General features: G+C 64.2%; 53 protein-coding genes and 1 pseudogene (2 of these 54 only partly in view). 24 read left to right on the top strand and 30 right to left on the bottom strand.

The genetic code is table 11. From position 1 onward, the window contains the following. Together kynA and kynU are read left to right on the top strand one after the other, a co-directional pair. Positions 1 to 278 carry the 3' portion of a tryptophan 2,3-dioxygenase gene (gene kynA / locus AB7290_RS24065; protein WP_354115665.1) on the top strand. It extends 562 nt beyond the left edge of the window, so the window shows 278 of its 840 coding nt (coding positions 563–840); its start codon lies beyond the left edge, outside the window; it ends in the stop codon at positions 276 to 278. A gap of 7 nt (positions 279 to 285) precedes the next feature. Further along, complete coding sequence (kynU, locus tag AB7290_RS24060; protein WP_085398724.1) at positions 286 to 1,488, top strand: kynureninase; 1,203 nt, start codon at positions 286 to 288, stop codon at positions 1,486 to 1,488. 89 nt (positions 1,489 to 1,577) lie between these two features. On the opposite strand, the pseudogene AB7290_RS24055 reads toward kynU, so the two are convergent. Further along, positions 1,578 to 2,367 (bottom strand): annotated as a pseudogene (locus AB7290_RS24055) (cobalamin-binding protein). 119 nt (positions 2,368 to 2,486) lie between these two features. On the opposite strand from AB7290_RS24055, the gene AB7290_RS24050 reads away from it, so the two are divergent. Further along, positions 2,487 to 2,888 carry a PaaI family thioesterase gene (locus tag AB7290_RS24050; protein WP_028157491.1) on the top strand — a complete coding sequence of 134 codons (402 nt, stop codon included), beginning with the start codon at positions 2,487 to 2,489 and terminating at the stop codon, positions 2,886 to 2,888. Between the two features lie 150 nt (positions 2,889 to 3,038). Next, positions 3,039 to 3,650, top strand: coding sequence for a GNAT family N-acetyltransferase (locus AB7290_RS24045; RefSeq protein ID WP_028147806.1), 612 nt, complete (start codon positions 3,039 to 3,041; stop codon positions 3,648 to 3,650). Between the two features lie 79 nt (positions 3,651 to 3,729). Here AB7290_RS24045 and AB7290_RS24040 read toward each other — a convergent pair whose 3' ends face one another. The 3 genes from AB7290_RS24040 to AB7290_RS24030 all read right to left on the bottom strand — a co-directional run bounded on the left by AB7290_RS24040 (position 3,730) and on the right by AB7290_RS24030 (position 5,132). Beyond that, a complete protein-coding gene (locus AB7290_RS24040; protein ID WP_063983633.1) occupies positions 3,730 to 4,035 on the bottom strand; it encodes a hypothetical protein in 306 nt (101 codons plus the stop codon). An 85-nt stretch (positions 4,036 to 4,120) separates the two neighbouring features. Next, on the bottom strand, positions 4,121 to 4,420 hold the full coding sequence (locus AB7290_RS24035) for a putative quinol monooxygenase (protein ID WP_085398725.1): 300 nt from the start codon (positions 4,418 to 4,420) through the stop codon (positions 4,121 to 4,123). 25 nt (positions 4,421 to 4,445) lie between these two features. Beyond that, positions 4,446 to 5,132, bottom strand: a complete 687-nt coding sequence (locus AB7290_RS24030; protein WP_085398726.1) for a DUF2161 domain-containing phosphodiesterase — start codon at positions 5,130 to 5,132, stop codon at positions 4,446 to 4,448. A 143-nt stretch (positions 5,133 to 5,275) separates the two neighbouring features. On the opposite strand from AB7290_RS24030, the gene AB7290_RS24025 reads away from it, so the two are divergent. Beyond that, positions 5,276 to 5,623, top strand: a complete 348-nt coding sequence (locus AB7290_RS24025) for a GrlR family regulatory protein (RefSeq protein WP_085398727.1) — start codon at positions 5,276 to 5,278, stop codon at positions 5,621 to 5,623. On the opposite strand, the gene AB7290_RS24020 is transcribed toward AB7290_RS24025, so the two are convergent. Together AB7290_RS24020 and AB7290_RS24015 are read right to left on the bottom strand one after the other, a co-directional pair. Beyond that, positions 5,620 to 6,300 (bottom strand): SDR family oxidoreductase, encoded by a 681-nt coding sequence (locus AB7290_RS24020; RefSeq protein ID WP_085398728.1) that lies wholly within the window; start codon positions 6,298 to 6,300, stop codon positions 5,620 to 5,622. The two genes, AB7290_RS24025 and AB7290_RS24020, sit on opposite strands and share 4 nt — an antisense overlap. Before the next feature lie 23 nt (positions 6,301 to 6,323). Continuing rightward, a complete protein-coding gene (locus tag AB7290_RS24015) occupies positions 6,324 to 7,067 on the bottom strand; it encodes a tyrosine-protein phosphatase (RefSeq protein WP_354115666.1) in 744 nt (247 codons plus the stop codon). 68 nt (positions 7,068 to 7,135) lie between these two features. On the opposite strand from AB7290_RS24015, the gene AB7290_RS24010 reads away from it, so the two are divergent. Continuing rightward, positions 7,136 to 7,462: an MliC family protein gene (locus AB7290_RS24010; protein ID WP_063983627.1), complete on the top strand. Its 327-nt coding sequence runs from the start codon at positions 7,136 to 7,138 to the stop codon at positions 7,460 to 7,462. A 111-nt stretch (positions 7,463 to 7,573) separates the two neighbouring features. Here the strand turns inward: AB7290_RS24010 and AB7290_RS24005 are convergent, their stop codons facing one another. Beyond that, positions 7,574 to 7,777 carry a DUF2735 domain-containing protein gene (locus AB7290_RS24005; RefSeq protein WP_028147811.1) on the bottom strand — a complete coding sequence of 68 codons (204 nt, stop codon included), beginning with the start codon at positions 7,775 to 7,777 and terminating at the stop codon, positions 7,574 to 7,576. A gap of 535 nt (positions 7,778 to 8,312) precedes the next feature. Between AB7290_RS24005 and AB7290_RS24000 the strand changes: the two genes are divergently transcribed. The 4 genes from AB7290_RS24000 (at position 8,313) to AB7290_RS23985 (ending at position 11,802) form a co-directional block, all read left to right on the top strand. Beyond that, entirely contained in the window at positions 8,313 to 9,347 is a 1,035-nt protein-coding gene (locus tag AB7290_RS24000) for a glutamine synthetase beta-grasp domain-containing protein (protein ID WP_063983625.1), read from the top strand. Between the two features lie 197 nt (positions 9,348 to 9,544). Then, on the top strand, positions 9,545 to 10,246 hold the full coding sequence (locus AB7290_RS23995; RefSeq protein WP_063983624.1) for a GrlR family regulatory protein: 702 nt from the start codon (positions 9,545 to 9,547) through the stop codon (positions 10,244 to 10,246). Between the two features lie 18 nt (positions 10,247 to 10,264). Further along, the gene (locus AB7290_RS23990) at positions 10,265 to 10,948 is read left to right on the top strand and encodes a substrate-binding domain-containing protein (RefSeq protein WP_085398731.1); all 684 of its coding nucleotides are present in this window, start codon (positions 10,265 to 10,267) and stop codon (positions 10,946 to 10,948) included. Between the two features lie 32 nt (positions 10,949 to 10,980). Continuing rightward, complete coding sequence (locus AB7290_RS23985) at positions 10,981 to 11,802, top strand: tetratricopeptide repeat protein (protein WP_354115667.1); 822 nt, start codon at positions 10,981 to 10,983, stop codon at positions 11,800 to 11,802. Position 11,803: 1 nt separating this feature from the next. Here the strand turns inward: AB7290_RS23985 and AB7290_RS23980 are convergent, their stop codons facing one another. Beyond that, positions 11,804 to 12,262, bottom strand: coding sequence for a hypothetical protein (locus AB7290_RS23980; RefSeq protein ID WP_085398732.1), 459 nt, complete (start codon positions 12,260 to 12,262; stop codon positions 11,804 to 11,806). Between the two features lie 664 nt (positions 12,263 to 12,926). On the opposite strand from AB7290_RS23980, the gene AB7290_RS23975 reads away from it, so the two are divergent. From AB7290_RS23975 to AB7290_RS23965, 3 genes are all read left to right on the top strand, one after another. Then, positions 12,927 to 16,727 carry an autotransporter outer membrane beta-barrel domain-containing protein gene (locus AB7290_RS23975; RefSeq protein WP_354115668.1) on the top strand — a complete coding sequence of 1,267 codons (3,801 nt, stop codon included), beginning with the start codon at positions 12,927 to 12,929 and terminating at the stop codon, positions 16,725 to 16,727. Positions 16,728 to 16,986: 259 nt separating this feature from the next. Next, positions 16,987 to 20,484: an autotransporter domain-containing protein gene (locus AB7290_RS23970; protein WP_441253992.1), complete on the top strand. Its 3,498-nt coding sequence runs from the start codon at positions 16,987 to 16,989 to the stop codon at positions 20,482 to 20,484. Between the two features lie 164 nt (positions 20,485 to 20,648). Beyond that, positions 20,649 to 21,353, top strand: coding sequence for a hypothetical protein (locus tag AB7290_RS23965; protein ID WP_085399222.1), 705 nt, complete (start codon positions 20,649 to 20,651; stop codon positions 21,351 to 21,353). 114 nt (positions 21,354 to 21,467) lie between these two features. On the opposite strand, the gene AB7290_RS23960 is transcribed toward AB7290_RS23965, so the two are convergent. From AB7290_RS23960 to AB7290_RS23950, 3 genes are all read right to left on the bottom strand, one after another. Further along, complete coding sequence (locus AB7290_RS23960) at positions 21,468 to 22,451, bottom strand: hypothetical protein (RefSeq protein ID WP_085399221.1); 984 nt, start codon at positions 22,449 to 22,451, stop codon at positions 21,468 to 21,470. Positions 22,452 to 22,672: 221 nt separating this feature from the next. Next, positions 22,673 to 23,620 carry an MBL fold metallo-hydrolase gene (locus AB7290_RS23955; RefSeq protein WP_161495765.1) on the bottom strand — a complete coding sequence of 316 codons (948 nt, stop codon included), beginning with the start codon at positions 23,618 to 23,620 and terminating at the stop codon, positions 22,673 to 22,675. Positions 23,621 to 23,691: 71 nt separating this feature from the next. After that, positions 23,692 to 25,368, bottom strand: a complete 1,677-nt coding sequence (locus tag AB7290_RS23950; RefSeq protein WP_085399219.1) for a winged helix-turn-helix domain-containing tetratricopeptide repeat protein — start codon at positions 25,366 to 25,368, stop codon at positions 23,692 to 23,694. A 237-nt stretch (positions 25,369 to 25,605) separates the two neighbouring features. Between AB7290_RS23950 and AB7290_RS23945 the strand changes: the two genes are divergently transcribed. Both AB7290_RS23945 and AB7290_RS23940 read left to right on the top strand, forming a co-directional pair. Next, entirely contained in the window at positions 25,606 to 26,556 is a 951-nt protein-coding gene (locus AB7290_RS23945) for a helix-turn-helix domain-containing protein (RefSeq protein WP_085399218.1), read from the top strand. A 347-nt stretch (positions 26,557 to 26,903) separates the two neighbouring features. Next, complete coding sequence (locus AB7290_RS23940) at positions 26,904 to 28,526, top strand: ABC-F family ATP-binding cassette domain-containing protein (RefSeq protein WP_063983614.1); 1,623 nt, start codon at positions 26,904 to 26,906, stop codon at positions 28,524 to 28,526. A 189-nt stretch (positions 28,527 to 28,715) separates the two neighbouring features. Here the strand turns inward: AB7290_RS23940 and AB7290_RS23935 are convergent, their stop codons facing one another. After that, the gene (locus AB7290_RS23935; RefSeq protein WP_201266131.1) at positions 28,716 to 30,920 is read right to left on the bottom strand and encodes an alkaline phosphatase family protein; all 2,205 of its coding nucleotides are present in this window, start codon (positions 30,918 to 30,920) and stop codon (positions 28,716 to 28,718) included. A gap of 252 nt (positions 30,921 to 31,172) precedes the next feature. Here AB7290_RS23935 and AB7290_RS23930 point away from each other — a divergent pair, with 252 nt between their 5' ends. Next, on the top strand, positions 31,173 to 32,048 hold the full coding sequence (locus AB7290_RS23930; RefSeq protein WP_085399216.1) for an MBL fold metallo-hydrolase: 876 nt from the start codon (positions 31,173 to 31,175) through the stop codon (positions 32,046 to 32,048). A gap of 79 nt (positions 32,049 to 32,127) precedes the next feature. Here AB7290_RS23930 and AB7290_RS23925 read toward each other — a convergent pair whose 3' ends face one another. The 3 genes from AB7290_RS23925 to AB7290_RS23915 all read right to left on the bottom strand — a co-directional run bounded on the left by AB7290_RS23925 (position 32,128) and on the right by AB7290_RS23915 (position 34,708). After that, positions 32,128 to 32,751 (bottom strand): septal ring lytic transglycosylase RlpA family protein, encoded by a 624-nt coding sequence (locus tag AB7290_RS23925; protein WP_245343975.1) that lies wholly within the window; start codon positions 32,749 to 32,751, stop codon positions 32,128 to 32,130. Between the two features lie 258 nt (positions 32,752 to 33,009). Next, entirely contained in the window at positions 33,010 to 33,504 is a 495-nt protein-coding gene (locus AB7290_RS23920; protein WP_063983612.1) for a hypothetical protein, read from the bottom strand. 94 nt (positions 33,505 to 33,598) lie between these two features. Continuing rightward, the gene (locus tag AB7290_RS23915) at positions 33,599 to 34,708 is read right to left on the bottom strand and encodes a DUF937 domain-containing protein (protein WP_063983611.1); all 1,110 of its coding nucleotides are present in this window, start codon (positions 34,706 to 34,708) and stop codon (positions 33,599 to 33,601) included. Positions 34,709 to 35,355: 647 nt separating this feature from the next. On the opposite strand from AB7290_RS23915, the gene AB7290_RS23910 reads away from it, so the two are divergent. Then, positions 35,356 to 35,853 (top strand): DUF3551 domain-containing protein, encoded by a 498-nt coding sequence (locus AB7290_RS23910; RefSeq protein WP_349642871.1) that lies wholly within the window; start codon positions 35,356 to 35,358, stop codon positions 35,851 to 35,853. Between the two features lie 53 nt (positions 35,854 to 35,906). Here AB7290_RS23910 and AB7290_RS23905 read toward each other — a convergent pair whose 3' ends face one another. The 4 genes from AB7290_RS23905 to AB7290_RS23890 form a co-directional block, all read right to left on the bottom strand. Beyond that, positions 35,907 to 36,881, bottom strand: coding sequence for an ABC transporter substrate-binding protein (locus AB7290_RS23905; protein ID WP_441253987.1), 975 nt, complete (start codon positions 36,879 to 36,881; stop codon positions 35,907 to 35,909). A gap of 54 nt (positions 36,882 to 36,935) precedes the next feature. Continuing rightward, positions 36,936 to 37,292 (bottom strand): PilZ domain-containing protein, encoded by a 357-nt coding sequence (locus tag AB7290_RS23900; RefSeq protein ID WP_085399213.1) that lies wholly within the window; start codon positions 37,290 to 37,292, stop codon positions 36,936 to 36,938. Positions 37,293 to 37,614: 322 nt separating this feature from the next. Continuing rightward, on the bottom strand, positions 37,615 to 37,863 hold the full coding sequence (locus AB7290_RS23895; protein WP_071914505.1) for a hypothetical protein: 249 nt from the start codon (positions 37,861 to 37,863) through the stop codon (positions 37,615 to 37,617). A 116-nt stretch (positions 37,864 to 37,979) separates the two neighbouring features. After that, positions 37,980 to 38,942 (bottom strand): alpha/beta hydrolase, encoded by a 963-nt coding sequence (locus AB7290_RS23890; RefSeq protein ID WP_071914503.1) that lies wholly within the window; start codon positions 38,940 to 38,942, stop codon positions 37,980 to 37,982. 125 nt (positions 38,943 to 39,067) lie between these two features. Here AB7290_RS23890 and AB7290_RS23885 point away from each other — a divergent pair, with 125 nt between their 5' ends. Then, positions 39,068 to 39,745 carry a nitroreductase gene (locus AB7290_RS23885; RefSeq protein WP_071914501.1) on the top strand — a complete coding sequence of 226 codons (678 nt, stop codon included), beginning with the start codon at positions 39,068 to 39,070 and terminating at the stop codon, positions 39,743 to 39,745. A gap of 452 nt (positions 39,746 to 40,197) precedes the next feature. Here the strand turns inward: AB7290_RS23885 and AB7290_RS23880 are convergent, their stop codons facing one another. The 3 genes from AB7290_RS23880 to AB7290_RS23870 are packed head-to-tail and all read right to left on the bottom strand — an operon-like array spanning position 40,198 to position 42,804. Next, the gene (locus AB7290_RS23880) at positions 40,198 to 41,319 is read right to left on the bottom strand and encodes an HD-GYP domain-containing protein (RefSeq protein ID WP_085399212.1); all 1,122 of its coding nucleotides are present in this window, start codon (positions 41,317 to 41,319) and stop codon (positions 40,198 to 40,200) included. A 49-nt stretch (positions 41,320 to 41,368) separates the two neighbouring features. Further along, entirely contained in the window at positions 41,369 to 41,701 is a 333-nt protein-coding gene (locus AB7290_RS23875; protein WP_085399211.1) for a PilZ domain-containing protein, read from the bottom strand. Continuing rightward, positions 41,698 to 42,804, bottom strand: coding sequence for a DUF2336 domain-containing protein (locus AB7290_RS23870; protein WP_085399210.1), 1,107 nt, complete (start codon positions 42,802 to 42,804; stop codon positions 41,698 to 41,700). Before AB7290_RS23870 ends, AB7290_RS23875 begins: the two co-directional genes overlap by 4 nt. Positions 42,805 to 43,106: 302 nt before the next feature. Here AB7290_RS23870 and AB7290_RS23865 point away from each other — a divergent pair, with 302 nt between their 5' ends. Genes AB7290_RS23865 through AB7290_RS23855 form a run of 3 tightly spaced genes read left to right on the top strand, consistent with a single transcriptional unit; the run spans position 43,107 to position 45,757 of the window. Beyond that, positions 43,107 to 44,036, top strand: a complete 930-nt coding sequence (locus tag AB7290_RS23865) for an AraC family transcriptional regulator (protein WP_085399209.1) — start codon at positions 43,107 to 43,109, stop codon at positions 44,034 to 44,036. Positions 44,037 to 44,087: 51 nt separating this feature from the next. Beyond that, positions 44,088 to 44,678, top strand: coding sequence for an NADPH-dependent FMN reductase (locus tag AB7290_RS23860; protein ID WP_085399208.1), 591 nt, complete (start codon positions 44,088 to 44,090; stop codon positions 44,676 to 44,678). Then, a complete protein-coding gene (locus AB7290_RS23855; RefSeq protein WP_085399207.1) occupies positions 44,627 to 45,757 on the top strand; it encodes an acyltransferase family protein in 1,131 nt (376 codons plus the stop codon). Before AB7290_RS23860 ends, AB7290_RS23855 begins: the two co-directional genes overlap by 52 nt. Positions 45,758 to 45,772: 15 nt before the next feature. On the opposite strand, the gene AB7290_RS23850 is transcribed toward AB7290_RS23855, so the two are convergent. Both AB7290_RS23850 and AB7290_RS23845 read right to left on the bottom strand, forming a co-directional pair. Further along, on the bottom strand, positions 45,773 to 47,854 hold the full coding sequence (locus tag AB7290_RS23850; RefSeq protein WP_085399206.1) for a methyl-accepting chemotaxis protein: 2,082 nt from the start codon (positions 47,852 to 47,854) through the stop codon (positions 45,773 to 45,775). 134 nt (positions 47,855 to 47,988) lie between these two features. Further along, positions 47,989 to 48,429, bottom strand: a complete 441-nt coding sequence (locus tag AB7290_RS23845; RefSeq protein WP_085399205.1) for a DUF1810 domain-containing protein — start codon at positions 48,427 to 48,429, stop codon at positions 47,989 to 47,991. Between the two features lie 190 nt (positions 48,430 to 48,619). Between AB7290_RS23845 and AB7290_RS23840 the strand changes: the two genes are divergently transcribed. The 3 genes from AB7290_RS23840 to AB7290_RS23830 all read left to right on the top strand — a co-directional run bounded on the left by AB7290_RS23840 (position 48,620) and on the right by AB7290_RS23830 (position 51,194). Beyond that, positions 48,620 to 49,603: a DUF2778 domain-containing protein gene (locus AB7290_RS23840; protein ID WP_085399225.1), complete on the top strand. Its 984-nt coding sequence runs from the start codon at positions 48,620 to 48,622 to the stop codon at positions 49,601 to 49,603. A gap of 64 nt (positions 49,604 to 49,667) precedes the next feature. After that, positions 49,668 to 49,925 carry a hypothetical protein gene (locus AB7290_RS23835; protein WP_071914482.1) on the top strand — a complete coding sequence of 86 codons (258 nt, stop codon included), beginning with the start codon at positions 49,668 to 49,670 and terminating at the stop codon, positions 49,923 to 49,925. Between the two features lie 177 nt (positions 49,926 to 50,102). Beyond that, positions 50,103 to 51,194, top strand: a complete 1,092-nt coding sequence (locus AB7290_RS23830; protein ID WP_028151794.1) for a TRAP transporter substrate-binding protein — start codon at positions 50,103 to 50,105, stop codon at positions 51,192 to 51,194. A gap of 129 nt (positions 51,195 to 51,323) precedes the next feature. Here AB7290_RS23830 and AB7290_RS23825 read toward each other — a convergent pair whose 3' ends face one another. The 6 genes from AB7290_RS23825 to AB7290_RS23800 form a co-directional block, all read right to left on the bottom strand. Next, a complete protein-coding gene (locus AB7290_RS23825) occupies positions 51,324 to 52,106 on the bottom strand; it encodes an ABC transporter ATP-binding protein (protein ID WP_085399204.1) in 783 nt (260 codons plus the stop codon). After that, positions 52,094 to 53,149, bottom strand: a complete 1,056-nt coding sequence (locus AB7290_RS23820; protein WP_085399203.1) for a dihydrodipicolinate synthase family protein — start codon at positions 53,147 to 53,149, stop codon at positions 52,094 to 52,096. Before AB7290_RS23820 ends, AB7290_RS23825 begins: the two co-directional genes overlap by 13 nt. A gap of 6 nt (positions 53,150 to 53,155) precedes the next feature. Then, positions 53,156 to 53,977, bottom strand: coding sequence for a GNAT family N-acetyltransferase (locus AB7290_RS23815; protein WP_085399202.1), 822 nt, complete (start codon positions 53,975 to 53,977; stop codon positions 53,156 to 53,158). Further along, the gene (locus AB7290_RS23810; protein WP_354115132.1) at positions 53,964 to 55,001 is read right to left on the bottom strand and encodes an NAD-dependent epimerase/dehydratase family protein; all 1,038 of its coding nucleotides are present in this window, start codon (positions 54,999 to 55,001) and stop codon (positions 53,964 to 53,966) included. Before AB7290_RS23810 ends, AB7290_RS23815 begins: the two co-directional genes overlap by 14 nt. Before the next feature lie 16 nt (positions 55,002 to 55,017). After that, positions 55,018 to 55,788 (bottom strand): ABC transporter permease, encoded by a 771-nt coding sequence (locus tag AB7290_RS23805; protein WP_085399224.1) that lies wholly within the window; start codon positions 55,786 to 55,788, stop codon positions 55,018 to 55,020. 84 nt (positions 55,789 to 55,872) lie between these two features. Beyond that, positions 55,873 to 56,068, bottom strand: the 3' end of a protein-coding gene (locus AB7290_RS23800; RefSeq protein WP_063983595.1) for a TetR/AcrR family transcriptional regulator. 452 nt of this gene lie beyond the right edge of the window; 196 of the gene's 648 nt are visible here — the last part of the coding sequence; its start codon lies beyond the right edge, outside the window; its stop codon occupies positions 55,873 to 55,875.

Genomic DNA, 56,068 nt, shown 5'->3' with positions numbered 1-56,068 from the left:
ACGTTCGCGAGACCCACAGCTTCAACGAGGGCGTGCTCCAGGCCTGGCGGATCGTCTACGAAGCGCCGGAGACACATTGGATGCTCTACGAGCTTGCCGAGAAGCTGGTCGATTTCGAGGACTACTTCCGACGCTGGCGCTTCAACCATGTCACGACGGTCGAGCGCGTTATCGGCTTCAAGCGCGGCACCGGCGGTACCGGTGGCGTCAGCTATCTCAAGCGCATGCTGGAGGTGGAGCTGTTCCCCGAGCTCTGGCGCGTCCGCACGATTCTGTAGAGATCCCATGACCAAGCTTCGCGTCTATGACGACACCAGGGCCTTGTTCCATTTGCCTGAGGGCGTGATCTATCTCGACGGCAATTCGCTCGGCGCGCTGCCGCTGGGCGTCGCCGAGCGCGTCGGCAACGTCATCACGGCCGAGTGGGGCAACGAGCTGATCCGCGCCTGGAACAGTGCGGGCTGGTATGCCCAGCCGCGCCATGTCGGCGACCGCATCGCGCGATTGGTCGGTGCGGAAGCCGGCTCCGTGATGGTCGGAGACACGCTGTCGCTCAAGGTCTACCAAGCACTCGCCGGCGCGCTCGACATGAACGCCGCGCGCAAGGTCGTGCTGTCGGACACCGGAAACTTTCCGACCGATCTCTACATGGCCGAGGGGCTGATCGCGACGCTCGGCCGCGGCCATCAATTGCGCCTGGTGGCGCCGGAGGAGATCGAGGCCGCGTTGTCGGGGGAGATCGCTGTCCTCTACATCACCGAGGTCGACTACCGCACCGGACGGCGCCACGACATGGCGACGCTGACCGCGAAGGCGCATGCACTCGGCATCGTCACGGTCTGGGACCTCGCGCATTCGGCCGGCGCGCTGCCGGTCGATCTCGCTGGCTGCGGCGCCGATTTTGCCGCCGGCTGCACCTACAAATACATCAACGCCGGCCCCGGGGCGCCGGCTTTCCTCTACGTCGCGCCGCGCCACGCCGACGGCGTGCGCGCCGCGCTGTCGGGGTGGATGGGCCACGCCAAGCCGTTTGCGTTCGAGCTTGGCTACGCGGCGGCCGGCGGCGTCGAGCGCATGCGCGTCGGCACTCCGCCGGTGCTTGCAATGGCGGCGCTGGAGGCCTCGCTCGACATCTGGGACAGGGTCGACATTCGTGAGGTCCGTGCGCGTTCACTAGCGCTCGGCGATCTCCTGATCGCCGAGGTCGAACGCCGCTGCCCCGAGCTCAAGCTCGTCACCCCGCGCGCGCACGAGCACCGCGGCTCACAAGTCTCCTTCGCCTTCGCCGGCGGCTACGCCGCCATGCAGGCCCTGATCGCCCGCGGCCTCATCGGCGATTTCCGCGCGCCCGACATCATGAGGTTCGGGATTACACCGCTCTACATTGGGGAGAGCGAGATCATGCGAGCAGCCGAGATCATCGAGGAGGTGATTGCGGGCGAGGTCTGGCGCCGGCCGGAATATCAGGTGGTGAACGCGGTGACCTGAAGAAGGCCTCGTGCCCCGCACGCGGCGCTGCGCCTCTTGGCTCTGCGCAGCAACGCTGACGCGTCCGGGACGCGAAAGCTGCGATCAAGCTATTTGAGTCCACCCCACAACGCCGTCACGATCGCATCTAGCCCATCCGTCAGCGCCGCCGGCCCCGGTTGCAAGACGATCGGCGACTTGATCTCGACGATGCGGTCGTCGCGAACGGCGGGGATCTCGTTCCAGCGATGGCGCGCGCGGATGCGGGCAGGGACGACCTTCTTGCCGCACCAGGAGGCGAGGATCACGTCGGGCGCTGACTCGCGTACCGCCTCCGCCGAGACGATGCGATCCTTTGCCGCCTGCCGATGTCGCAGCTCCGGAAACACATCCTCGCCGCCGGCGATCTCGATCAACTCGGACACCCAGCCGATGCCGGAGATCAACGGATCGTCCCATTCCTCGAAATAGACCTTTGGCCGCGCCGATGGGCGAGGTGTTGCCGCTATCTCTGCGAGGCGCCGTTCGAGCCCGTGAGCGAGTACCTCGGCGGGCTCAGCCGCGCCGACCAGCGCGCCGAGTGTGCGGATCATCGCCAGGATTCCGGCGATGTCGCGCTGATTGAAAACATGGACGTCCACGCCCGCGCGCACGAGATCGGCGACGATGCCGGCCTGGAGGTCCGAGAAGGCCAGCACCAGCTCCGGTTCCAAGGGCCAGGATCTTCGGAATGTCCGCGGAGACGAAGGCCGACACCCGCGGCTTCTCCCGCCGCACCTGGGGCGGGCGGACGGCGTAGCCGGAGACGCCGACGATGCGGTCCTGCTCGCCGAGCAGGTACAGCGTTTCGACGGTCTCTTCGGTCAGGCAGACGATGCGGCGGGGCGGGAAGTGGCGCATGGGAAGAGCATATGCGCAAATGCCGTCGCCGATGTCAGCAGGGCCATTACCTCGGACGTCATTGCTTTGCCGCCCGAAGCAATTCACGCTGAAACAACAAAGAATTGGGAGGAGATCCGATGACGCCGCTCGAGAAACTTAAAGCGATGAAGATGCCGTTTGCCGAGCTCAAGGGCGTCGAATTCGTCGAGGCCGAGAAGGACCGCGTGGTGGCGCGGATGACGGTCAGGCCCGACCTCTGCACACTCCACCACACCATCCACGGCGGGGCGGTGATGGCGCTCGCCGATTCCGTCGGTGCCGCCGCGACCGTGATCAATCTCCCGGAGGATGCCAAGGGCACCACGACGCTCGAGAGCAAGACCAACTTCATCGGCGGGGCGAAGGAGGGAACCACTGTTATCGCCACGGCTACACCGGTCCATCGGGGACGGCGGACCCAGGTCTGGAGCACCCGGCTGGAGACCGAGGACGGCAAGCTGGTTGCCGTGGTGACCCAGACCCAGCTGGTCCTCGTATGACTACGGGGGCTTGATTTTATTAACGAATTGGTTGCTTTCGATGCCTGAAACTTGGGCAGGTTCCCGTCTTGAAAAATATGCTGCGACGCACAATATTGGGGGCCTAGGGATTCGAACGCCTCCTCGAGGGACACCAAGAGGAGTTTTGACGTGGTACTTGAAGACACGACCCGCACGACGCCCGTTCCGGGCTATGTGCGGACCTTGAGCCAGCAGGAAGAATTGCCGCTTCTGCGCGATCACCTCCTGCGGCTTGATTCCGCAAGCCGGCACGACCGTTTCAACGGCTTTCTCGACGACAGCTTCATCGAGCGTTACGCCGCCCGCTGCGCCGAGGACGGCACCGTGATTGTCGCCTACATCGTCGACGGCGTGGTCCGCGGTGCGGCCGAGCTGCATCCGCCGGAGGACGATTCGCTGCCCGAGGTCGCCTTCAGCGTGGAAGCCTCGGCGCGGCGCCAGAACGTCGGCACCATCTTGTTCAGCCGGCTGATCGCGGAAGCGCGCTGGAAAGGCTACAAGCGCCTGCGCATCACGACTGGCGCCGAGAATCACGCCATGCGGGCGCTCGCCAGGAAGTTCGGGGCGAATCTGCAATTCCGTCATGGCGAATCGACCGGCACGATCGATCTCGCCAAGACGCCCGAGGCCGAGCTCGCTGAACTCGCGGCCTCGCCCTTCACGGCCGGCCGCGCGCTTCTCAGCTTCAACTCGACCTGCTGGAAGATCATCTCCAGCATGTACGGCAATCGCGCCGCCTAAATCCCAACGCGGACTGGAATCAAAAAAGCGGACCGGCAAAACCGGTCCGCTTTCGTATTGGGGATAGGGAATTGAGCGCTCAGGTACCGGTGCGCTTGTCGTTGCCGAAGCGGCGGACGACGCGGCGTTCGACCACCACCGAGCGCTGCGCACCCTGTTCGCCTGCGATCACGCGTGTGGCGGTGATGCGGCCGTTGGTGCGGGCCTGCTTCTTCACCTCGGCCTGCACGATTTCGATCGGCATCCCCATCAGCGCTGCCGCGATCTCGGCCTGCTGCTCATGATCGTCGGTGATGCCGACGGCGGCGAAGATCGCCTCGTCCAGGGTCGGCGGATCGTGGCGCACGCGCCGCGTGCCATATTTGGTGTTCCAGTCTGCGCTCATAACGGCCTCGGTTTGATGCCGGGATACCTAGTGCCGGAGATGTTGCATTGCAATATGAATTTGGTGTGGCATCACAGCTATGCGCTCACAGCTTTTCGAGCCTGTCGGCCTCATAGAGGTCGAGCGTGGTTGGCCCCGTGGCCAGCGAGCGCAAGGTGCGCACGAACTCGCCGGATGCAGGTACCGCAAAGTGGGCGGCGAGCGCGGCGCGGTCGGCCCATTGCTCGAAGAACACCAGTCTGAGCGGATTCTCGCAGTCGACATGCACTCCATGGGAGATGCAGCCGGGTTCCTGTCGCGACCGATGAACATGCTCGAGGCTCAGGCGGCGCGCCTCGTCGAACATCTCGGTGCGGACCGTTACGCTGCCAGTCACAACGATCATGCGATGTCTCCCGACGTGATTGCCGCTAGGGCAGGGATGCCTCGCGGGGCGTTTCTTTCATCGGTGCCTGCGGCCAGCGTTTCAGCGCCGCGTGTCCGGCCTCGGTGAGCCCGTAGATTCCCCGGTCCGCACGTTCGAACCAGCCATACACATTGTTAAGCAAGATCTTGCCGGCATCGGGACAGCGCTCGCGCAATTCGCGCACCTTTCGTGGCCCACCGACGAGTTCCGACGCACAGGCCAGCGCCTGCTGGCGATAGGCCGTCATGATCGGCGCGCGCGTGCTGCCACCGAGCACGGGATCGCCCTGGCGGCGCTGATGTTCGGCGACCAGGCGCGAACGGACCTTCGGCTCGCGGCGCGGCGCTGCCGTCGGCGGCTTCACCAGCACCTCGACCTGGCCGCGGTCGGTTACCCCAAGCATACCGAAGCCGAGGCGGCGGCAGAGATTGCGATAACGCGCATCGCTCTCGCGTCCCTTGCCGCGGATCGACATCTTTGCAGCGATCCAGACCTCGTCGCCGGCCGGTGCGCGGTCGACCGCCTGGAGGATCAGCTCGAGATTGAAGGCGAGCTTGAGCTCGCCAATCACCACGACAGGCGGATCGCCGGCGCTGAGACCGACGAGGTCGCAGCCGCCGATCTCGCCCTTGACCGTGAAGCCGAGCTCTTCGAGGAAGCGTTTGACGGGTAGATAAAGCGCGGTTTCCAAGGAAAGCGTCCGGGTCTTGCGTTCCGATCCGAGAATCAGTTGCGGCCAGTTTAGCCCGGAACGCAGTTGTGGCTCTGCGCCATTTGATCGGGAACCGACGGTGCGGTTATCCTGCGACCGGGACAGTCGGGCGCTTTACGAAGATGACAATCAGGAATGGCCTCTATCACATTCGCATCGAGATGCTGGATGCCGTCCAGGGCGGCAACCAGGGCGTCATGGTCCTGCGCGACGGCACCATGCGAGGCGGCGATTCATTCTTCTTCGCCTATGGCAGCTACACCTCGGCCGACGGCAAGTGGAAGGGCGAGCTGACCAACGAGGAACACTCGCCCTCGTTCGACGAGCGCCCGGTGTGGGGCCGCAAGGTCGTGACCATCGGCTTCAGCGGCACCTACGCCGACGAGACCGCCTATGGCGAAGGCATTGCGCTCGCCGGCAAGCAGAGCATCCGCTTCAAAGGCAATCTGCGGCTATTGGTGCCGGACTAAACCCGGCCGCTCACCGGGATCAGCGCGCCGGTGACGCCGCTCGCGGCATCGCTGGCGAGGAAGAGGATCACCTCGGCGAGTTCCTGCGGTGTCACCCATTTGGAGAAATCCGCTTTCGGCATGTCGGCGCGGTTGGCCTTGGTGTCGATGATCGACGGCAGCACCGCGTTCACGGTCACCTTGCCCTTCCACTCGTTGGCAAGCGCCTCGGTGAGGCGATGCACGCCGGCTTTCGACGCCGCATAGGGGCCCATGCCGGAACCTGCCTGAAGCGCGCCCATGGCGCCGATATTGACGATGCGGCCAGCCCCGGACGCGGCGAGATGCGGCAGCGCCGCGTGCGAGGTGTTGAGGGCCGTCAGCACGTTGAGCGCATGCATGCGCTGCCACGTCTTGATGTCGCCGTCGCCCACGGTCTCGAACGCGAAGCCGCCGGCGATGTTGATTAGCGCATCCAGCCTGCCGAAGTGCTTTGCCGCCGCCTCGACCGCCGTCTTCGCTTGTGCTGGGTCGGACAGATCAACGCCGCCGATCTCGATGCGTTCGGGCGTTGCCGACATCTGCGAGGGCGCGTGATCGATGCCGGCCACACGCGCGCCGCGCGCCAACGCTGTCTCGGCGACAACCTTGCCAAGGGCGCCGAGCGCGCCCGTCACGATCAGAACCTTGCCTTGCATCGTCGTTCTCCCGGCACGGCCGCTTACGATTGCAGATAACGCGCCTTCAGCGCGGTTTGCTCCGGTGTGCCGAGCTTGAGGCCGTCGCGCAAGTAGGTTTCGAGACCGCCATATTCGTTGGAGACGGCCTCGAAGGCAGCAGCAAGGTATGAGGCTTCGACACTGCCGATCGCATCGAGGACGTCGGCGGGAAGATCGGAAGCGTTCGATGCGTCGCGCCTGTAGTGTTGGTTGGTCAACAGGTAGTCCTCGGCAATGACCTCGTCGGCCACGCCGAGCGCATGCAAGATCAGCGCGCTTGCAAAGCCGGTGCGGTCCTTGCCGGCGGTGCAGTGGATCACCAGCGGCGCGCGGTCTTCCAAGAGATGGTCGAACAGCGCGCGAAAACTGTGCGTGTTGTGGCGGACATAGTTGCGGTAGGACTCCCGCATGAGCTCGAGCGCGACCGGCGCGGTGAGCCTGCCCTTGGCAAGCTCGGCGCGCAGCGCGGCCACCACGGTCGGCTCGATCGGCAGCGAATGCACCGTGATCTCGTTCACGACGCAGACGCCGGCCGCGCGCTCCTCGACGCCGCGAAAATCGAAGGCGCTGCGCACGCCCAGCGCGCGGACGATTTCGACGTCGGCGGCCGTGAGCTGGCCGAGATGGTTGGAGCGGAAGATGTGGCGCCAGCGCGTGGTGCGGCCATCCGAAGTCGGATAGCCGCCGAGGTCGCGAAAATTGCTGGCGCCTTGCAGGGCGAGGTGGCGGGCAGGGGAATCTGGCATGAGATCAGCTTGGGTTATGTTTCCACTGGACGCACTACGGCGTCCTTGAGTGCATTCAGGGGGCAATCATGGGCCGGCACAAGGCCATTGTTTTGGCGATCACCATGCTGTCGGGCGGAATTATCGGTGCGGGACAGGCGGATGCGCAGACGTTCCGGACCTATCGCTGTGCCGATGGTACGCAGTTCATCGTGGGATTTTATGACGATGACAAACGCGCCTTCCTCCAGATCGACGGCGAACCTGTCACGCTGAAGAAGCGGCTGGCGCTTTCTGGCACCCGCTATTCGGGGGCAGGGATCACGCTGAGGATCGGCAAGACCGGAGCGACCACGGTCCAGCATCTGAAGCGGCCGGTCACTTCCTGCACGGTGATCGAAAAGCCCGCTCTCTAGCCGGGAGTCCAGCAGGAATCAAAAAGGGCCGAAACCTCGTTGTTTCGACCCTTTTTCAAACTTCCGTCGGACGCTTGCGCGCGCGCGGCGGTATCATACCAAACACAAACATTAGCGTTCCCATTTGGGCTTTGCTTCGTCGACCGCATCCTGGTGGTACCAGCTGTCGCTGCAGATCGAGACGTTCGCGGGAAGCGAAGCATGATCGGCGGGAAGACGGGTGTCGCCATAGCGGCGTCCGGCGAGAGCCGCGCGGCCCCCGACAGGGAATTGGTAGATCGTTGCAGATCCGTGATTCAGACCATTATTCATCATTGCGATTGCTCCTGGGTCGAAGCGCCTTGGCCTCCATGGTGCGCCCGACTCGTTCGATTGTGGTTACTGGATTCTCCATATCGGCCGCGCATCCCGAATTGGAAAGTGCTGAAAAGGAAATCAGTTGCTGCCTAATCTGTAGGCATGTGACCCTCTGCATCCCCTAAGGCACCGCGTCGGTGGCTAACGCCTGGGCCATTCCAAAGGTTGCTAGGCAGGGCGCAGGACTTTGCGAAAGTTGCCGGACGTTGATGCGCGTTTCATCGGCAACCTCCGGCAACGGTGCGTCTGCTCCAGAATCAGGCGTTTTCCGCGGGATTTTTGCGGTGCAGCTTCACGCGAAGGTGCGCGGCTATGACGCATGCCGCCGAGGACGGTTTGCCGTCGGCGGGCCGACCCCGGCCGCGGTGGAAAACCTCCCGCGCTGCGGCCTTTTGGCACGCAAAATGCTTGTAGAGGGTCGGCCGATGATGGCCGGGTACAAACGTGCGGGGGCTCTCAACCCCACCTTTCGCATCATCTACAGAGAGGCTCAATGACCAAGTATAAGCTCGAGTACATTTGGCTCGACGGATATACGCCGACTCCGAACTTGCGCGGCAAAACACAGATCAAGGAATTCGCGTCGTTCCCGACGCTCGAGCAGCTTCCGCTCTGGGGCTTCGATGGCTCCTCCACGCAGCAGGCCGAAGGCCACAGCTCCGATTGCGTGCTGAAGCCGGTCGCCGTGTTCCCGGACGCCGCGCGCACCAACGGCGTGCTCGTGATGTGCGAAGTCATGATGCCCGATGGCAAGACCCCGCACGCATCCAACAAGCGCGCCACCATCCTCGATGACGCCGGCGCATGGTTCGGCTTCGAGCAGGAATACTTCTTCTACAAGGACGGCCGTCCGCTCGGCTTCCCGGCCTCCGGCTATCCGGCCCCGCAGGGTCCGTACTACACCGGCGTCGGCTTCTCGAACGTCGGCGACGTCGCCCGCAAGATCGTCGAAGAGCATCTCGACCTCTGCCTGGCTGCCGGCATCAACCATGAAGGCATCAACGCGGAAGTCGCGAAGGGCCAGTGGGAATTCCAGATCTTCGGCAAGGGCTCCAAGAAGGCCGCTGACGAAATGTGGATGGCCCGCTACCTGATGCTGCGCCTGACCGAGAAGTACGGCATCGACATCGAGTTCCACTGCAAGCCGCTCGGCGACACCGACTGGAACGGCTCGGGCATGCACGCCAACTTCTCCACCGAGTACATGCGTACGGTCGGCGGCAAGGAGTACTTCGAGGCGCTGATGGCGGCCTTCGACAAGAACCTGATGGACCACATCGCCGTCTACGGCCCGGACAACGACAAGCGTCTGACCGGCAAGCACGAGACCGCGCCGTGGAACAAGTTCAGCTACGGCGTTGCCGATCGCGGCGCCTCGATCCGCGTTCCGCACTCCTTTGCCAACAACGGCTACAAGGGCTATCTGGAAGACCGCCGTCCGAACTCGCAGGGCGACCCATACCAGATCGCTTCGCAGATCCTGAAGACGATCGCGTCCGTGCCGGCCGACAAGAAGGCCGCGGCCTAAGATCCTCCCGGCCCGGGCCGGGGGGCTGGCCCGGGTTGGTCTTCAATCCGCCGGAGCCGAAAAGGCTCCGGCGGATTTTTGCATTCCGATGACAGCCGTTGTTGTGGGTCTGCCGGCCATGCCGGCTTGAAGTCTGTCCATCCCCGGCGAAACCGGGATAGAATGCCCCGGGATGCGCGGGGCCGGGGACACGGCTGGTGTTTGAAGGCTTCTACAAGGTGCGATTTCAGCTCGGCGACGCGGTCGGCCGGAGCGTGATGCATGTCGGCAATGGCAAGATGCTCGGCGGCAATTCGGCCTTCGCTCATATCGGCACCTATGAGAGGACCGAAGCCGGCGTCGACATCGTCATCAAGACGGTCCGCCACAACCCGGACCCCAACTACCGCGCCATGGCCGGCACCGACGATGCGACCTTGCTTGCGAAAGGCTGGGCCGACGGCGATCTCTATCGCTTCAAGGGCGAGCTGAAAGAGCTGCCGGGCGTGCCGTTCCAGTCGGTGATGACGCCGATCACCGAAGACGAGGTGCCGATCGCGGGCGGCGTCGGCGAGGCCGGCATCGCCGATGGTCTCTACTCGATCCACCTTCGCATGCTCGACGGCGTCGATGGCGGGCTCACCGGCGTGATGCTGCTCAATCAGGGCCGCATCCTCGGCGGCGATGCCTCGTTCTACTATCTCGGCAGCTACACTGCTGCGAATGGCCGCTGGAAGGGGCAGATCCTCAACCAGGAGCACACGCCGGCCAAGGACGATCCGATCTTCGGCGGCCATGAGGTCGGCATCGGTTTCTCCGGCACCTATGACGCGGAGCAGGCGGTGCTGGAGGCAACGGCGCTCGCCGGCAAGCGCAGCCTGCGCCTGACCGCCGCGCTCAAGCTGATGCACCGCGCCTGATCGCGACAGGAATAGCCCATGGAAAACATTCGCATGCTCTCGACGCTCGGCCTGATGGGCGCGATGCGCAGCCTGTCCTCCGCCTTCGAGGCCGCCCACGGCATCCATGTCGATGCCGACTTCGCGCCGACCCTGGCACTGCTGAAACGGCTACGCGACGGCGAGGCCGCCGATCTCGTGATCCTTACCCGTGAGGGGCTCGACGAGATGATCGGCGAGGGCCGCGTGGCCGCAGGTAGCGCGGCCGATCTGGCGCGCTCCTTCGTCGGCATCGCCGTGCGGGCAGGGCAGGCGCATCCCGATATCTCCAGCGAAGCTGCATTGCGCAAGTCGCTGCTCGCGGCGCGATCTGTCGCCTATTCGCGGCTGGGCGCGAGCGGTGTTTATTTCGCCCAATTGATCCAGCGATGGGGCATCGCAGCCGAGATCAACGCCAAGGCCACCATCGTCGAGCAGGGCTTTACGGCGGAGCGGCTCGTCAGCGGTGAGGCTAACCTCGCCGTGCAGCAGATCAGTGAGCTGAAGCAGGTCGAGGGCATCGAGGTCGTCGGCCCGATCCCGCACGATTTGCAGACTCCGGCCGTGTTTTCCGCCGGCCGCATGGCCAACGCCAGACATGCCGAAGCGGCCGATCGGCTGCTGCGCTATCTGGCATCGCCGGAGGTCGTCCCGGTGCTGCGCCAATCGGGACTCGAGCCTTGAATTTGCCGGAGCAGAGACGCAACGTGGCGCCCATGCGGACTTGTCTCCTTGCCATTCTCCTCACGCTTGCAGCGCCGTTATCGGCGCATGCCCAATCGGCCGATCTCGTCCTGTGCGATCGGCTGGCCGCCGATCCCAGCGATCCCGACAAGCCGGCCGATGTGAAGGGCGTGACCGAGCTTGCTGCCTCCGACATTGCGACCGCCGTCAAATTCTGCAAGCAGGCCGCACCGTCGTCGCGGCGCGCGATGTTCGCGCTCGGCCGCGCCTATGCCGCCAACCGGCAGACGGCGGAGGCGATCGCCGCCTGGCGCAAGGCGGCCGACAAGGGATCGAGCGCGGCGATGGTCGAACTCGGCGTCGCCTACGGCACCGGCTCCGGTGTCGCGAAAGACGAAGCACAAGCGCGAAAGCTGTTCGAGAAGGCTGCGCAGGCCGGCAATCCTCGCGGTGTCAGCAATCTTGCCGCGCTCGGCGGCGCTGGCGGTACTGCGCCGGCCGATCCCGCACAGGCGCGCGCGCTGCTCGGCAGGGCGGCCGAGACCAACGCGGAGGCGCAGTACCAGCTCGGCCTGATGCTCTCCAACGGCAACGGCGGCGAGAAGGACGACGTCGCGGCGCGCGCGATGTTCGAGAAGGCGGCGGCGCAGAACCATCCCGGCGCGCTGGAGCGGATGGGCGCGTTCGCGCAGGAAGGCCGCGGCGGCGCCAAGGACAAGGACGCCGCCAAGGCCTACTACGAGCGCGCTGCTGCGCTCGGCGACGAGGACGCCAAGAAGGCGCTGGAGCGGCTGCGCTGCCCCTATGCGATCAAGGACAAGCAGGGCAAGCTCGTCACCACGCTATGCTTCTAGCTCACTTGTAGTAGTAGGCGACGTTGTTGCGGGCGTCGCGATAAGTCGTCTCGAGAAAATCCGGATATTGAGCGGCCGCGCGCGCGACGGCGCGCACGACGCACTCCCAGAAATCGCCTATCCAGTTGAAGTGCTCGAAGGTGGCATCTTCGAACTTCACGGCGGTGATGATGGCCTGCCGGATTGCTGCGTCATCGGCGCGCGGATGGGCGCGTTTCACATAACCGAACATCGGCCCTTCATGGGCGTGGTCGCGGTCGTAGCGGTATTTCGCGCGGAACTGCTCCGGCGTGAGCGTGCGATAGACGCGGACCTCCTCGTCGGTCGGGCGTCCGTCGAGTGTGTTGAACCGGTAGCGCCGGCACCAGAGCTCGAAGGCCGCATCGAGCAGCGGCTGCTTTGCAGCGCTGGCGATGATCGCTGCGATCTGCGCTTCGGCTGAAGGCTCTGTCTGGTTCATGCCGCTTTGTCGTGCGCTCACTCCGGCGGGTTCGAAGGGGCCTCAAGGATGAACCAGCTCCGGCACGGGCCGTTGAATCACAACATGAGGAGGGCCGCCCGGGATCGCACGAAACAAAAAAGTCAAAAACAACCCCATGCACAGTAGCCAAGTCGTCGAAATCACTAAGTTCGTATTTTACGAAAATCAATTGACCCGTCGGGCAAAACAGGGGCATGATGGCATCATGCGGCGAGTGGGCTCCGCTCCCGGCCCTGCGCTGAAAAGCCGGATGACCTCGGTGCGTCTGAGTTCGTAGCGCATGATTCGAGGCTCCAGTTTCGGGGCTTGAATCATGTCCGCGGTGATACCATCAAGCCGCATTGGCCCTGCGAGGCGCCGCTAACTGGTTCGACCTGGTCGCGAATGACCCGCAACGGACCTCGCCTCTTAAGCCAACTGGTGACGTTCATATCCTGTCCGCGTTCCTCCTGTGATATTAATGACGCAATCGGCCAGATACGGCGCGCACTTTGTCGGAAGACCGATATTAGTCGGACACCGCGATGTTCCCCCGCTAAACCTGATACCGCAGAGCCCCGCTTAACGGGTCCATGCGCGAGGGGCGCCGCAACGGCGCAACGGAATTTCAAACGTCGCTCTCTGGGCTGCGGGGAGATTTGGGTTGTCTTATTTTGTAGCGTCTGAAGGCGCGCTGGAAGCCGGCGCGGCCGTTGTTGCGCGCAAGCGATCGATTAGCCGCTTTGCGGCGCTGACCTTGGCCGCGTTGTCCCGCCGCCTGCTGGGCACCAGCTCCATGGTGGCGCTCGGACTGGTCCTGGCGACATCGACGCCATCGCGCGCCACCGACTGGACCGGCGGAACCTCAACCGACTGGTTCACCGCCACCAACTGGTCGGCCGGCGTTCCAACCAGCGCGGGCACCGCGAAGATCGACACCGTCGCGCCCAATGCCACAGTGGTCGGAGCGACCGGCGCGCAAGCGAACACTGTCATTGTTGGCTATTCAGACACCGGCACGCTGACGATCCAGAACGGCGGCACGGTGAGCAGCGGTCTCGGCTATCTCGGCCTCTTTGCCGGCTCGACCGGCACCGCGACGGTTGATGGCGCCGGCTCGGCCTGGACCAATTCCGGCTTGTTCATTGTCGGCCAAGCCGGCACCGGCACGCTGACGATCCAGAACGGCGGCGCTGTGAGCAGCGCCACCGGCTATCTCGGCGCCTTTGCCGGCTCGACCGGCACCGCGACGGTTGATGGCGCCGGCTCGGCCTGGACCAATTCCGGCAACCTCGTTGTCGGCAATTCCGGCACCGGCACGCTGACGATCCGGAACGGCGGCACGGTGAGCAACGCCGGCACCGGCTATCTCGGCGGCGCCTCGACCGGCACCGCGACGGTTGATGGCGCCGGCTCGGCCTGGACCAGTTCCAGCCTCATTGTCGGCTTTGACGACACCGGCACGCTGACGATCCAGAACGGCGGCGCGGTGAGCAACGTCACCGGCCATCTCGGCGTCAATGGCGGCTCGACCGGCACCGTAACGGTGGATGGCGCCGGCTCGTCCTGGACCAATTCCGGCGACCTCGTTGTTGGCAGTTTCGGCACCGGCACGCTGACGATCCGGAACGGCGGCGCGGGGAGCAACGTCATCGGCATCCTTGGCGCCAATGCCGGTTCGACCGGCACCATGACGGTCGATGGCGCCGGCTCGTCCTGGAGTTCCAGCGGGCTCTATGTCGGCAATTCTGGCGCCGGCACGCTGACGATCCGGAACGGCGGCACGATGAGCAACGCCGGGTTCGGCTATCTCGGCTTCAATGCCGGCTCGACGGGCACCGCGACGGTTGACGGCGCCGGCTCGACCTGGACCAATTCCGGCGACCTCAAAGTTGGCAATTCCGGCACCGGCACGCTGACGATCCAGAACGGCGGCGCGGTGAGCAACGCCGTCGGCTTTCTCGGCTCCCTTGCCGGCTCGACCGGCACCGCGACGGTTGATGGTGCCGGCTCGGCCTGGACCAATTCCGGCAACCTCGTTGTCGGCAATTCCGGCGCCGGCACGCTGACGATCCGGAACGGCGGCACGGTGAGCAACGTCATCGGCGATCTCGGCAACAATGCCGGCTCGACCGGTACCGTAACGGTGGACGGAGCCGGCTCGTCCTGGAGTTCCGGCGCGCTCTATGTCGGCGATTCCGGCGCCGGCACGCTGACGATCCGGAACGGCGGCGCGGTGAGCAACGCCACCATCGGCCATCTCGGCTTCAATGCCGGCTCGACCGGCACCGTGACGGTTGATGGCGCCGGGTCGTCGTGGACCAATTCCGGCCTCGTTGTCGGCTTTCGCGGCACCGGCACGCTGACGATCCAGAACGGCGGCGCGGTGAGCAACGTCGGCAACGGCTTCCTCGGCTACAATGGCGGCTCGACCGGCACCGCGACGGTTGATGGCGCCGGCTCGACCTGGACCAATTCCTTCAACCTCTTTGTCGGCTATTTAGGCACCGGCATGCTGACGATCGCCAATGGCGGCACCGTCTCGACGGCTTCGGGCATGCAGATCGCCGCTTTTGCCGGCTCGACCGGCACGCTCAATATCGGCGCCGCCTCCGGCCAGGCCGCGACCGCGCCGGGCACGCTGACCACGCCCTCGGTCGCGTTCGGGGCAGGCACCGGCAGCATCGTCTTCAACCACACCGCCTCGAACTACAACTTCGCCCCGGTCATTTCCGGCGCGGGGTCGGTGACGGTGGAGAACGGCACCACCATCCTGACCGCGACCAACACCTATAGCGGGGCGACCACGGTCAATGGCGGCACGCTGGCGGTCAACGGCTCCATCGCCAATTCGGCGGTGACGGTCAATGCCGGTGGCACGCTCGGCGGCAACGGCACCGTCGGCAATACCACCATCAACGGCGGCGGCGTGCTCGCGCCCGGCAATTCGATCGGCACGCTGACGGTCGGCGGCAATCTGGCGTTCAGCACCGGCGGCCTCTACCGCGTCGAGGTCTCGGCATCGGCCGACCGCACCAATGTCACAGGCGCCGCAACGCTCACTGGCGCCACCGTGCAAACGGTCTTCCAGCCGGGCAGCTATGTCAGCAAGAACTACACCATCCTGTCGGCGGCCGGCGGCCTCGGCGGCACCAGTTTCGGTGGCGTGAGCGGGCTGCCGAATTTTAATGCCGGCCTGAGCTACATGCTGTCTGATGTGTTGCTGAACCTCACGGCCTCGCTCGGCGCCGGCACCTCGCTGCCGGGCAATCCGCAGACCGTCGCATCCACGCTCAACAACTTCTTCAACAATGGCGGCGCGCTGCCGCCGGGCTTTGTCGCGCTGTTTGGTCTCACCGGCAGCAATCTTTCAGCCGCGCTGTCGCAAACCTCCGGCGAGACCGCGACCGGCTCGCAGCAGACGACCTTCAACGCGATGAACCAGTTTATGGGATTGCTGACCGATCCCTTCATCGACGGTCGCGGCGATGGCGTTTCAGCGGGATCATCGGCGGGCGCATCGGCCTATGCCTCGCCGGACAGGTCGCGCTCCGGTGCGGCGCGGGACGCCAATGCGATGTTCACCAAGGCGCCCGTCATGGCCGATCCGTTCGCGCAGCGCTGGAGCGTGTGGGCGGCAGGCTATGGCGGCTCGCAGACCACGGACGGCAACACGACACTCGGCTCCAACAACACGACCAGCCGCATCGCAGGCATCGCGGTCGGCGCCGATTACCGTATCTCGCCGAATACGCTGGCAGGCTTTGCGCTGGCGGGCGGTGGTACGACCTTCAGCACCGTCAATGGCGGCTCTGGCCGATCCGATATGTTCCAGGCCGGCGCCTTCGTCCGGCACAATGCGGGTGCGGCATATCTCTCCGGCGCGCTGGCCTATGGCTGGCAGGACATCACCACCAACCGCACCGTGACGGTGGCCGGCATCGACCAATTGCGCGCGCAGTTCAACGCCAATGCCTTCTCGGGTCGCGTCGAAGGCGGCTATCGCTTTGTCAGCCCGTGGATGGGCGGCATCGGCATCACGCCCTACGCAGCAGGCCAGTTCACCACCTTCGACCTGCCGGCCTATGCCGAGCAGGCGGTATCCGGCGTCAACACTTTTGCGCTGGCCTACGCATCAAAGAGTGTCACCGATACGCGCAGCGAACTCGGCCTTCGCAGCGACAAATCATATGCGATGCCGGACGGAATCTTCACGCTGCGAGGGCGCCTGGCATGGGCGCATGATTTCAACCCCGGCCGCAATATCGGCGCGACGTTCCAGACGCTGCCGGGCGCATCCTTTGTCGTTGGCGGCGCCGCGCAAGCCAGCGACTCCGCGCTCGTCACCGCTTCTGCCGAAAAGAAATGGCTGAACGGCTGGTCCGCCGCCGGCACTTTCGAAGGCGAGTTCTCTCAGCTCACCAGGAGCTACGCCGGCAAGGGCGTCGTGCGGTATGCGTGGTGAGGTGGCGACTTCCCGAACGACGCCTCTCCAATGCCAACTGGTGATGTCGATATCCGCGTTCCTCCTGTGATATTAATCACGCAGTCGGCCAAATAGGGCGGCGCGCTTTGTCGGATGACCGATATTGGTCGGACACCGCGATGTTCCCCCGCTAAACCTGATTCCACAGAGCCCCGCTTAACGGGTCCATGCGCGACCGGCGCCGCAACGGCGCAATGGTATTTCAACGGTCGCTATTTGGGCTGCGGGGAGGTTTGGGTTGTCTTATTTTGTAGCGTCTGAAGGCGCGCTGAAAACCGGCGCGGCCGTTGTTGGGCGCAAGCGATCGATTAGCCGCTTTGCGGCGACCATGCGCGCGGCGCTGTTCGCCGGCGTCTTGCTCGGCGCGCTCGTGACCGGAGCGCGGGCCCAGACGGTGATCAACGTCACGGTCGCCAACGACACCGGCACCACCTCGGGGGGCTCGACTGGCGGCGCCGGCACGCTTAGCGCCGCGCTCGCGCAGATCAATGCTTCCACGCCCCCCGGCGGCTTCATCATCAACCTGCAGACCAATGTCACGCTGTCGGGGCCGCTGTCGCCGATCTTCAACTCGGTGAGCATCAACGGCAACGGCTTCACCATCAGCGGCAACAATTCGCAGCGCATCTTCATGGTCGGCGTCGACACCGCGACGCAGACCAGCGCGGGGGTGGCGGGCTCGATCATCGCGGACCGCCCTCAGGTGGCGATCAGCAACGTCATCCTGTCCGCGGGCCTCGCCCAGGGCGGCGGCAACGGCGCCGGCGGCGGCATGGGGGCGGGCGGCGCACTGTTCGTCAACCAGTCGGCCGACGTGACGCTGAGCAACGTCAGCTTCGCCAACAACAACGCGAAGGGCGGCAACGCAACAATCAACACGTTTCGCGGCGGCGGCGGCCTCGGCGGCAGCGGCGGCGGCAGCGGCGGCGGCGGCATCTTCGGCGGCGGCGGCCCCGGCGGCGGCGGCATTTTCGGCGGTTCCGTTGCCGCTGCCGGCGGCGGCGGCTATAGCGGCGCCGGCGGAAACGGCACGAACGGCACCGCGGGCCTCCTGTCGATAGCCGGCCTCAACGACGCCGGCGGCGCCGGATTTGGTGGTGGCACCACGGGTGGTGCCAATGGCGGCGGCGGCGGCGGTATCGGAAATGCGGGAGGGGGTGGCGGCTTCGGCGGCGCAAGCAGTTCCGGCTCGACCGGCGGGGCGGGTGGTTTCGGCGGCGGCGGCGGCACCGGCTTGAACGGCGGCGGCGGCGGTGGTTTCGGCGGCGGCGGTGGTGGTTTCAGCGGCCCTGGCGGCGCCGGTGGCTTCGGTGGCGGCGGCGGCGGTGGCGGCGGTGCGGGCGGCTTTGGCGGCGGCGGCGGTGGCGGCGGCGGCGCGGGTGGGTTTGGCGGTGGCGGCGGAGGCGGCGGGACCGTTGGGGCGGGTGGCTTTGGTGGCGGCGACGGCGCCAGTGGCGGGAACGGCGGCGGCGGCGGCATGGGCGGGGCGGTGTTCGTGGTCAAGGGCGGCTCGCTCACCATCAACGGCAACGGCTCGACCTCGGGCGGCAGCGTAGCCGGCGGCACCGGCTCCAATGGCGGCGGTGCGGGCTCGGCCTTAGGCACGGGCTTCTTCGTGCAGGGCTCGACGCTGACCTTCGGTGGCAGCGGCAGCTACACGGTGTCGGACGCCATCGCCGATCAGAACGGTTCCGGCGGCGCCGCGGCCTCGGACGGCCTCGGCGGCACCGGTGGATCGAGCGCCATTACCAAGAGCGGCATCGGCACGCTCAGCTTTTCTGGCGCCAACACTTATACTGGAGCTACGACGATCAATGCCGGCACGCTAAGGGGCGCTGCGGCGAACACATTCAGCGCTACGAGCGCGACGACAATCAACACCGGCGGCACGCTCGATCTCGGTTTGCTGGCACAAACGATCAATATCGTTTCGCTATCGGGCGGCACGTTGGCCAACGGCGCGTTGACCGGCGCAGTGACCTCAAGCGGCGGCACGCTGAACAGCCTCGGCGGCGGCATGACGCTGACGGTGAATAGCGGCGCGACCAATGTGACGGGCACCAACACCTTCACAGGCGCGACCACGGTCAACAGCGGCCTGCTCTCGGTCAACGGCACGAGCACGGCCAGCGCGGTGACGGTGAATGCCGGCGGTACGCTCGGCGGCAACGGCACGGTCGGCAACACGACCATCAATGGCGGCACGCTGGCGCCCGGCAATTCGATCGGTACGTTGACCGTGCAGGGCAATCTCGTGTTGACGGCCGCATCGAGCTACATGGTCGAGGTGTCGCCTTCGGCGGCCGACCGCACCAACGTCACCGGCGTGGCGACGTTCGGCGGCGCCACCGTCAAGGCATCTTTCGCAGCCGGGGCCTATGTCGCAAAGCAATACACCATTCTCAACGCCGCCGGCGGTATCGGCACCAGCACGTTCGGCTCGATCGTCAACACCAACTTGCCGGGTGGCTTCGCGTCGAGCCTGAGCTATGACGCCAACAATGCGTATCTCAATCTCGTTCTCAGTTTCGTGCCGCCGCCCGGGACGGCTCTCAACAACAACCAACGGAACATCGCCGACCCGATCGTCAATTTCTTCAACTCCAACGGCAGTATTCCGCTGGCGTTCGGCGGGCTGACGCCGGCGGGACTGACCCAGATCTCCGGCGAGACCGCGACCGGCTCGCAGCAGACGACCTTCAACGCGATGAACCAGTTCATGGGATTGCTGACCGATCCCTTCATCGACGGCCGCGGCGATGGCGTTTCAGCGGGGTCATCGGCGGGCGCATCGGCCTATGCCTCGCCGGACAGGTCGCGCTCCGGTGCGGCGCGGGACGCCAATGCGATGTTCACCAAGGCGCCCGTCATGGCCGATCCGTTCGCGCAGCGCTGGAGCGTGTGGGCGGCAGGCTATGGCGGCTCGCAGACCACGGACGGCAACACGACACTCGGCTCCAACAACACGACCAGCCGCATCGCAGGCATCGCGGTCGGCGCCGATTACCGTATCTCGCCGAATACGCTGGCAGGCTTTGCGCTGGCGGGCGGTGGTACGACCTTCAGCACCGTCAATGGCGGCTCTGGCCGATCCGATATGTTCCAGGCCGGCGCCTTCGTCCGGCACAATGCGGGTGCGGCATATCTCTCCGGCGCGCTGGCCTATGGCTGGCAGGACATCACCACCAACCGCACCGTGACGGTGGCCGGCATCGACCAATTGCGGGCGCAGTTCAACGCCAATGCGTGGTCCGGTCGCGTCGAAGGCGGCTATCGTTTTGTCAGCCCATGGATGGGCGGGGTGGGCATCACGCCTTATGCCGCAGGACAATTCACCACCTTCGACCTGCCTGCCTATGCCGAGCAGGCGGTAACCGGCGTCAATACCTTTGCGCTCGCCTACGCTTCGAAGAGTGTCACCGATACGCGCAGCGAACTCGGCCTTCGCAGCGACAAATCATATGCGATGGCGGACGGAATCTTCACGCTGCGCGGTCGCCTGGCATGGGCGCACGATTTTAACCCCGGCCGCACTATCGGTGCGACGTTCCAGACGCTGCCGGGCGCATCCTTTGTCGTTGGCGGCGCCGCGCAAGCCAGCGACTCCGCGCTCGTCACTGCTTCCGTCGAGAAGAAATGGCTGAACGGCTGGTCCGCCGCCGCCACCTTCGAAGGCGAGTTCTCTCAACTCACCACCAGCTACGCCGGCAAGGGCGTGGTGCGGTATTCCTGGTAAGTTGACGATTTCCGGTTTTGGCCCTTCGCATCATTTCGCTGTGCTGCGGAATTTGGTAGCTATCGGGGGCATAGCGGACTCTGGCAAGCCGACCGATCGGCTGATTTATGGGATCACGGCCTAGGTAGCCCGCGATTCTTTTCTGATTTTGTGGGCTTATTGAATTGCTGGACGGACTCTACAAGGTTGAATACGGCGTCAACGATGCGTTCGGCCGCAGCATCATGTGCCTGCATGACGGCAAGATGCTGGGCGGCAATTCGGCGTTCGCGCACCTTGGAACCTATGTCGAGCGCGACGGCGAGATCGTCGCCGAGGTGATCACCGAACGGCACAACGAGGATCCCAATCACAAGCCGCTGATGGGAGCCGATATCGCCTCGATCGGTGCGCGCGGGCGGCTCACCGGCAACCAGATCCGTCTCGAGGGTGGCGCGGACACCATGCCGGGCGCAAAATTCTGGGCCAATCTCACCCGGCTCGACGACGAGGGGTTGCCTCCGAGTGGTGCGGTCGGTCCGGGCGGCATCGCCAACGGACTCTATGGGATGAGCCTGCGCGCGCTTGACGGTGTCGATGCCGGATTATCGGGCGTGATGCTCCTGATCGACGGCCGCATCCTCGGCGGCGATGCGTTCTTCTACTATCTCGGCTCCTATTCCTCGGCGGACGGCCGCTGGAAGGGCGAGATGCTGAACCAGGAGCACACGCCGGCGAAGGGCGAAAACCCCGTGTTTGGCGGCTATGAGGTCGGGATCGGCTTCTCCGGAACCTGCACTGCGGATAGCGGTGAGCTCGAAGGCATCGCGCTCGCCGGCAAGCGCAGCCTGCGCCTTGCAGCCTCGCTCAAGCTGATGCGGCGGGCCTAGGACGTGCACTCATCGAAGCCGCGCCGGCTTGCGCCAAAAGTGACATCGAAGTGGTCTGGACGGATGTCGTCCTTGGGCCAGAGGCGGGGAGGCAGTTCTTCTACCACTCCCGCTTCACTTCATCGCAACATCGCGGTCGATGTCTTGCAGGTGCACGAAAGTTGCCCAGGCTTTTCGATATTCGCTGTCTGTGGGATCGATCCCAAGCAAGGCGCGACACGCCTCTTTGATTTCTTCCGACGAGGGACGCATCGCGACGTTTCCGGACAACTTGGCTTGGTTCCAGCGTTCCTCGACGCCGGTCGCCAAGGCGAGTGCTTCGGAGGGGCTCCGTTTCCGGGTTGACCTCGCCAAGGGGTGATCCGGAGGGAATTTGGGCCATGCGACGGGAGGCTGATCGGCTCGCCACTCACTCTCCTTGCCGGTCCCACGCTCTCCCGGCAAGTTTGCCTGGGCTCCATTGGCCGATTGAGGCGGGACAGTCCGTGCGCCCAGCTCGCGGAGCTGCTGCTCCATGGTCCCGCCGGACGCCGTTGCGCCTGCCGCAGGTGCACGCGTCGTCAGACCTGACACAGTTGAGGTGCCGGCCTGCGGAGCAACCTTCTGAACGGTTTGCGCAACGGACAGCATGCCAGGCGAAAGAGCAGGCTTCTGCTGCGCGACCTTGTCATTTTCAGTGGGGCAAGGCCGAAATCCCGAGCGCAGCTGCGTGATCCGGCCGTCGTCGTCGATGCGGGCAAAGTCAACGGCCACAGTGTAGACGAAAGCGGCATCGATGGATTGGCCGGATTTGTCTCTCGCGTTGACGGCGCCGCAGACATATCGCGCCGCGTCGGCCTCGACTGAGCGCAATGTGCTGAACTTGGCCGAGTTCGGATCGATCAGCGCATGTCGAACTGCTGCGCGCGCTTTCATGTGCTCGTTAGAGAAGATGCTGAGCACGACATCCGGATTGAACATGTCGGGCTGGTAGTACCACTTGTACTCCACAGCAAGGAATGCTGCGCCAAAGGCCGTCGCGATCAGGAAAGCAGATGCATTCATGGATTTGGTCGGGTAATGGAACCCGGTATGGTTGTTGTTATCTTCTTGAACCATTTACGATAGAATCCACTAACAATCCGTGAATTGGTTGCTCCCGCGATTTTCAACAACCGGTGGAAGAGCCACAGCTGGTTTTGCTCAAGGGGGCAGTTGCCGGTGCGGGAAGCACACTGAGCAAAGTCAACCAAGGGGGCACAGGCTGACGCCTGACGGGTGGCAGCGGCAGGTCCGCTGTGGGCCATAACCGGACATCAACCAGCGAAGGACCGTGGGTCTCACAGCACTGGCGTACACTGCATGTCTGCTCCAACGATGAGCGGCCCGTTGTAGGCAGTGCGCAAATCAGCGATGGCCGCATCGAGTTCAAACAGACCGAAATGACTGACGATGAGCTGCTTGACCGCAGCCTCTTGGGCAACGCGTCCGACGACTGCCGGTGTTGCGTGCAAGGGAACATTCGCACCGGGCGCGATTGCAAGATGCATGATCAGGAGGTTCGCGCCCTTTGCGAATTCGACGAAGCCTGGATCGGTGCCGTTTTGGTCGGAGCTAAACACGATCGACACATTTCCGGTCTGCACGCGATAGGCCAAGGTTGGCATATTTCCATGCGGGATTTTCCGTGCCGTGACTGTCGTTCCCTCGCGCTGCAAAACCACGGATGGATCGCTTTTGACAGCGTCAATCACTCCGACATCAAGTCGAACGCCACCCGCCACAACGCGCCCCATATCGGGCCGCACGCCGCTGCCCCCGTATGAGCCGCCTAACGCCGATCCGAGCACTGGAAATGCGCCAGTCTTCTCGTCAAAAAGCCTGTTGAGGAAAATCGCAAAGTCAGGGGCCGCATCGTTGCCTGTAGGACCGAAAACCTTGAGAGGTTCCTTGCGGACCTCGTGGCTCAGCCAAAGGAACGCTGGCAAGTCGGAAACGTGATCTGGATGAAGATGGCTTATTCCGACCATCCACAAGTCTTCGAGTTTGGCTTGCGATTCACCAAAGCGGTGTTGAGCACCACCGCCCATGTCGATGAGTATTCTTGCGCGCCCCTCGATCCAGACCAGATAACTCGTCGATGCCCGAGTGGGATTCATTCTGGGGCCACCAGAACCGAGGATTTGCACGTCGAGCGGCGTTGTGCCGCAACTCTGTCCGAAAGCGCTCAAACTGCTCAGTGACGCACAGAAAATCCCCAGCAAGAAAATAACCGGAAGCCGAACCATGAAGACACCCATGTTGTTCAAACAGAGTCTATCAAATCGGTCTTGCAAATTTCACGACAGGGCCGAGATGGTCATTCGGGCAGCCCTGCTTGCCGCAATCCTTCCTCATATCGCGCGACGTCCTCAGCACGTCGATAAGGGCCAAGCACATCTTTGAGATTGGAAACGCGCAGCGTGGGGCTGAGTTCTCTCAGCCGAGCCACGGCCTTGTGTGCTTGCTCCGGCCGACCGGCCATTGCGTTGCTTGCGGCGGTGATCCGTAATCCAGGCCGATAGTCCGGGTTGCACTGCAATGCCATTGCCGCCCATGATGCCGCTTCGTCATAGCGGTCCAAAAAGAAATGTGCATACGCGGTCCCGGCTCGCATGCCCATCAGCCACGGATCAAGTGGGCTCAGGCGAATGGCTCGTGCGAAGCGCTCGATCGCCGATTCCGGCTCGCCGAGCCAGAGTTTTACCCAGCCGCCGAAATTCCATGCCTCAGCCAGATTGGAATTAAGCGCGATCGCGCGATCAACTAAGCCGGCACCTACCCCGAGATCCCCAACAACAAACGCTAACGCATTCCCGCCAGCGGAGAGCGCGTTCGCGTCATCCTTGCCCAACTCAACTGCCCGTTGGGTGAGCTTCTTCACTTCGGCAATCGCGTTCGCCGTGTCCGGAATCCAGCCATTGATCCTGGCAATGAGGTAGCAAAAGGCTGCGCGACCGTAGGCGGTGGCAAATTCCGGGTCGAGCTCGATCGCGCGGTTGAACAGACGCAATGCCTCGTCGTTCGCTTGCCGGTTACCAAACTGATGAAGCCGGGCCAGACCGCGCAAATAGTGGGCATAGGCGTCGAGACTAGCGGTCGGCTTGCGTTTGGCGCGCTCGATCTCAGCTTTCTCCACCGCAGGCGCGATCGCCCCGACAACGCTTTCAGTCACCTGGTCCTGCAAATCGAAGATGTCGCCGAGCTCGCCATCAAACCGATCGGCCCAAATATGTGCTCCAGTAGCGGTATCGACGAGTTGTCCCGTAATGCGCACTCGGTTTGCCGCCTTGCGAACGCTCCCTTCCAACACGTAGCGCACCCCAAGCTCGCGCCCCACCTGCTTCACGTCGACAGCGCGCGCCTTGTAGGTGAAGCTGGAGTTTCGGGCGATGACAAATGGCGCCTTGAAACGGGACAGCGCCGTGATGATGTCCTCGGCCATTCCATCGGCAAAGTATTCCTGTTCGACATCGCCAGACATATTCTGAAACGGAAGCACCGCAATGGAAGGCCTGTCGGGCAGCGGAGGCGGACTCCCGGCCTCGGCAGCAAAAACTGGCGCAGCCTCTCGCGTTTCCGTCGGCGCATCGACCTCAAAGGCCCTGATTGGCTCCTGAATGTTCTTTACATGTTGAACGCCAAGATCCGTACCTGGGTCTGGGACCGAGGCTCGCGCGGGCAATTCTTCCTCGGTGATCTCGCCAACAAACCGGAAGCCTCTGCGAGAAACCGTCCGGATCAGGCGTTGCTCCTTGCCGGTATCCCCGATTGCCTTGCGCACGGCATTGACGTGGCTGGTCAGCGTGGATTCGGACACGATCCGTCCTTCCCACACCGCCTTCAGAAGATCGTCCCTTGTCACGACCTGTTCCCGGTTTCGGACCAGGAAGAGCAGCAGGTCGAACACCTTCGGTCCGATGGGGATGAGCTCGGAGCCTCGCTTGAGCTCGCGCCGGTTGGCATCGAGACAATAATCTTCGAATAGAAACGACACTTGTGATCCTTCCTGGACAAGAAGCCAAGGAAAACTCGATCGCAATTCAGGCCGGCTGCAAGGTCTTTTCCGTTCGAAACAGTACACATTTTCTCACCCTCCGGGAACGAGGGTTCGAGAAATGGTTGGCCCGCCTGCACTCGACGCGCACTGACGTTCGCAATCAACGCAACAAACCTGGCCGAGCCGAGGCACGGCTTACCACCTGCATCGCCTCCCGAGTGCGAGGATACGTTCATGAACAAGCATATCTTGCGCGCTTCCCTGGAGGATGCGTCAGTTGCGCCTGAGGCGTGCCAAGTCACTCCGGCTCATGCCGAGCGCCCTCCCGCCGGTGCAGAAATGGCGCGGGTGCTCGGGACCACGCCATTTCACATGGCTTTGGATTCCTCCGGCGGCGGAATCGCCCACTGGAAGCATGACCCGCTGCACGACGTCGTCGCGCCCATGAGCCATCACGTCATCATGGCTTACAACGGCACGGTGCAGCGCATGGAGCGGCGGATGGGAAGCGCGGTTGCGATCGGTACGTTTCGTCCCGGAGTCGTGATCATCATCCCCGAAGGATCGAGCTCCCGGTGGGATATTCCGAAACCTGTCGATGTCATCCAACTCTATCTTCCGCACGCCACGCTCGAGCGGGTTGCAGGCGAGGTCGACAGCGCCACCTCGACCGATCTGCTGGAGCGAACGGCGCATCCCGACCCCATTACATCCCGATTGCTCCTGACCGCGACCGACGCCGTGGTGGGCAATGTCGTCGTGGATACACTGTTCAGGCATCAGCTGATGGACCTCTTGGCCACGCGCCTGCTGGCGGCGCATGTCGGCGCGCCGTCCACGTTCCAGCCGACGCGGGGCGGCCTCTCACCGGTCGTATTGCGCCGCGCCATCGAGCGCCTGCACTCGGACATCGACGCTGACGTATCGCTCGCGGCGCTCGCTTCTGATGCCGGTCTTTCGCGATTCCACTTCTGCCGCGCCTTCAAGGAAAGCACCGGGCTTTCCCCACATGCCTGGCGGCGCCAGCAACGGCTCGAGGAGGACAAAAACATGCTGCGCGGCACCGACGCGTCGGTCCTCTCGGTCGCGGTCGCGCTCGGCTATTCTTCCCAGACCGCGTTCGCCGCCGCCTTCAGGAAGCTGACCGGGGACACCCCGAGCAATTGGCGACGGCGTGCACGTTGACAGCATCGCCTATGCTGGGAACAGCATCATTGCGAGAAAGGCTCCCGGATGCAGGCGGGCAAAAGAAGGTCCCATGACCGCTATGGGTCACAAGCCGACGCCTGACGGGCGGTAGCGGCAAGTCCGCTATATGGGACATTGGCGGACGTCACGCCTTGCCGCTCGGACAGCGCGCTTCGGCTGGAAGCGGACAGCGAGACGGCAGGCAGCGGGCGCGAAGCGTCGCGTCGGGATGAATTACAGGAAGCTGGCGTCTGGTGGGGTGGAATCCGGGCCCGGCCGGGCTTCCCCTGGCGGCCCGTATGGCCTATGACGCTGCAACGCAACATTCCCCCCAAAAAGACCCCATGATCCGCCTCGACAACGTCAGCAAGCAAGCCGGCCACCAGATCCTGTTCATCGAAGCTTCCGCCGCCCTCAACAAGGGCGAGAAGATCGGCCTCGTCGGCCCGAACGGCGCGGGAAAGACCACGCTGTTCCGGATGATCGCCGGTGAGGAACTGCCCGATGAAGGGCAGGTTTCGACCGATCGCGGCATTACCATCGGCTATTTCAACCAGGACGTCGGCGAGATGAGCGGCCGCAGCGCCGTGGCCGAGGTGATGGATGGTGCCGGTCCCGTGAGCGAGGTCGCAGCCGAATTGCGCGAGCTCGAGGCCGCTATGGCCGACCCCGACAAGGCCGACCAGATGGACGAGATCATCGCGCGGTATGGCGAGGTGCAGCACGCGTTCGAGGAGCTCGACGGCTACGCGCTCGACGGCCGCGCGCGCGAGGCGCTGTCCGGCCTCGGCTTCAGCCAGGAGATGATGGACGGCGATGTCGGCAAGCTTTCCGGCGGCTGGAAGATGCGCGTGGCGCTGGCGCGTATTCTCTTGATGCGCCCCGACGTCATGCTGCTCGACGAGCCGAGCAACCATCTCGATCTCGAAAGCCTGATCTGGCTGGAAAAATTCCTGCACGATTTCGAAGGCACGCTGCTGATGACCTCGCATGATCGCGAGTTCATCAACCGCGTGATCTCCAAGGTGATCGAGATCGATTCCGGCTCGCTCACGACCTATACCGGCGACTACGAGTTCTACGAGCAGCAGCGGGCGCAGAACGAGAAGCAGCAGCAGGCGCAGTTCGAGCGCCAGCAGGCCATGCTCGCCAAGGAGATCAAGTTCATCGAGCGTTTCAAGGCGCGCGCGTCTCATGCGGCCCAGGTGCAGAGCCGGGTGAAGAAGCTCGACAAGATCGAGCGGGTTGAGCCGCCGCGCCGCCGCCAGACCGTGGCGTTCGATTTTCCGCCGGCGCCGCGCTCGGGCGAGGACGTCGTGGCGCTCAAGAACGTCTACAAGGGCTACGGCAGCAAGCGCATCTATGACGGGCTCGATTTCATGATCCGCCGCAGGGAGCGCTGGTGCGTGATGGGCGTCAACGGCGCCGGCAAGTCGACGCTGCTCAAGCTCATCGCCGGTGCGAGCGAGCCGGACGAGGGCACGGTGGCAGTCGGCGGCAGCGTCAAGATGGGCTATTTCGCTCAACACGCGATGGATCTGCTCGACGGTGAGCGCACCGTGTTTCAGTCGCTCGAAGACCAGTTTCCGACCGCAGGGCAGGGGTCGTTGCGCGCGCTCGCCGGCTGCTTCGGCTTCTCCGGCGACGACGTCGAGAAGCGCTGCCGCGTGCTGTCGGGCGGCGAGAAGGCGCGCCTGGTGATGGCCAAGATGCTGTTCGACCCGCCGAACTTCCTGGTGCTGGACGAGCCGACCAACCATCTCGACCTCGCCACCAAGGAGATGCTGATCACGGCGCTGGCGGATTTCGAGGGCACCATGCTGTTCGTCTCGCATGACCGCCACTTCCTGGCGACGCTGTCGAACCGCGTGCTGGAGTTGACGCCGGAGGGCATCCACCAGTTCGGTGGCGGCTACACCGAATATGTCGCGCGCACCGGGCAGGAAGCGCCGGGGTTGCGATCTTAATTGGAAGCCGTAGCCCGGATGGAGCGAAGGGCCATCCGGGATTCGTTCCACGCGAGCGGTCGCATGATGCAGTTGCTCCGGCCCCGGATTGCGCTTCGCTCCATCCGGGCTGCAACCAAATCGAGAGACGCGCAATGCACTGGCGGGATGGGCGGCGGTACAGCACCCATCCGTTGTGGCCCTCAATCGTTAGCGCAAAATCTCGCGCAGCACCTCGCCATCGACCTGGTGCGGTCTGACGCCCAGGATCTGCATGATGGTCGGCGCGACGTCGAGATTGTGCATGCGTCGGATCGTGGTGTTGTTGCGGATCTGCGGGCCGGCGGCGATGAAGGTCGCGCTCATCACCGGCAGCTTGGGATCGTGGCCGTGGGCACCGTAGAAGTTTGGCATCGACAGCGTGGTCGTCGCCGCATTGAACGGAGCATCGCCGAGCCGGGCGACGCCGGGGCTCTGGATGCCGTCGAAATTGTACCCCGGGGCCATCAGCGCGAATACGTCGCCAAAGTCCTGACCGATGGTCTTGCTGGTGCACTGTCCGAGCCCGGCCTCGCATTGTAGCGGGCGGGTCTCGACCACCGTGAACAGCCGCCCGTCCTCGAGCGAAGCGTTGAATTTGGGGTTGGGATCGACGGCATTCCTCACGGCCTCGGTGATCTGCGTCACCAGCGACTTGTAGGTGGCAGGATCGACGGTGCCACCCTGTTCGCGCTGTTGCAGGTTGACGTAGATGTTGGCCGCCGGACCGGAGGTGCGGATCGCCACCTTGGTGGTGTCGATGCCGGCGTTCTTCAGGATATTGGCCATGCTGACCGAGGTGTGGAACGGCGCAAAGCCGTGGTCCGACACGACGATGACGTTGCTGTCCGGCCCTGCGGCATCGGCGATCCGCTTCACCGCCCTGTCCGCGGTCTGATAGGCGAAGCGAATGTAGGACTTGTAGCGGGCGACCTTGGCTGCGTCCTGGTTGGCCCCGATCGAGTTCGGGTCCTTCGGGTTGGTGCCCTGGCGCGGGTCGGTGAGCAGGAACTGATGCTCGGAGCCGTCGGGCTGCTCAATATAGATCATCACGAGATCGGCGTCGGGATTGTTCAGGATGGCGCGCTCGCCGATATCGGCCTGATAGCGCACGAAGGTCTTGACCATGTCCTCGAACATCGCCTCGATCTCGATGTCCGGGAAATTGGTGAAGCCCGGGCTCAGCCGCTCCGGAATGCGGAAGTCGGCCTGCGGACGCCAGAAGCCGATAGTGTTGTTGATGTCGTCGACGTCGGTCAGGACCGGTGCGTTGCGCGGAATGAAGTTGGCGCCGTAACGGGCGAAGCGCACCACCGAGAGATCGGGCGCGAGCTGCGAGACGAAGTAGGCCGCACCGACCTTGGCGCCGCTGCCGTCGAAGAAGAACGGCGCGTTCTCGCCACCGAACTTCGCATAGGCCGGTCCGGTCGCCGGGGGCTTGAACGGTCCAGCCGTAATGCCGCGCGTGGCGTCGAAGAACACAAGCGTGTCGTAGTTCACCCTGCTGTCATTGGTGGTGTCGAGCGCCGCTACCCGGATCGCATATTTGATGTCCTGGGTAGCCGCGTTGGTGCAGGTTGCGGTCGGAGCGGATGCGCATGAGAACGTCTCGATCGGCGCGGAGGTTGCCAGCACCGGGCTGAACGAGAAGCGGCCAGCCGCCTGGAGGGCCGTGGCCACGGCCGGATCGGCGGCGAAGTCCGCCGATGTGAGCGAAAAGCCCTGGGCGCCGATACCGCCGAATGCGCCGAACGGCACGGTGTAGTCGGTGATGCGGATCGGCTGGGCCGGTTGCACCACCGTGCCGTTGATCGAGATGTCGGCGCCGTCGCCGCCCGGCCACGTCGCAGTGACGACTTTCCTGCCCTGCTGGCGCAGTTGCACCCACAGCGGCAATGCCGTCGGACGCGGCGAGGGCCCGAGCGGGCTGTCGCGATAGCCGCCGATCGGCGCGGCGAAACCGCTGAGGCTCGACGTAGCCGGCCCGACGATCGCCTGGTAGGTGTTCGAGGGAATGTCGTTGTGGACGGCGGTCGAGCCGGTGGCGATCTCGATATGCGAGACGGCGGTAAGTGACGGCGACGCCGTGATGTTTTGCTGCGCCACCGCGCCATGGCGGCTCAGCCGCGCCAGAGCGCCGTCGCGCGGCAGTACGCCTTCGTCGATAAATTGCTGGATGAAATCGGGCTTTGCACCGTCGAGCGAGATGACGACTACCGGCGGTGAGCGGTGTCCGTGATGATGGTCCCGATCCCTGGAATTCTCGAAGCCGCGGTCGCGGCCGTTGTCGTCCTGATCGGCGTGCGCCGGAATTGCGGTGCCGGCCAGCGATGCGGCGAGCGATATCGACGAGATCAGGGAGAGGAACGCTTTCATGTCCACGTGGTGCCCCTTGTTTCTTGCTGCGCAACCTGCGCGGGTTTGACCTGGAATGACGCGGGGATTATCGGGCGTGGCCCACGACGCGCGTGTGACGCCTCGGCGACGTGTGTGCGTCGTTGAGATAACGCGGCGTGGCTGTGGTCACGTCACACCGAAATCAAGGTCCCGGCCGCACAGGCATGCGCATATGAGGCTTGAGCACTGCGAACTCGCTCATTACGCTGAAGAAAAAGCGGCAGGAGACGCATGAAGCAACTGCGGATCGGCGACATCACCATCGATGCGGTGATCGAGCGGGAAGGGCCGTGGCGGCGGCCGCAGGATTTCTTCCCGGCCTATGACGAGGGCGTGTTCGCCCGTCATCTGCCGACGATGGAGCCGGAGGTGTTCGATGCCGCGCGCGGCATGATGGTCATCACCTACCAGACATTTGTCGTGCGCACGCCGCGCTACACCATTCTCGTCGACACCTGCACCGGCGAGGACAAGGGCCATCCGCCGCCGTTCGACTTTCCCGGCAAGGAGCGCTGGCGCAACGAATTGTTCGCGCTCGGCATCTCTTTCGAGCAGATCGACTACGTCTTCTGCACGCATCTGCACATCGACCACACCGGCTGGAATACGACCTTGCGCGACGGCCGCTGGGTGCCGACGTTTCCGAATGCAAAGTACGTCTTTCACAAGGGCGAGTACGCTGCCTGGGAGGCGGAGAATGCCAAAGGCAACAATCCGCCCGGCACCGTCTTCCGCGACAATTGCCTGCCGATCGTCGAGGCCGGGCAGGCGCTGCTGGTCGACGACGACTACGCGCTCGATGACACCGTCACACTGACGCCGACGCCGGGGCACTCACCCTGTCATTGCTGCGTGAATATCTTTTCGAAGGGGAGCCGCGCGGTGGTTGCGGGCGATCTCATGCATCACCAGATCCAGTGCCGCGAGCCGGACTGGTCGGCGAAGCCGGATTGGGATGTCAGGCAGTCGGCGGTGTCGCGGCGAAAGTTCTTCGCCTCCGTTGCGGACACCGACACGCTGATCCTGCCGATCCATTTTCCGGCGCCGACGGTCGGGCTGATCAAGCCGCTGGATGGGGCGTTCGACTATCGGTTCAAGCGGGATTAGGCCGTGTACGCCCAAATCAGTCCTTTCCCGCCGTATTGATCACGGCCCGGCCGCCGTCGATATATGAAATGAGCGGCCATTATCGAACGATTTCAAGGGTGACATTGACCACGCCGATCTTGATCATTCCAAGGGCCTGGGCCGCACCCGATGTAACGTCGATGATGCGTCCATGAACAAATGGACCACGGTCGTTGACTCTCACGATCACGGACTTTTTGTTCAAGACATTGGTCACGCGCAGGCGTGTTCCGAACGGCAAGGACGGATGCGCCGCATGCAGCGCATGCTTGTTGAATCTCTCGCCGCTCGCGGTCATCTCGTCTTCCGAGTAGAAACTCGCAAGCCCGAACAATGGGGTTTCCCTTCTGGGATGCTTTTTATGAAATGCATGCTGATGGTTGCTCTTCCGATGCGTTGCTCGCCGAATGTCGCCGTGAGCTTTCGGGCCTTGCCCTGCTGCGCGCTGACGCCGTCGCGGTGATTTCGTGGCAAGCGAGGGGAGGTCGTTGGCGTTTGGCGAACCGTTTGCGTCGCGGGTATGGTCATGCACTTCCAGCGGCGTTGCGCCAGGGACAATCGCCGACTTCGTTATTCGACCGAACTTCGCATGCGCAGAGTCAATTCCACCATCGAATGCGATGCATGATGCAGCAATCGCGGTAGCAGCGAGCAGTGCAGGTTGACCGCTCCATCGTTTCATGATGGCCCCCCAGCGCCTCAGCTGGTTGGAGTAGTTCGGTTCCAGGAATTGCCGGCTTTGACATATGTCAACGTTGCCATGGAAGGCAGCGGAGTTGCCATTTCGGTCAGCGCCCAGCCGACGCGCAACGAGAATTTGCCCAACTGCCCGCACATCGCCGCAAAGAACAGCCGCTGGCCTTGGGGAAGCCAGCGGCTCGGGCATCCCGCAAACCAATGGTGCAGGGCGCGTAGAGGTGGGCCGTGCGGCCCACCGAGATCAGATGCCAAGCGCGCTGGAGATTTCGCCGAGGGTTGCTTTCTCGGCGTCGCTGACCTGAACGCCCCCACCGAACCACCCTCCGCCTTCCGATGCAGCCTCAGCCGTCTTTTGACTAATCTGACGCAGCCAGCCCTTGAAAGCCGCGGCATCATCCGGAGCTTTCGCAGCAAGCAGCGCCGTGACTTCATGCAACGATGCGATTGTCTTGGTCTTGATCTCGGCCGGCGTGCTCTTGCCGAGCTCTGCCTTCAACCCGTCATGAGCCGCGGCCCGGCCGTCGCTCGTCTGGAAGTCGGCGACCACAGCCTTTACCAAGGGGTTGGCATTGGGATCGGTGGCCGCCTGGGCGAGCGCGGTGCCGCCAGCAAATGATTCCTTCAGAAGGCCAAACAATCCGCTCGGTTCGGCAGCCGTAATGGCCATTCCAGCATTCATCGGGCTTCTCAGGAGGAGCGCCCATTCATCCTTGGTGAAACTGGTCTTGTCGGCCATGGAGTCTTCTCCTTTCATCTTGCAGGACGGGAGGGTGGGAAACACGTCCCGTCCTGAAGTGTGGCGAGTTTATTGCGTGTGACGTCTCTGGCTTTCAGGCTTTCGCCAACTGGTCGAGCTTGGCACGAAGATTGTCGATCACTGGCTTTGCGATCGTGCCGGCCGGTGTCGCCGAGACCTTGTCGCACATCTGATTGATGGCCGGCGCCGCCGCGACGATCAGCTTGGCAAGCGCGCGTCGCGCTTCCGGAGAAAGCTTGGCAGCTCGTGCCGTGACGCCATCCAGCTGTGAGATGGCGTCGTTGATCTTCGGCAGGGCCGCCTGCGCGCTAGCTTCATCGGTGATGGTCGGCAGTTGAGCCTGCAGCGTACCAAGGGACGAATTGACCTGGTTCGCCAGATTCACGCCGTCAACGGTCAGATCCGCGGGCGCCATGCCCACAGTTCCGGTTGAGGGCCGCGTAATGTTTGTACTCTGAGCGACCGTCGGCTCGGTCGGACGCTGAAGCGCATATATGGCAAGCCCGGCAACGATAACGAGCGCGGCGAGCCAATATGGCCATTGCGACCGGCCGGCGGCCATGGCGGCCTGGCTCGCGCCAGTGGCGCCGGAAACGCCGGCGATCCGGCTCCCTGTGGCGGCGGCCGAGGCCATTCCACTGCGTGCCTTGTCGATCAGGCCCGCGGCGCCGAGTTGATCACTGAGGCCCGATGGAATCGCCGCCATGATCTGATCTTTCTGCGAGCGCAGAAGCGATGCCAGTCCGTTTGCATCCATCCCGGCGTCATGCTGCTGCTTGCCGAGCATACCCAGGACCAGCGGCCCGACCACGGCGAGTAACGACTTGCCGCCGCCATCGCCCATTCCCGCGAAACTCCCGATCGCCTGGGCCATGGTATCCATGGTTCGGCCTCCAAGCAGTCCGGACAACATGCTCGAACCCGTCTGAGCCAGGTCCGGGGCGCCGGCGTTGCGCAACATATCCATGGGATTGCTGCCTTGCTGTTGTGACAGCAGCTTTGACAGTTGATTGGCGCCGGCCGGGGTTCCGACCAGATCCGACAGGCTGGCCAGTATTGTCGGGATGGCCGCTATTGCGGCCTTCTGCGTCGCGCTTCGGTCCATCCCAAGAAAGGAGGAAATCTGCGCAATGACTTCAGGGGTCAGGAGCTGTTGTGCAGCTGAAATGAGATTGACGGCCATGGCGGTCTCTCCACTACGTTGCAGGTCTGTTGGTTGCCCCCTAATTCGCGAATTTGATGCGACAGGCGTCGATGGTTCCGAACGTCGCCTATCGCCCAAGTTGAGATTGCATCGATAGTTCGACTCCTTGATCCAGATCAAAGGTCTTCGGTACAGGGCAAATGCGAAGAGTTCGGCGCGAGATATCCAGTGCGCTGCGGCCCATCAGGCGGACCTGGTTGAGAGGCATCGATATTTCGCTGACGGGCCAGGATTGGCTATCGGCTCCGAGCACCGCAATGCCCGCTAGCGGGCATGATGACGCGCAGTGGGATTGTACCAGAAGACAATTGTTCGTCGCGCGGACATCCACGTTACTGGCAGTGCGCGGGTGGGCTGCGGTCCGCGCCTCGATGACGGTCCCGGAACCTCACACTCAACCCAAGTCCGGGGCCGTCGTTTGGATAATCCAAATTGATCAGAAGGATCGTCGACCGCGTATCGAACTTCGCCAGTTTCTTGCTCGCAAGCCCTGGATGCGGGCGCGCGGCGCTAGCTTGCCCGCGCTGCGGATGTGAAGCCTCCCGCGAGAACGTTCAGCGGGGACGAGCTAGGGGATGCTCTCACCTGAATTGCGAGCAATGCGGAAAGACCAGTGATATTGCAGGATGGCGGCTGCAGGGTCTTTCCGAGCAAGGCTCAGGGCCACTTATCGGATGAGTTATGTCCGCCGGCCCGGGGCGAGCGCAGAGGTGCCGATGTGGGCACGAGGGACTCGTTCGCCGCTTTCGTCGAGCGACGACGCAGGAGCTATGAAGCGTCGCAAGCGTCTCCCGTCTCCACATGAGCGGCGGTCGAACCGGAAAGCTTGGATGATCCATTTGGAGGAGGCGGCGATGCGGATGCTCCGTTGGCTAATCCTGGGCAGTGCGGCGATCCTGGCGATCGCCTCGGCTAGAGCCCAAACCTACGATCCCAGCCACCCCGTCTGCCTTCAGAGATGGGAGTGGGGTGGCAGCACCTATTTCGAGTGCGCTTATACGTCATGGGATCAATGCCGAGCGTCTGCGATCGGACTTTCCGCGATGTGCGTGGACAACCCGTATTGGCAGCGACCGCAGGCGAGGCTATCAGGCGGCCGCTTGCGTTCATCAACCCCATACTGATGCGCCCGGCGACAGTCTCCCAAGCGCAATTTTCGCGCGCAGCATTTCCGTTGCTATTCGATCACCTCGTCGGCTCGGGCGGACAGCGTCATCGGAATGTCGAGACCAAGAGCCTTGGCGGTCTTGAGGTTGATATTCAGGATCACATCCGTCGTCTGCTGGACGGGAAGCTCCGCCGGACGGGCCCCTTTCAGAATGCGATCAACATAGCCTGCAGCGCGTTGCCATAGTTTGAAAAGGTTGGCCGAGTACGACATCAGTCCTCCTCTCTGAGCCGAGTCGCGGAATGGATAGATCGCCGGCAAGCGCCGCTCTGCAGTGAACTCGATCAGGCGGGGAACGAGGGGTATCAGCGATGGATCGTCGGTGACGACGAGACCATCGAAGCCTCTCTCCCCAAGCGCGGCGAAGCTGTTGTCGATGTCCGCGCGCCGTATCGAGAGAGCCGTCAGCTCGATACCGAGACCGGGCGCCGCTTTCTGCATGAGTTCGACTTGGTTGGCGGTCGTCGGATTGTCAGGATTCCACAACACTGCGACACGGTGCACTTTCGGTGCCGCCTCCTTCAGCAGTTCCACCCACTTGACACCGTATTCGCCCGAGAGCTGCGACAGCCCGGTGATATTGCCGCCTGGTCGGGCAAGGCTTGCCACAAGACCGGCTCTGACCGGATCTCCGCTCATGCAGACGATCGGCACCGTGGACGTTGCACGTCGCGCAGCCTGCGAAATTGGTGTGCCTGGAGTCACGAGAACATCGACGTTGAGCGTGAGGAGTTCAGCGATCAATGCGGGAACGCGCTCCGGCTCTCCGTCGGCGTAGCGTTCTTCGAGCAGCAGGTTGCGCCCCACGACATATCCCAGGTCCGCAAGTCCCTGACGGAAGCCGGTCTGGTAGTACAAGTCCGTCCCGCGAACGCCACCCCAGACATAGCCAACCCGCGGCACCGCGGGTTGCTGCGCATGGGCCGCGAGGGGCATGACGGTAACCGCTGCGCCGAGAAGCGCGACAAAACTGCGGCGTTTCATTCGGTCACCTCGCGACGCCCTTCCGCTGCAATATGCACCCGCGCGGGCGAGGAGTCAGGTCGATACTTCCGGGCTAAAGACCCCGCCGCGGCACACGAGGCGGCGATCAAGTCGCACCACATTTGCGGGCGCGCCGGAATCGTTCGCTGCCTTTGGCGCGCGACGACGCAGGAGGAATAAAACGCCGCAGAGCGTCTCCTTTTTCCATACGACGCGGCAGTAGAAAATTCCGGAATGACCGTCGAACGACAACACAAACTCGTCGGCAAATATGTAGTACGGCGTGGAAATGCGGGCACCCAAGGCGTTGATATCGCGCACCAGGCACGGATGAGTCCCGTGAATTTCACCAAACGATAGCCGCGCGGCCCGGTTGATCGGTATGCGCTTCATTGCACGACGTTCGATCATGGCGAGATGCTCCCAATGAAAGACGATCGCACTCGACGAAGTCACTTTCCCGGTCCCGCCGATATCCGGAAAACGGCAATTCCCGCACGTTGATCTGTGCGGCTCACGCTAACAAGCAGCGTTGTTGTCTTATTAAAATTGGATCGAATTGGTGGTTAATTCGAACAGCTTGACGACGATGTTACCAGAGGACGGTCGTGCTTTCGACTTGGCCCGGCCATCTGATCTGTGCCGCACGGACACACATATGTGGATGCCCGGGACAGGCCCGGGCACGACGGAGTTGCAGAGTGTCCGTGCAGCAGTGGCGAACCAGCAGCGATCAGGCGCCGACCTCGCACTTCTTCATGAAGCTGTTCTTGGCGGCACCGGCAAGCGGCTTGCCGTCGGCGCTGACGGCCTTGGGCGTGCAAGCGTCGGCCTTGCACTTCTTCATGAACGAGGTCTTGGCGGCGCCGGCGAGCGCCTTGCCGTCCTTGCCGACCGCCTTGCTCTCGCAGGTGTCGTCCGCGAAGGCCGAGCCCGCTGCAAAGGTGGCGACGATCGCTGCGAGAAAAATCCGCTTCATCATGGGTGTCTCCCTAGGACAAAATTACCGAGCGGATTGGAGCCGCGAATCGTGGCGCAATCAAGCAGGATCGATGCGCGCCACGACCGATGTCGCGGATTTTTCCATTCATCTGCGGTTCAGATTCCGCGCGCGAGCAGTGTCTTGAAATCGGCCCGTGCGCGTTGCGCCTCGGCCTTCGCGGCCGCGGAAGCATCGCCAAGGCCGAAATAGCCGTGGATCAGGCCGGGGCCCTCATGGTGCTTGACGCGGACGCCGGCGGCCTCCAGCGCCCGTGCATAGGCCGCGCCTTCGTCGCGCAACGGATCGAACCATGCGGTGGTCACGATCGCGGGCGCGAGCCCTTTGAGCGAAGCGGCGCGGAGCGGCGAGACCCGCCAGTCGGCGGCATCCTTGGGATCGGCGAGATAGTGGCCGCAAAACCATTCCATCGTCGCGCGTGTCAGAAAATAGCCGTCGGCATTCTCGGTGCGTGACGGATAGGGCGCGTTCTCGCGCGCATCCGCGTAGCCCCCGACGACGTCGGTCACGGGATAGACCAGCAATTGTGCGGCCAGCTTGATGCCGGCGTCGCGGCAGGCGATCGCGGTGGCGGCTGCGAGATTGCCGCCGGCGCTGTCGCCGGCAACGCCGAGACGCTTTGCATCGCCGCCAAATTCCGCGACGCGGTTGAAGATGTCACTTGCGGCAGCGAACGCGTCCTCGAAGGCGCCGGGAAAACGCGTTTCCGGCGGGCGCCGATAATCGACGGAGACGACGACCGCACCGGTCTCGATCGCGAGATTGCGCGCCTGCCGGTCGTGGGTTTCGAGATCGCCCGCGACCCAGCCGCCGCCGTGGAAGAAGACCACGGTTGGCGCAGGATTGGGGCCGACGCGATAGACACGTGCATCGAGCGGCCCGGCGCCGCCTTTCACCTTGATATCCTGCACCGTTTCGACGGGGGGCGGCGGCACATCCGCACGCGAGGCAGCCAGTGCGCGCAAGGCATCGCGGGCGCTCTGTGGCGTCATCGTGGTGGGATCGCGCAGCGGCAGCAGCGGGATGATCTGGGCGATGACGGGATCGAGCGGTGCGGGCATTTGCAGGTCCTCGCTGGGTTCTTGGTCTTGCTTGCGGGGTAGCATAGATTTGGCGTACCGCATCGGCAACCGGTTACGCGTTACAATTGCAATGCCGCGGAATGAACGGTCAGGGAGGTCAAGAGTTGGAATTCGAAACGCTGGTCCAGTCGCGCCGCAGCGTGCGCGGTTTCAAGCAGCAGCAGGTATCCCGCGCGGTGATCGAGGCGATCATCGGGAGCGCCAAGCGTGCGCCGTCGTCGATGAACACCCAGCCCTGGCATGTCCATGTGCTCACAGGCCCTCCGCTTGAAGAGCTGCGCCGCCGCAACATGGAGGAGATGGTCGGCGGCGCCAAGGTCAAGCGCGACATCATCAGCCACGGCGAATACCAGGGCATTCATCGCACCCGGCAGGTCGACATCGCCAAGAAGCTGTTCGGCGCGATGGGGATCGCGCGCGACGACAAGCCGATGCGGCAGGACTGGGTGCTGCGTGGCTTCCGCCAGTTCGACGCGCCGGTCTCGCTGGTGCTGACCTATGACCGCGTGCTGGATCCCGGCGCGGTCTGCCATTTCGATCTCGGCGCGCTCTGCTACGGCATCGTGCTCGCGGCCTGGGACCGCGGTCTCGGTTCGGTGATCAACGGGCAGGGCATCATGCGCTCCGACATCGTGCGCGAGGTCGCGAGGATTCCGGAAGACGAGGTCATCATGACATGTGTGGCGATGGGGTATCCTGACGACAGCTTCGCCGCGAACGCCGTTCGCTCCGATCGCGAGGGCAACGACGATTTCGTGCGTTATGTCGGCTTTGCCGACTAGTACGGGAAGTCACTGATGCGCAGAGCCGGCTGACGCTGCGAGCCGACTAACGCGGAGAGCCGGCTGAGGTGGAGGAGAGGAGATTATTCTCTCGTCAATTTTTTTGATGCTGAGCCGTTGGTGGCCTCTTGCAATCTCGATCGCGCGGGAGGAACAATACGCGGAGTGAAAGGTTTGTTGCTGGCGCGAGGGAATCGACATGCGGCGGCTGGCTAGCCTGGTTCGACGGTTCTTCGGTCCGCGACCGCGGTATCCGATTGATGATGATCCAAATCTTCCCTTCACACCCGATGAGCTCGGCAAGCTGATCCGGAGTGGCAGACGCGAGGACATGAAGCTGCTTGCGGAAGGACTGGCCTCCCGGTCGATTCCGCACCGCGCCAAATACCGGGCCACGCACTAAGCGCGGTTCGTGACGAGGTCCTCGCTGCGGGATCGCCCAGCCTGCGCGGTCATCGCGTGAGCGCAACCTCCTTGAACGAGGTTACGAGGGCCTTCTCCAGCTTTCCGGTCATCCCGCAAAGAATGTTGTAGGCCTCGGTGCGCGGCATCGTCGGCTTGTAGTGCCGGTGTTCGATCAGCGCGGCGAAGATGTCCGAGATCGTCAGGATGCGGACGACGTCGTTGATGCTCTCGCCGCACAGCGCGTCGGGATAACCGCTCCCGTCGAGATATTCGTGATGATGCCGCACGGCGTCGAGAATCTCGGGCGAGATTTTCTCGTGATCCTTCAGAAACTCGTAACCCGCCGCCGGATGCTTCTCGATCATGGCGCGTTCGTCAGTGTCGAGGCGGCCGGGCTTGTCGAGGATCGCAAGCGGAATCTGCGCCTTGCCGATGTCGTGGAACATGGCTGCGGAATACAGCCGCTCGAGATCGGTTCGCCCGACACCGAGGCTCAGTCCGAAGTCGATCGCCACGCCGGTCACGAGCAGGCAATGCTGGTAGGTTCCCTCATGGTGACGCCGCACCGTGGCAAGCCATTCGGACAGGCCGTGCTCGGTGATGCGGTCGGCGATCCTGCGGCCCGCTTCCTTCGTGCCGTCGACGTCGAGGGGCTCGCCGAGCGTGACGGCCGTGAACATCGAAGCGATGGCGGTCGCCGCGGCTTCGACGGCATTGTCCGGATGGGCTGCGTCCCTTGAGCCAGCAGAGGCCAGCTCGGCCGGGTCAGCCAGCGCTGCCAGCAGCTTGCTCTTGTTGAGCGCCCCGGGAAGAACGAGGGTGGCGCCGAGTGCGTAGGCCTGCGAGATGCCGACGTGGGACGAGTGCTCGACGAGGAAGATGCGCTTCGTGGCTTTCGCCAGCTTGCCGGCGCGCTTCTTGATGGCCGCGATGGTGCCGACGTCACGCAGCTCCGCGCGAACGACGACCGCGAATGGCACTTGTGACAGCCTGGCTTCCGCATCGAGTCGTTCGCCGGCGACGGTAAATTGCCGTTCGAGGGCCGAGCAGACCCCCGCCAGTTTGTCGGACGAATCGGCCAGCACATGCACAAACGGGCGAACCGCTTCCGTCGTTCGGATGCCGCCGTCGCTTTTGACGGGGCTGGATATGGTTCGGGCACTCTGCACGGCGGACCGGACTATGATGACATTGAATGAGCTCGATGAATTCTGGAGCCTATTTGCTCGGCGTGGAGTTTGGCGCGGCGGCCGCCTTTGCGCTCGCCGGCTTCTTCTTGCCGTCTGCGGTGATGAAGTGAACGCCGGCCATGGTGCCGTCGATCCACACCAGTTCGCACCGCCGGTAGGCAAGACCCGTCGATGACAGCAGCATGAAGAATTCCTTGGCCTGGAGCACGTCGAGCGTCCCTTCGACCTCGATCTTGGCGCCACTTTGCGACACGTCGAGCAGGAAGCAAGTGCGTCGCCAGGTGCCGTCGGAGCCCATCAGATTGACGGCCTGCTTGTGATCCATCCGTACGCGAAGCGCCTTTCGACCGTCGAACCTCATCGGCTAACCCCCATTTTTGTGCCGCGATGTCCCGCATCGCTTGGGTTGGCACTCGCTGCAATTTCCCCCCAGCGCACTGTCCATTGGCTGGTCGACAAGAGAAGCGTTTCGAAAATCTGCTGCGCCCGTTCGCGTTCGACGAAGGAGAGCCGTGAGCCGCTGCGGTTGCTCAGGATCGCAAGCGTGGTGGCCCAGTTCAGCCGTGCGGCCCGGCAGGCCATGACGAGGCCCTCGCAATCGTCATCGGTCATGACATGCTCCACGATCTCGATCGGCGCGCCGGAGAGCACCGAGAGCGCCGTGAACAGATTGGCCGTCTCGCCGCGGATCGTGAAGCGGTTGACGGTGGAATCGTTGAGCTTGCCGACTCGGCTGAGGGCGACGATCTCCGGCCTCGCGCTCGCATAGTCGGCCGGGCAGGGCAGCTTGGGCGGAACCGGCGCGGCTTGTCGTGCGGGTGGAATGGCGGATGCGTTGGCCTTGGCCGGCGCCTTCGGGGCAGGTGACACGGAGAGCAGTTTCCGGACGACCAGGTCGGGCGTGCCGGGCCGCAGCACCAGCGCCTTTGCAATCTCGCCGTCCGGATCGGCCCTGGCGATCAGCGCGGCGTAAGCTGCCTCGGAGAATTGGGTTCCAGGGTTCTTGATCAGCGCAAGGCAGATCGGGCCGCCGCGCTTGATCAGCGCCTCGGCCACTTCAGGCTCGATCGAGTTGCGCGCGGCGATCGCGCGTTGATGCCGCTCGCCGCACGAGGCCGCGATCGTCGCGAGATCGGTGGCGGAGACTGCCTGCGATTTGAGGAGGACTGGACAGGCCACGTCCGGGTCGTCGTGTGAGGCAAGGCGCTGCAATGTCTCGGGCGGGGCCACCTTAAGCTCGGCAAGCGCCGTGCTGAGTTGGACGAGCGACTTGGCCTCGACGCGTTCCGTCAATCGCAGCAGAACGCCGTCAACCACGCCGGCGAGCAATTCCTGAGGCCGGTCGCGGCTACCGGTGAGCAACTGCACAATGCCGGATAGGATGCGTGCACAGCGGTCCGGCGGGCACGTAGCGACCGCCTGTTCCAGCTCAACCAGAATATCAGCAGGCAAATTTGCCATCATGGCAGGGGCCTGACTCAAAAAAATCGCGACTATCCAATGACCTTCATTCCGCCTGACATGCGTTAATTTGAAATTTAGAGCTTGATCGACGGGGTATCAGCGCACCGTTGGCGGCGCTGGAAACGCTATCGAAATTCGGCGAGGCTCGATGCGGCGACTTGTCCTTTGAACGGGACCCTCGCCAATTGAACGAGACGAATTAGGATGATTCTTTCGGTCGAACGGGACAACCGAAAGGGGGAAACTCGGACCGGCATCGCCGCCGGACGCGCGTTGGTTACGACGCGACGTTTCACATTGCCATGAACAGTATTGCGCCCAGGGTATTTCGCTTCTCCGACGTCGACGAATTTCGGAATGCCATACGAGGCCTGAATTTCGAGTTCACGCCCTTCGTACGGAGGATTTCGGCCGAGCAGACCATCCTGTCGCTGCCCGGTTGCGACGTGAATTTCACGCGGGCGTTTCCCCGCGTCGTCGACGCGCAGCTCGTCGAGAATTGCACCGCCATCGGATTCACGATGGATGAGCTCAACGTGCCCATCCGCTTCAACGGCTCGCAGCGGGCACTACCGGTCATCGTCATCGGCAGCGGCGGCGCCGCCTACACCACCATCGAGGAGGTGCAGCGGCAAATTGCCTCGGTGGTGTTCAGGCCGGAGGTGACGGATCGTGGCTGGCCGCACGCGACATCCAGCTTCAAGATATTTGAAACGACGGCCGCGAGCCTGAACCGGCTGCGCAGCCTGGTCCGGGAGGTGCTAGCTGCTGCGGCGGAGCCGATCGGAGCCGCGGACGTGCCGCTGAAGGCTGCAGCCATGAAGGAGTCCCTGCTTGGCGCCGTCGACGACGCATTCGAAAGCGTCGTTGCCGCGCGATGGACCCTGCGTCCCAATGACGAACGCAATTTCAGGATCTTCCGGGAGATCCGCGCGCTTCTGTCCGACGACCTCTCGCAGCCGATCTACAGCGAGGAGATTGCGCGCAAGCTCAACCTGTCCGTCCGCACCCTGCACGACGTCGTCCGCCGCTATCGCGGCATGAGCCTGCATCGCTATTTGCGCCTGCGCCGGTTGTGGCTGGTGCGTCAGCGCCTGCTCGCCGGTGCCGACAGCGTCAAGGCCGTCGCACTGGCGTTCGGCTTCTGGCATCTCAGCGACTTCTCCAGAAGCTATCGCGACCAGTTCGGCGAGACGCCGTCGCAAACGCTGGAGCTCGGACGACAACGGTAGCGCGGCAAATCGGTTGAGGCCGTACCGCCGTTTCGTGCTAGCGTCCCGGCCATGAGCAATCGCATCCTCGTCCTCTACGGCTCCTACCGTTCCGACCGCATGGGCGTCCGCCTTGCGAATTTCGTCATCGATCGCCTGCGCCAGCGCGGCGAGGAGGTCGAGTTCATCGACGCCAAGGCGATCGGCCTGCCGATGCTCGATCGCATGTACAAGGAATATCCCAAGGGGGCAGCACCCGAGGCGCTCGAGAAGCTGGCGGGGCAGATCCGCGGCGCCGACGGTTTTGTCTTCGTCACCGGCGAATACAATTGGGGCATCCAGCCGGGATTGAAGAACCTCACCGATCACTTCCTGGAAGAGTGGTTCTGGCGCCCGGCCGCGATCGTGAGCTACTCCGCCGGCCGACTGTCCGGCGCACGCGCCTCGACCGCCTGGCATGGCACGCTGTCGGAGATGGGCATGGTCGTGGTGTCGAGCACCATCGGCGTCGGACCGATCGCGCAGACGCTGTCGGCCGAGAGCGAGCCGATCGGCGAGGGCGGCAAGGCACTGGAGCGCTCGTTCCCGCGCTTTGCCGACGACCTGCTGTGGTGGATCGAGGCCGCCAAGGCGCAGCGGACGCGCAAGGCGCCGCCGTACTGATGCCGTATGCTGTTCCGCGCAGGGGGACGGTTGCCGTCAGCGATCTGCCGCGCCAACCATTCAGCCCAATGGAATTGCGTGAGAATTCGGCGTTTCTGCCGCGACTTGAGGCCATGCGTGGCTATGCGGCCCTGTCGGTGCTTGCGTTTCACGCCTGCATGCTGTCTTGGGACATGGTCGCGACCGGAATGGCGCCGGTCGTCGTCTTCTTCGTGCTCAGCGGCTTCCTTCTCGCGCGATCGCTGGATCGAGATCCCGATCCGGTCACCTTCGTGCGTCATCGCCTGTTCAGGCTGCTCCCTGCCGCTGTCGCGACGGTGCTCCTGCTGACGCTAGCCTATCAAACCTTCGGCTTCTATATCGGCTTTCTGCCCTCGTTCGACCCGTTCAACGTCGTCCTCAATGCGCTCCTCATCAAGAGCGACATCAACGGCGTGATGTGGTCCCTGACCGTGGAGTGCGTCGCAGTTCCGGTGATCCTGATATCCCACGCTCTGCTGAGGCGTCATGGCACGACCCCGGTGTGGCTCCTGGTCACCTTTCTCTTCGCAATTGCGTTCTGGGGACCCTATGTTCACTTGCTGGGCGGCTTCACCAATCTTGCGCCGCTCTACGCGTTCGTCGTTGGCTTGCTCGTACAATCAAGCCGGACCACGCTGACCAGGGGATCGCAACCACCTTGGGCAGCGACGATCGCAGCCATCGCTCTTGTTGTCCTGGTCATAGTGGCGGTTCGCAAGCAGACCGCCGTAACGATCGCGTTTGAAACGCTCTGCGCGTCCGTTCTGATTTGGCTTGCCGCCTTCAGCCCCGGCAAGCTCGTCGCACTGCGGCCGCTGGATCTCGATATCGCCCGGTTCTTTGGACGAATATCGTACAGCTTCTATCTGCTGCACATGATCGGGCTTGCGATCGCGACTCGTCTGCTGCCGGTCGAGCTGGATCCGGTCATCCGCGCAGCGGTCCTGTTCCTGGCAGCGTTGCTGATCACGACGCCGGCGGCCTGGCTGATGTGTCGCTTCGTCGAAGTGCCATTCATTGACCTGGGACGCAGGCGGATCGTGACAAGAGCGGCCTGATGCCGCCGGCCGCTCTTAGGCGGCCCTGACCTCGCCGAGGAAGCGGTCGAACTGGCCGGCGAGATCGCGCGACTGGGTCGAGAGCTGCTCGGCCGCGCCCAGCACTTCTCTTGCGGCCGCACCGGTGTCGTCGGCGGCGCGCTGCACGCCCGATATGTTGCTGTTGACCTCCTGGGTGCCGCGCGCGGCTTCCTGCACGCTGCGGGAGATCTCCCGGGTCGCCGAACCCTGTTCCTCGATCGCAGCGGCAATCGCGGTGCCGATCTGGTCGATCTCGGCGATGACGTCGGCGACGTTGCGGATCGCGTTCACGGTCTCGTCGCTTGCGGACTGGATCGCGGTGATCTGCTCGGAGATTTCGGTGGTGGCCTTGGCGGTCTGGCCCGCCAGCGATTTCACTTCGGATGCGACGACCGCAAAGCCGCGGCCGGCGTCGCCGGCGCGGGCGGCTTCGATGGTCGCGTTGAGCGCCAGCAGATTGGTCTGCTCGGCGATGCTCTGGATCAGCGTGACGACGTCGCCGATCTTCTGGGCACCCTCGGCGAGCGCGCGCGCGGTGTCGCCGGTGCGGCGGGCGTTGTCGACGGCGCGCGCCGCGATCTCGGTGCTTTGTGCCACCTGACGGCCGATCTCGGAGATCGAGGAGGTCAGCTCTTCGGTCGCGCTCGCGACCGTCTGCACGTTGGTCGAGGTCTGCTGCGAGGCGGCGGCGACGACCGCGGCCTGGCTGTTGGTCTGGGCCGCCGTCGAGGTCATCGACTGCGCCGTGCTTTCCATAGTGGAGGAGGCGCGGGAGAGGCCGCCGACGAGCTCGGTGACCTTGGCCTCGAATGCACGGGTGAGCCCGTCGAGCGCCTGGGCGCGGCGCATCTTGCCGTCGTTCTCGGCCTGCTTCTCGGCTGCGAGCCGGTCGGCCCGGATCATGTTGTCCTTGAACACCTGGACGGCGGAGGCCATCGCCCCGATCTCGTCGGAACGCTCGGCGCCGGGGATCTCGTCCGCAACGTCGCCGTCGGCAAGGCGGGACATCCGCGTCGTCAGGCTGACGATCGGGGCACAGACGCGGCGGCGGACCATCACGATCAGGCCCGCGCTGGCGATCAGCACGGCGAGGAGGCCAGCGAGGGCGATGGTGAAGCTGGTGCGCGCGGCGGAGGAAGCGCCGGCGAGGATCTGCTCGGCATTGTCGTAGAAGGCGTCGCGGACGCCGATGATGGACCCGAGGCCCTTCTGGGACGCCACGTAGAAGGTCTCGACATCGTGCTCGTATTTGCCGCTGACGGCGCCGTCCTTGACGAGCTTCATCTCGCGGCCGAATTCCTCGACATAGTTCGAGTTCATTGTCTCCAGCGCCGCGGCGACGTTAGCCGGAGTTGCCGCATTGCCACGCAATTCCATCAGCGACATCACGATCTGGTCGTTGCGGCCCTGCATGCGGGCCATGTCGGCCTTCTCGGCGTCGTTGGCCACTTTCTTCGCGCCGACAAGGTTCTTGTGCACGCTGGAATTGAGGCCGCCGACGTCGCGCAGCGTCATGGCGATGTTGGCGTAGTTGGACTGGCGATAGGCGTCGCCGTTCAGGATTGCGATACGGCGGACCTGCTCGTTGAGCAGCGCGGTGACGCCGGCATTGAGCACGGCATTGTCGGCGACGACCTTTTTGGCCGCGTCCTTGCGGGCATCCGCAGGTCCTGCGATCGCCTTGTCGATGGCCTCGCGGAGCGCGGTGAATTTCGAATTGATCGCGTCGATGTTGCTGCCGATGGTGGCGCCGTCGTCGAACGGGCCGGGCAGCTCCTTGCGCAGCGCGTTCATCCTGTCGCGGGCGCCGTCGGTCTGCTTGCGCAGCTTGTCGTGCTCGGTGAGCTGCGCCGGATCGACCGTCGCGGGCCCGTAGAGGATGTTGGTGGCAAAGCCGCGCTCGGGATTGAGGTAGCGCGGGATGTCGCTGGCGGCGCGGACGATCGCGAGTCGTCCCTGCGCTTCGGCGATCCTGTCCATCGTCTGGTACTTCGTCACGGCGACGTAGACGGCGAGGCCGCCGCCGACGGTCGAGAGCGAGACGATGGCGGTGGTCAGCAGCGTACCGATTTTCATGATCTGTCCGGCAATTGGCGCGGGGAAGAAAATTATTCTGCGCAAACGATAGGCAGCCGGTGTTAATCCGGAGTTTACGCTGCCGGCCGCCATGCCCCGCCTGCATGCGTCCATTCGTCTAGGCGTAGGTCGCGCTAGCGCGCCGGCCGATCGAGCCTGGCGAGCATCTCCAGCGTGGCACCGTCGCGCTCGCCTGCGAAATATCGGGCGAGCGCCTGGTCGAAGACGGGTTCGTCGGAGACCGCGCCGAACAACGTCATCGACGAGCGGAATTTGGCGTCATCGGGCGCGCCGAGGATCGCGTTGATGGTTCGTCCCCCGACGGCAAGCACGAGCGTGGTGCATTCAATGAGTCGCGGACCGAGTACGGGGTGGGCGAGGTAGGCTCTGGCTTCCGCGCGCGAGCCGATTGCGTAGCGCTGCGACATGGTGCTGAAGCCGAGGCCGGCGATCTGCGGGAAGACGAACCACATCCAGTGAGTCTGTTTCCGGCCCCGGGCCAGCTCCCCCTGGACGTCGCGAAAAACCGGGTCCTGGGCCCTGACAAAGCGCTCTAGGTCGAAAGGATCGGTCATTGGATACCTCAAGGGGGGCTTGCCGGCCGCGATTATGCCTAAGTTTTGGCTCCCAATGCGATGGCTGGTATAGAGTCTCCGGACGGGGGTTGGGCCCTCCGGGGGTCGATTTGGGGATCTGATGGTTTCCGACCGCGCAAGCGCCGAAAGGCTGTTGTCGCGCCGCCGTATTGGGCGAGCGGAGACGATACTGCTGTCCTTGGCAGCCGTCGCGCTGGCACTGGGAGCTGCCGCCTGGGTCGCGGACATGGGCGATTCGGCGCCGCTGGTCACTGCCTCACTGCCTCCGGCCACCGCACTGCCTCCGGCCAATGGCCCTTCGTTTGACGACCGTTTCGCTTCGGTATCCAGCAGCCCGCCGGCCCGTGACTTCGGCCTGCGGACGCTGGAGCGCTCCGCGGTGAGCGTGGTCCAGCTCAAGCTGCGCGACGCCAAGGCGATGCTGGCCCAAAAACTCCAGGGCGACGACTGGCGCTCGACCCTGACCGGCTCGACCCTGACCGATGACGACCGGCACGTGGTTGACGAGACCAGGCCGTCGCAGCGCGCCGACGCCATCCCGATGCCGCGCTCGCGCCCGACCCAGGCAGACCTCGCGTCCCAGATCGCCTCGAGCCAGGCCTATGCCGAGACCAATCCCCGGGTCGACAACCGCAACTTCTTCGAGAAGTTCACCGACAAGATCAAGCTGGCCTCGCTGACGCCCGGCGACGGCCTGCTCAGCAGGGCGCCTGATCTCGCCGCGCTCGGCTACGATTCACGCACGGCGGTCTATGACATCAAGGCCAAGGCGCTTTACCTGCCGAGCGGCGTCGCGCTGGAAGCCCATTCGGGCATGGGCGCGTTGATGGACGACCCCAATCATGTCGACCAGCGAATGGTCGGCGCGACCCCGCCCGCGACCTACGATCTGAAGCCGCGTGAAAAGCTGTTCCACGGCATCCGCGCGCTGCGCCTGACGCCGACCGAGGGTACCAGCGCGCTTGGCCGCGTCGGGCTGCTCACCCACAGCTACATGCTCGGACCGCGTGGCGACTCCAACGGCTGCGTCTCGATCAAGGACTATGATCGTTTCCTCAAGGCCTGGGACAATGGTGAGTTCAACCGCCTGGTCGTGGTGCCGAGCCTGAGTGGATCGGCGATAGCCGCGCAGCGCGCGAGCACCGACTCCTGATATTTGCTGGACGGCGGGGCTGCCGTTTCCCCTTCGTTAAGCCGACCTCGTCCAGAAGCAACCCATGAGTGATCCCCAGAGTTCCGAGACCCCGCTGCGTACGACGTTCAAGATCAAGCTGAACGGCGACACGCTGGCGATTGCGACCGTCGGCCAGGCCTATCAATTCCTCACCAACTTCAAATCGGTCGAGTGGATGGAATTCCGCTCGCTCCATGAAGAGGCGGTCGCGGCGCTCGAAGGCGCCGCCGGCAACGCCATGCTCGCGGTGCAGGCGACCAACGCCGTGCGCGCGCTGTTCGTGAGCGCGAAGCTGCTCTGAGCGGCCTTTCAACGCGCTCTCGTAGCCCGGATTGCGCTGCGCTCCATCCGGGCTATGGACGCCGGCAGGCCTTCCGCTCCCAGCTTGAACTCCGCTATAGGAACGGGCAAACGGTCCGCGAAGACCGTCGCCAGACGCCGATATGTTTGAAACTTACTTCCAGGGAGAGACCCCAACATGAAACGCCGTACATTCCTCAAGGGCGGCGCGGTCGCCGGCGCGACGACGCTGGTTGCTGCACCTGCGATTGCGCAAGGCGCGCCCGAGATCAAATGGCGTCTGACCTCGAGCTTCCCCAAGTCGCTCGACACCATCTACGGCACGGCGCAGACCTTTGCGAAATACGTTGCGGAAGCCACCGACAACAAATTCCAGATCCAGACCTTTGCGGCCGGCGAGCTCGTCCCCGGCCTCCAGGCGCTCGATGCCGTCAGCGTCGCGTCCGTCGAGATGGCGCAGACGCCGCTGTATTTCTACATCGGCAAGGAGCCGGCGCTGGCCTACGCCACCGGCGCGCCGTTCGGCATGAACCATCGCCACCAGGAATCCTGGTGGTATTTCGGCGGCGGCGCCGACCTAACCAACGAGGCGCTGAAGCCGTTCAAGACGCACGCCATCCTCTGCGGCAATTCCGGCACCCAGATGGGCGGCTGGTTCCGCAAGGAGATCAAGACCGTCGACGATCTCAAGGGGCTCAAATTCCGCATCGCCGGCATGGGCGGTCATGTGCTGGCCAGACTCGGCATCGTGCCGCAGCAGCTCGCCGGCGGCGACGTCTATGCGGCGCTGGAGAAGGGCTCGATCGACGCCGCTGAGTTCGTCGGTCCCTATGACGACGAGAAGCTCGGTTTCCAGAAGGTCGCCAAGTACTATTACTTCCCCGGCTGGTGGGAAGGCGGCGCGATGCTGCACATGATCGTCAATGACGAGAAGTGGGCGAGCTTGCCGAAGCAGTACCAGGCGATCGTCAATCAGGCCGCCTCGGCGGCCGGCGCCTGGATGCTGGAGAAATACGACAGCGTGAATCCGGCGGCGCTGAAGCGCCTGATCGCCAACGGCGCGGAGCTGAAGGCGTTCCCGCAGCCGGTGCTGGAAGCCTGCTACAACGCGACCCAGGAGCATCTGAACGAGCTCGCCGCCAAGAGCGACCTGTTCAAGCGCACCAAGGAGAGCCACGACGCCTATATGAAGGAGCTGCTGTTCTACACGCAGATCGCGGAAAACTTCTACGACAACTATCTGCTCAGCAAGATGCGTAACAAGACCTGAGTGTGAAGGGGGCGCGGTGGTTACGCCGCGCCCCGCTTCCGTAGCCCGGATGGAGCGCAGCGAAATCCGGGATCTCGCATGTCAACGGCACCGCCCCGGATTACGCTTCGCTCCATCCGGGCTACGGACTCAAGCCGCGCCCAGCCCCAGCTTCGCATAGATCCGCCGCGCATAGGCGCCGAACGCGTCGGTCGTCTTGAGCGGCAGGTCGCGCGGGAAGGGCAGGTCGATCGGGAAGTAGTCGGCCATCTTCGCCGGGCCCGCCGTCAACACGGCGCAATGCGAGGACAGGAACACGGCTTCCTGGATCGAGTGCGTGACGAAGATGATGGTCTTGCCGCTCTCGCGCCAGATCCGCAGCATCTCCAGATTCATCTGCTCGCGCGTCAAGGCGTCCAGCGCACCGAACGGCTCGTCCATCAGGATCAGTTTTGGATCGTGAATGAAGGCCCGCGCGATCGCAGTGCGCTGCTGCATGCCGCCGGATAGCTGCTGCGGATATTTCTGCTCGTAGCCGGCGAGCCCGACCAGGTTGAGCAGATCGCGCGCCCGCTCGCGCGCGGCCTTGATCGGCAGGCCAACGATCTCGGCCGGCAACAGCACGTTGTCCAGGATGGTGCGCCACTTCAGCAGCAGCGCCTGCTGGAACACCATGCCGATGTCGCGGGTCGGATCGAACGGGCTTTTGGCATTGCCAATTCTGACGGTGCCGCCGTCGGCGCCGTGCAGGCCGGCCAAGATCTTCATCACCGTGGTCTTGCCGCAGCCGGAGGGGCCGACCAGCGAGACGAGCTCACCTTCCTGCACGTCCATCGTGACGTCGGACACCGCCAGGAACTCGGCGCCGCCGCTGCGATAGACCTTTCGGACGCCGCTCAGGCTGATGAAGGGCTCGGCGCTCATGCCAGCCATTTGTCCAGATTGGAGGCGACGAAGGCGTCGTCGCCGAGGTCGGCGTGCTCGCGATAGACGCGGTCGATCTCCTGCTTCTGGCCGGGGCTGAGGCCCTCGTTCGGGTCGAGGCACCACAGGCCCTGCATCAGGCCCTGACGCCGCAGCACTTCGTGGCAACCGGCGATGCAGCCGTGAAAATTGTTGGCGACGTCGAAGAAGGCGCTGTTGCAGTCGGTGACGCGGGCATCGAGCGCGAGCAGATCGGCTAGCACTGTCTCCTTGTGCCGCGCCGCCTTGCAGCGCTCGAACTGTTTGATGGCGCTCGCGGTCCATACCGACCAATGGCCGAGCAGACCGCCTTTGAAGTAGGTGCGCGTGGTGATGCCGTTGTCGCGCAGATCGAACGGCAGCATAAGGTCGAGCAGGATGTGGTCGTCGTTGCCGGTGTAGAGCGCGACGCGGTCGAGCGCACCGGCGGCTGCGACGCCGCGCAGCACATCGAGCGTGCGGTAGCGGTTGAACGGCGCGATCTTGATCGCGATCACATTGTCGATCGCGGCGAAGCGCTGCCAGAACCGGCTCGACAGGATGACCCCGCCGACGGCCGGCTGGAGATAGAAGCCGACCAGCGGGATCTCGGCGGCGACCGCCGTGCAATGCGCAATGATCTCGTCCTCGGAGGCGCTCTTCATCGCGGCGAGGCTGAGGAGCCCTGCGTGATAGCCGATATCGCGCGCGGTGCGGGCCTCAGCCGTTGCCTGGCTTGTTGGACCGGCGAGCCCTGCGACCATCGCCAGCGGTCGCCTGGTCCAGTTGGCTGCGGTCTCGGCGGCGAGTTCGAGCACCGGGCGATAGAGACCGACGTCACGGATCGCGAACTGCGTGGTGTGCACGCCGACCGCAAGGCCGCCCGAGCCGGCGTCGATGTAGTAGCGCGTCAGCGCACGCTGATGCTTCTTGTCGAGCTGGCGCTCCGCCGTGAGCGCGAGGGGGTGCGCCGGCAGCACGGTGCCGTCGGCGATCAGCTTGCGGACGTCGCTGTTGATCTGGCTGTGGTGCATGATGTCCTATCCGAATTCAGGGCCGGCGACGGCGAATGGCGTATCCTTGGCAGCGGTGGTGGCGGGGCCGAACCGCATGCGCTGGAACGGCCGCTCGATGGTCCAGCCCGAGGCGGTCAATCCGTCCAGGAATGCGGCTTGCGACGCAACGGCATCGATCAGAATCGGGCCGGTCTCGGAGCGCGTGATCGCATGAACCAGGGCCAGCGCCGGCGCGGCATTGTTGGCAAACAACGGCCCGATATGGCGCGCGGTTCGGCCGTCGCGAACCAGCGCTATGGCGCCATGCGCGGCGACGATGCGCGAGCCGGAGCGCAGGGCGATGGCGGCGAGGAGCGCGGTGCGGTCGAAACCGGTGGCGCGCCGGTCGCGCGCTCGCAGCGCATCGATGGTCGCCGATGAAGGCGGTGGGGCTTCGGCTCGCCCGGATTTCACCAGCTTCAGCCGGCGCAATTGCAGCGTCGGCGTGAAGCCGAGCGGGCCGTAGACGGCGGCGCCGTCGGGCGTCGCGTCGAGCCAGCTCGTCAGCCCGTTCTTGCGCGCGGTTTCCAGGCAGGCATCGACGAGACGGGTGGCGAGGCCGCGGCGGCGATGCGTGCCCGATACCAGCACCATGCTGATCCAGGCGTTGTTGCCGGAATAGGGCAGCAGCGCCGCGGTCGCGACCAGCCGTAGGCCGTCGCGAATACCGAACACCACGCCCTCGTGCAGGAAGATTCGCCAGTCCTCCTCGGTCTGGTTCCAGTGCGCTTCCGTCGACAGCACCAGCCCGGCGATCGCGTCGTCGACGGCGAGCTTGAGGATGGGCGGACCGTCAGTAGCGTCCATCGCGCACCTCGTATTTGGTGGGCTTGCCAAGGCTTGGCATGGAACGCGAGACCCAGTCCGCGGTCCAGGCGATCAACTGCTCGGTGTCGACCACCGGCAGGCCGAACAACTCGACGGCCCTGGACGTGTCGGTCAGCCAGGCCGTCGGCTCTTCCTTGCCTGTCAGCACCGGCGCGCGGCCGAAGCGCGCGCCGAATTTTGCTGCGAGATCTCGCACCGCCAAGATCTCGTGGCCGCTGACATTGATCGGCGAGGTCGGCGCGGTGCAATGCGCAAGGCACCGCAGCGCCTGCGCGGACGCATCGCCCTGCCAGATGAAATTGACGTGGCCGAGACTGACGTCGATCGGGGTGCCCGTGAGGACCTTTGTCGCGATGTCGTGCAGCACACCATAACGCATGTCGATCGCGTAATTGAGCCGGAACAGGCGACCCGGCGTCGAAAACTTGCGCGAAAAATACTCGAACATGCGCTCGCGGCCGACGCAGGACTGGGCGTATTCGCCGGGCGGGTTCGGCGCCATGTCCTCGGTCGCGCCTTTGCCGTCGACGGGGACGAAGGGATAGATGCAGCCGGTCGAGAACGCCACGATGCGCGACATCGGGAAGGCCTGTGCGACCAGCGCCGGGACATGCGCGTTCATCGCCCAGGTCAGCGACAGGTCGCCCTCGGCGCCGAACTTGCGGCCGGCCATGAAGACGATGTTGGGCGCCTTAGGCAGCGCTTGAATCGCTGTCTCGTCCATCAGGTCGCAATTGATCGTCTCGACGCCGCGCGCCTGCAGCCAGTCCTTGACGCTGGGGTCACTGAATCGCGCGACGCCGATGACGCGGCGATCGGGTACGGCGGCTTTCGCGAGCCCCGCCAGCGTCGGTCCCATCTTGCCGGCGACGCCGAGGATCATGATGTCGCCCTCGACCTTCTTGAGGTCGTCGATCAGCGCCTGGGTCGGCCGGCACAGAAGATCGTCGAGGGCTGCGATATCCGGGATCGTCTTCGGCAGCGTCTGGCGGGTGAGCAGCATGGATCGGTCCTTGTCGTTAGTTCTGCCTGGCATCGCCGACCACGAACATGCGTTCGAGGGCGAGGACCAGGCCGTAGAGAGCGACGCCGAGCAGGGTCAGCAGCACGACGGCCATCACCATCGCGGGCGTGTCGAGCGACGACTGAACCTGGATCATGAGATAGCCGAGCCCGCGCTCGGAGGCGATGAACTCGCCGACGATGGCGCCGGCCACCGCGAGGATGGCGCCGACCTTCATGCCGGAGAACACGTAAGGCAGCGATCCCGGCAACTGGATCTTGCGGAACAGCGTCCAGCGCGAGCCGCGCAGCGATTTGACGAGGTCGAGCAGGTCAGGCTCGACCTCGCGCAGGCCGCGCGCGGTGGTCAGCAGGATCGGGAAGAAGCAGATGCTGAAGGCGATCAAGATGTTCGGCACGATGCCGTAGGAGAACCAGACGATGAAGAGCGGGCCGAGCGCGACCTTCGGGATCATGTTCATCGTCACGAACAGCGGCAGCAGCACGAGGCTCAGCAGCGGTGCCCAGCTGAAAATCACCGCCAGCGCGACGCCGACGAACGCGCCGAGCGCGAAGCCGCCGAGGATCTCGATGGCGGTGACCAGCGTGTTGGCGCCCCAGGCATAGTTCGCGGTGCCCAGCGTCTGCACCGTCGCCAGCGGGGAGGGCAGGATGAATTTCGGCACGTGGAAGGCATCGACCGAGACCTGCCAGAGCACGAGCACGGCGAGATGCACGATCAGGATGATCGCAAAGCTGCGCGAGGTGCGTGCGCCGTCTCCGATCACCGGTTGCTCCCTGTTGCCAGCGGCCACCTTGCCGCTGTCCGTCAGCCTAACCGGCCTTGCAGAAAGTTTCAACCAGTTGGTTGATTAGGGCCGGAGCGAATGCAGCAAGAGGTCGACGACATGCCGGCGGCGGGCGCGCCTTGCCGCCCGGCTCGACAGGTCCTTGCCGAAGATCGCCGACAGCGTCGGCGTGTTGGAGAGATAGAAATAGCTGAGGCCCGCGATCGAGATATAGAGCTGGATCGGGTCGATCCCCTTGCGGAACACGCCGGTGCGAACG

This window comes from Bradyrhizobium sp. 613_E4_N2_2, from assembly GCF_052075995.1.
Classification (GTDB): Bacteria; Pseudomonadota; Alphaproteobacteria; order Rhizobiales; family Xanthobacteraceae; genus Bradyrhizobium; species Bradyrhizobium barranii.
This window is presented reverse-complemented; position numbering and strand designations above follow the sequence as displayed.

Bases quoted from the DNA above. Each gene is read 5' to 3' on its own strand.
- kynU (WP_085398724.1), top strand. From the start codon at position 286: ATGACCAAGCTTCGCGTCTATGACGACACCAGGGCCTTGTTCCATTTG.
- AB7290_RS24050 (WP_028157491.1), top strand. From the start codon at position 2,487: ATGACGCCGCTCGAGAAACTTAAAGCGATGAAGATGCCGTTTGCCGAG.
- AB7290_RS24040 (WP_063983633.1), bottom strand. From the start codon at position 4,035: ATGAGCGCAGACTGGAACACCAAATATGGCACGCGGCGCGTGCGCCAC.
- AB7290_RS24035 (WP_085398725.1), bottom strand. From the start codon at position 4,420: ATGATCGTTGTGACTGGCAGCGTAACGGTCCGCACCGAGATGTTCGAC.
- AB7290_RS24025 (WP_085398727.1), top strand. From the start codon at position 5,276: ATGACAATCAGGAATGGCCTCTATCACATTCGCATCGAGATGCTGGAT.
- AB7290_RS24020 (WP_085398728.1), bottom strand. From the start codon at position 6,300: ATGCAAGGCAAGGTTCTGATCGTGACGGGCGCGCTCGGCGCCCTTGGC.
- AB7290_RS24015 (WP_354115666.1), bottom strand. From the start codon at position 7,067: ATGCCAGATTCCCCTGCCCGCCACCTCGCCCTGCAAGGCGCCAGCAAT.
- AB7290_RS24010 (WP_063983627.1), top strand. From the start codon at position 7,136: ATGGGCCGGCACAAGGCCATTGTTTTGGCGATCACCATGCTGTCGGGC.
- AB7290_RS24005 (WP_028147811.1), bottom strand. From the start codon at position 7,777: ATGATGAATAATGGTCTGAATCACGGATCTGCAACGATCTACCAATTC.
- AB7290_RS24000 (WP_063983625.1), top strand. From the start codon at position 8,313: ATGACCAAGTATAAGCTCGAGTACATTTGGCTCGACGGATATACGCCG.
- AB7290_RS23990 (WP_085398731.1), top strand. From the start codon at position 10,265: ATGGAAAACATTCGCATGCTCTCGACGCTCGGCCTGATGGGCGCGATG.
- AB7290_RS23985 (WP_354115667.1), top strand. From the start codon at position 10,981: ATGCGGACTTGTCTCCTTGCCATTCTCCTCACGCTTGCAGCGCCGTTA.
- AB7290_RS23980 (WP_085398732.1), bottom strand. From the start codon at position 12,262: ATGAACCAGACAGAGCCTTCAGCCGAAGCGCAGATCGCAGCGATCATC.
- AB7290_RS23960 (WP_085399221.1), bottom strand. From the start codon at position 22,451: ATGGTTCAAGAAGATAACAACAACCATACCGGGTTCCATTACCCGACC.
- AB7290_RS23955 (WP_161495765.1), bottom strand. From the start codon at position 23,620: ATGGTTCGGCTTCCGGTTATTTTCTTGCTGGGGATTTTCTGTGCGTCA.
- AB7290_RS23945 (WP_085399218.1), top strand. From the start codon at position 25,606: ATGAACAAGCATATCTTGCGCGCTTCCCTGGAGGATGCGTCAGTTGCG.
- AB7290_RS23940 (WP_063983614.1), top strand. From the start codon at position 26,904: ATGATCCGCCTCGACAACGTCAGCAAGCAAGCCGGCCACCAGATCCTG.
- AB7290_RS23935 (WP_201266131.1), bottom strand. From the start codon at position 30,920: ATGAAAGCGTTCCTCTCCCTGATCTCGTCGATATCGCTCGCCGCATCG.
- AB7290_RS23930 (WP_085399216.1), top strand. From the start codon at position 31,173: ATGAAGCAACTGCGGATCGGCGACATCACCATCGATGCGGTGATCGAG.
- AB7290_RS23925 (WP_245343975.1), bottom strand. From the start codon at position 32,751: ATGAAACGATGGAGCGGTCAACCTGCACTGCTCGCTGCTACCGCGATT.
- AB7290_RS23920 (WP_063983612.1), bottom strand. From the start codon at position 33,504: ATGGCCGACAAGACCAGTTTCACCAAGGATGAATGGGCGCTCCTCCTG.
- AB7290_RS23915 (WP_063983611.1), bottom strand. From the start codon at position 34,708: ATGGCCGTCAATCTCATTTCAGCTGCACAACAGCTCCTGACCCCTGAA.
- AB7290_RS23910 (WP_349642871.1), top strand. From the start codon at position 35,356: ATGGCGGCTGCAGGGTCTTTCCGAGCAAGGCTCAGGGCCACTTATCGG.
- AB7290_RS23905 (WP_441253987.1), bottom strand. From the start codon at position 36,881: ATGAAACGCCGCAGTTTTGTCGCGCTTCTCGGCGCAGCGGTTACCGTC.
- AB7290_RS23900 (WP_085399213.1), bottom strand. From the start codon at position 37,292: ATGATCGAACGTCGTGCAATGAAGCGCATACCGATCAACCGGGCCGCG.
- AB7290_RS23895 (WP_071914505.1), bottom strand. From the start codon at position 37,863: ATGATGAAGCGGATTTTTCTCGCAGCGATCGTCGCCACCTTTGCAGCG.
- AB7290_RS23890 (WP_071914503.1), bottom strand. From the start codon at position 38,942: ATGCCCGCACCGCTCGATCCCGTCATCGCCCAGATCATCCCGCTGCTG.
- AB7290_RS23875 (WP_085399211.1), bottom strand. From the start codon at position 41,701: ATGAGGTTCGACGGTCGAAAGGCGCTTCGCGTACGGATGGATCACAAG.
- AB7290_RS23870 (WP_085399210.1), bottom strand. From the start codon at position 42,804: ATGATGGCAAATTTGCCTGCTGATATTCTGGTTGAGCTGGAACAGGCG.
- AB7290_RS23865 (WP_085399209.1), top strand. From the start codon at position 43,107: ATGAACAGTATTGCGCCCAGGGTATTTCGCTTCTCCGACGTCGACGAA.
- AB7290_RS23860 (WP_085399208.1), top strand. From the start codon at position 44,088: ATGAGCAATCGCATCCTCGTCCTCTACGGCTCCTACCGTTCCGACCGC.
- AB7290_RS23850 (WP_085399206.1), bottom strand. From the start codon at position 47,854: ATGAAAATCGGTACGCTGCTGACCACCGCCATCGTCTCGCTCTCGACC.
- AB7290_RS23845 (WP_085399205.1), bottom strand. From the start codon at position 48,429: ATGACCGATCCTTTCGACCTAGAGCGCTTTGTCAGGGCCCAGGACCCG.
- AB7290_RS23835 (WP_071914482.1), top strand. From the start codon at position 49,668: ATGAGTGATCCCCAGAGTTCCGAGACCCCGCTGCGTACGACGTTCAAG.
- AB7290_RS23830 (WP_028151794.1), top strand. From the start codon at position 50,103: ATGAAACGCCGTACATTCCTCAAGGGCGGCGCGGTCGCCGGCGCGACG.
- AB7290_RS23825 (WP_085399204.1), bottom strand. From the start codon at position 52,106: ATGGCTGGCATGAGCGCCGAGCCCTTCATCAGCCTGAGCGGCGTCCGA.
- AB7290_RS23820 (WP_085399203.1), bottom strand. From the start codon at position 53,149: ATGCACCACAGCCAGATCAACAGCGACGTCCGCAAGCTGATCGCCGAC.
- AB7290_RS23815 (WP_085399202.1), bottom strand. From the start codon at position 53,977: ATGGACGCTACTGACGGTCCGCCCATCCTCAAGCTCGCCGTCGACGAC.
- AB7290_RS23810 (WP_354115132.1), bottom strand. From the start codon at position 55,001: ATGCTGCTCACCCGCCAGACGCTGCCGAAGACGATCCCGGATATCGCA.